A 57,671-nucleotide genomic window follows, 5' to 3' on the forward strand; every position below is an offset into this window, starting at 1 on the left:
GGACCAGTCCAACAGTTCGCTCGGCGGTACGAGGTCGTTCTCCATGACCGGCACGGTAGCCCACTGCGCTCGCCGGTCGACCAGGCTGGGTTTGCCACGGTGATCAACTGGAGAGATTTCTTCGGCATGGGTGACCGTTGGTATTCCGAAGCCGTCGTCTACTGCCTCGACATCGACACGTACGCCGACTCCGACGGCGACGGGGTCGGTGACATCCGTGGGCTGATCGGGAGGCTGGACTACCTGGCCCGGCTCGGGGTGACCTGCCTGTGGCTGCACCCGATCCACCCGTCGCCCAACCGCGACGACGGCTACGACGTCACCGACTTCTACAACGTGGATCCGCGCTTCGGCACCCTGGGCGACTTCGCCGAGCTGCTGCACCAGGCGCAGAACCGGGGCATCCGCGTGATCATCGACCTGGTGGTCAACCACACGTCCGACGAGCACCCGTGGTTCCAGTCCGCCCGCTCCTCGCCGGACTCGCCGTACCGGGACTGGTTCGTCTGGTCCGACACCGAACCGGCCGACCGGCACCAGGGAATGGTCTTCCCCGGCGAGCAGGACGAGACGTGGAGCTACGACCGGACGGCCAAGGCGTGGTTCTACCACCGGTTCTACAAGTTCCAGCCGGACCTCAACTTCGCCAATCCGCAGGTCCGGGACGAGATCAAGAAGATCATGTCGTTCTGGCTCCAGCTCGGCGTCTCCGGCTTCCGGATGGACGCGGTGCCGTTCATCATCGAGCTGACCGAACCGGGCAACCCGAACTCCCCGAAGGACTTCGAGTTCCTCACCGAGATGCGCCAGCACGTCCAGTGGCGCCGCGGCGACGCCGTCCTGCTGGCCGAGGCGAACGTCGAGCCGGACCAGCTACCGACGTTCTTCGGCGACGCCAGCGGTTCCGGCAACCGGATCCACATGCTGTTCGACTTCATGCTCAACGGTCGACTCATGCTCGCCCTGGCCCGCGAGGACCCGGAGTCGCTGATCGAGGCGCTCCGCGACACCCCGAAGTTGCCGGTCGGCGGGCAGTGGGCCACCTTCCTGCGTAACCACGACGAGATCGACCTGTCCCGGCTGACCACCGAACAACGCAACCAGGTGTACGCGAAGTTCGGCCCGGACGAGAACATGCGCATCTACGACCGGGGCATCCGTCGCCGGCTCGCCCCGATGCTCGGCAACGACCGGCGGCACATCGAACTGGCGTACGCCCTCCAGTTCTCGATGCGCGGCACGCCGGTGCTGCGTTACGGCGAGGAGATCGGGATGGGCGAGGACCTTTCGCTGCCCGGTCGGGAGGCGATCCGTACGCCGATGCAGTGGTCGTACCAGCCGAATGCCGGCTTCTCCACGGCGGACCCGGAGAAGCTGGTCCGCCCGGTGATCGACAAGGGCGAGTTCGGCTACCAGAACGTCAACGTCACCGCCCAGCGCGGCGACGCCAAGTCGCTGCTCGCCTGGTTCGAGCGCATGATCCGTACGCTGCGGGAGGCTCCGGAGATCGGCTCCGGCTCGACGACCCACATCGACGTGGCGATGCCGGCCGGAGTGCTCGCGCACCGTGCTGACGGGCCGACCGGGACGATGGTCTTCGTGCACAACCTCAGCACCGACGACGTCGAGGTGGACCTCAGCAGCCTCGAGCCGGAGGCCGAGCTGCCGATCGACGTGCTCGCCGACCGCGGCTACGGAGAGTTGGGCAAGCTCGGCGCGGTCAAGGTCTCCGGCCACGGATACCGGTGGATTCGCCTATGCCGAGGGTCGGCCTGTTGAGGTTAAGCTCCTCCGATCGACCCCAAGTTACCGGGAGGTAATCATGTCGGAGGAGTCCCGCGTCGCCATCGTCACCGGAGCCGCACGCGGCATCGGCGCGGCCACTGCCCGACGGCTGGCCGCCGACGGAATGGCCGTCGCCGTGGTCGACATCGAGGAGGCGGCCACCAAGGAGACGGTGGACGCCATCGCCGGTGCCGGTGGCCGGGCGCTCGGGGTGGGCGCCGACGTGTCCGACCGGGACCAGGTCGAGGCGGCGGTGAGCCGGGTCGCCGCCGAGCTGGGCGCACCCACCGTGCTGGTCAACAACGCCGGTGTGCTCCGCGACAACCTGCTGTTCAAGATGACCAACGCTGACTGGGACACGGTGATGGGGGTGCATTTGCGCGGCGCGTTCCTGTTCAGCCAGGCCGCCCAGAAGCACATGGTGGACCGGAAGTGGGGGCGGATCGTCAACCTCTCCAGCACCTCCGCGCTGGGCAACCGGGGCCAGGCGAACTACGCCGCGGCCAAGGCCGGTCTACAGGGCTTCACCAAGACGCTCGCCATCGAGCTGGGTCCGTTCGGGGTGACAGTGAACGCGGTCGCACCCGGCTTCATCGTCACCGACATGACCGCGGCCACCGCGGCCCGCATGAAGGTCGACTTCGACGACTTCCAGAAGCACGCCGCTGCCGAGATCCCGGTCCGTCGCCCGGGTCGCCCGGAGGACGTCGCGCACACCATCTCGTTCCTGACGAGCGAGGGCGCGGGCTTCGTCTCCGGTCAGGTCATCTACGTCGCGGGCGGTCCACGGGACTGACTCGTACTCCCGACGAGGGCGCCCCGGCAGGTGAGCCGGCGCCCTCGTCGCCGGGCTTGCGCGCGGTCGGGCGGGGTGCGCGGCGGGTCAGCGGCTGCGGCGGATCAGGCGGGTGCGCGGCGGGTGCGCCAGAGCCAGATCAGGCCGAGCACCGGCAACACCAGTGGGATGTAGCCGTACCCGCTGCCGAACTGCGACCAGACCGTCTCGTCCGGGAAGAGGTCCTTGTCGACAAGGCTCAGGATGCCGACCGCGACCACACCGACCAGCTCCACCGAGCAGCACGCCAGCGCGACCCGACGGCCGGTGTGCCCGGCACGGGCCAACCCCACCGCCGCCACGATGTAGATGAGCGCGGCCACCCCGGAGAGCAGGTACGCCACCGGCGCCTCGTCGAACTTGGTGGCGAGCTGCAGACCCGCCCGACTCGTCGCCGCGATCGCGAAGAGCAGGTAGACCGCGATCAACAGCCGACCCGGGCCGGAGTTCGTGCGCTGCCGAGCCGATCCTGCCTCAACCACCGAGCACCTCCCAGGTCTGCTGCAACCGGACCACCACCACCGGGGCCACCAGGCAGACCGCGCACACGATCGCCGAGCCCCAGCGGGTCGGTTCCATCCGGGCCAGCACCCAGGCCAGCGGCGGCAGGCACACCAGCGTGACCAGGTAGCCGAAGAAGGCGCCGGGCTCGCCGGGCCGATCCCCGCCGCCGACCGCGACGAGCGCCAGCACGCTCAACACCAGCAACGCCACTTCGAGTACGGCCAGACCGACGAACTGCACCCGGTCCGGCGGCCGGTGGCGTACCGCAGCCACCAGCGCCCACACCGCCACGAGCAGCGACAGCACGATCGGCACGGTCGCGACGATCCCGTCCACCGGAGAGTCGGCGCCCACGCTGGTCACCGGCACCACCCGGTCGTTGCCTCGGTCACCGGCACAGCCTACTAACCGTCGTAGTAAAGGGGTGCCCTGCCTCTCCGCGTGTGACGCGCGCCCGTCAAGGTTGTCCGCAGTCCAGGTGCCCGCGCTTCTCGGGTCGGCGTCAGTCGCCTGCTTGCAGCCAGTAGACGGAGATGGCAACGAGCGGGTCCGGCCCGTCGTTCCGAATCTGGTGCGGCACCCTGCTGTCGAACGCCGCGACGTCACCGGCCCGCAGGACGCCCGTCTGGTCGGCGAACGTCAAGGTTCCCGTCCCGGACACGATGATCCACACCTCACGAGACCGATGGACGTCGAGGTCGTTGGAGGTGTTCGGGGCCACCGACCAGCGAGCGACCTCGAACGGGGCGGGCGCTGTCGACGGGAACGGCAGCAGCGCGCGGTGCACCGGGCCGCCCTCGGTGAAGTCGTACCAGTGGTCAAACGTCACCACACCGCTGGTGATCGCTGGATTCGTGCTCTGCATGCCGTCGAGACTGCCTCGCCGCACATGGTGTGTCTGGCGGCGATCGGACCTGGCGTTACCGAGAGCGGCGCGGGCGGTGCCGGCAGACCACGGGCGGACCGCTGCACCGACAGTCGGGCGGGTAGCTCGACCACCGACCCGGAAATGGAGGTGTGCTGCTTCGATTGGTCGAACCCGCCGCCGTCATGGGCGCCCGGGCGACTAGCGTGGATCACGTCCGTGGCGTTGCCGCGGTGCGGGGAGACAGCGGAGGTACACGTGCTGCGGTTCGGCTTGTTCGGCACCGGTCACTGGGCGATCGAGACGCACGGGAAGGCGCTGCACGCACATCCCGACGCGGAGCTGGTCGGGGTGTGGGGCCGCAACCCGGAGCGGGCCTCCGCGCTGGCCGAGCGGTACGGGGTGCCCGCCTACGCCGACGTCGACGCGCTGATCGAGCAGTGCGAGGCGATCGCCGTCGCGCTGCCGCCGGACATCCAGGCCGACATCGCGGTCCGGGCCGCCCGCGCCGGTCGACACCTGCTGCTGGACAAGCCGCTGGCGCTCAGTGTCGCCGACGCCGACCGGGTCGTGGCTGCCGCCGAGGAGTCCGGGGTCGCCTCGGTCGTCTTCTTCACCCAGCGGTTCCAGCCGAACGTGACCGCGTTCCTCGCCGCCACCGCCGCCGCCGGGGGCTGGCAGCACGGTCGGACCACCGCGTTCGCCTCGATCTTCCAGGACGGCAGCCCGTACGGCGGCTCGTTGTGGCGTCGGGAGCACGGGGCGCTCTGGGACATCGCCCCGCACGCGCTTTCGATCCTCCTGCCGGTGCTGGGCCGGGTGACGCAGGTGGCGGCGATGGACGGGCCGAGCGGGATGGTGCATCTGCTGCTCACCCACGAGGGCGGTGCCACGAGCAGCGCCTCGCTGTCCCTGGATGCCCCGACCGAGTCGATGGCCCGGGAGTTCGTGTTCTACGGCGAGAACGGCATCGAGGACGTCCCGTTCGGCGAGAACGACGCCGCCACCGCGTTCGGCGTCGCCATCGACCAGCTCGTCGAGCAGGTTCAGGCCGGCACCCGCGACCACCGCTGCGACGTCCGCTTCGGCCGCGAGGTCGTCGCCATCCTCGCCGCCGCCGAAACCGCCCGCACCGAATCCCGCACCATCCCCATCCCCTAACCCACTCCCACCCCCCAACCCCCAACCACCCCCCGCCCGTCGACCCGGTGATCATGAAGTTAGCGGTGCGACACGCCGTGGCGGACGGCGATAACCTCATGATCACCGGGGCGGGGCGGGGCGGGGCGGGGCGGGGCGGGGCGGGGCGGGGCGGGGTTGGGTTGGGTTTAGGTGGGGGTGGAGAGGGCGGCGTTCAGCTCGTCGGGGGAGTTGAACTGCTCGGGTGGTAGGGCCTGGAGCATCTGCAACATTGCCGTGCTGGCCCCGTTCTCCTGACCCCAGCGGATCAGGTCCTCGCGCGAGACCGGGTAGTCGAGCCCGGCGAGGTACTCCTGCAACTGAACCCCGGTGACGGTCATGTCGGCCGGCTACCCGCTCGCGGTGGTCGTACACCGGCTTGGTGGGGGCCCATGACGGCCCGGCGGCCGGCGTGTCGGCCCGCGACGCGCGCACGGTTTGCCGCAGCAGCGGCCGGGTAGCCGCTGGCATGCTGGTTCAGCGGCTCGGCGCGCCGAGCGATTTCGACCCGTTGCTGGAGCGCGTTCGGAACGCCAGGGTGGTGATGATCGGTGAATCCACCCACGGCAGTTACGACTACTACCGGTTGCGCGAGCAGCTCACCCGCCGGTTGATCGCGGAGTGCGGTTTCTCCTTCGTCGCGGTGGAGGGTGACTGGCCCGACTGCGACCGGGTGCATCGTTCGGTGACGGCCGCGCCGGGCGGCGCGCTCGAACCGCAGGTCGCACTCAACCAGTTTGAGCGATGGCCGACCTGGATGTGGGCCAATGCCGAGGTGGCCCGGTTCGCCAGCTGGCTGCGGGCCTGGAACGTGGAGCGGCCGGAGGAGCAACGGGCCGGATTCCACGGGCTCGACGTGTACAGCCTCTGGGAGTCGATGCAGGCGATCTTCGACTACCTGGGGGAGGAGGACCCGAAGTCGCTGGAGGCGGCGCAGGACGCGTACCGGTGTTTCGAGCCGTACGGCAAGAGGGTCGAGGAGTACGGCGCGGCCAGCCGGTTCGTCTCCGCCCGGTGCGAGGAGGAGGTCGTCCGGTTGCTCGCCCGGACCCGCGAACACGCCCTCTCCGACGGCCCGGACCGCTTCTCGGCCTGGCAGAACGCGGAGGTGGTGGCCGGCGCCGAGCGGTACTACCGGGCGATGGTGGCCGGCGGGCCGGACTCGTGGAACATCCGTGACACCCACATGCAGGACACCCTGGACCGGCTGCTGGACCGCTACGGTCCTGACGCTCGGGGCATCGTCTGGGCGCACAACACGCACGTCGGGGATGCGCGGGCCACCGACATGGCCGCCGACGGGATGATCAACATTGGTCAGTTGGCCCGGGAGCGGCACGGCGAGGACGCGGTGGCCCTGGTTGGCTTCGGCAGCTACCGGGGCACGGCGATCGCCGCGCCCCGCTGGGGTTCGCCGCCCGAGGCGATGGTGGTGCCGCCGGCCCGGGAGGGGTCGATCGAGCGGCGGCTGCACGAGCTGATGCCGGAGCGGGCGGTGCTGATCTTCGGCGGTGACGACCAGCCGGGCTGGGTCACCGAGACCGTGGACCACCGGGCGATCGGGGTGGTCTACGACCCGTCGTTCGAGTCCTGGGGCAACTACGTGCCGACGCGGCTCGGAGACCGGTACGACGCCTTCATCTGGTGTGACGACACCACCGCACTGCACCCGCTACCGGTCCCGGCTGCCCCCGGCGAGATGGAAACGTACCCGGCCGGGGTCTGACCCGGACCCGTTGCGTCGATCATGGAGTTGTGGTGCCGGACCAATGCCCCGGACCGGGGCACGGCGGACACCACAACTCCATGATCGACCGGGTGGGCGTCAGACCCTCGTGGGGGTCCGGTCGTCCAGGTGTTCGCGCAGGCCCTCGCCCTCGATGTCCACGTTGGGCAGGGCGCGGTTGAGCCAGCGGGGGAGCCACCAGGCGCGGTCGCCGAGCAGGGACATCACCGCCGGGACGATGGTCATCCGGACCACGAACGCGTCGATGGCCACGCCGATGGCGAGCGCGAAGCCCATCGACTTGATGATCGGGTCTTCGAGGAACACGAAGCCGCCGAAGACGGACATCATGATCAGCGCGGCGGCGGTGACCACTCGGGCACCGTGGCCCATGCCGCTGATCGTGGCCTCACGCGCGGTCTCGCCGTGCACGAAGTCCTCCCGCATCCGGGAGACCAGGAACACCTCGTAGTCCATGGCCAGGCCGAACAGGATGCCGATCAGCAGGATGGGCAGGAAGCTGACCAGCGGGGCCGGGGTGTCCAGGCCGACCAGGTCGGCGAGGTGGCCCTGCTGGAAGATCGCCACCGTGATGCCGAACGTGGCGGCCACGGTGAGCAGGAAGCCCAGCGCCGCCTTGAGCGGCACCAACAGCGAGCGGAACACCAGCATCAGCAGCAGCACCGAGAGCCCGACGACCAGCAGCAGGTAGATCGGCAGCGCGTCGGAGAGCTTCTCCGAGACGTCGATCCCGATCGCGGTGGCGCCGGTGAGCAGCACGTCGGCGCCCTTGACCCCGCCGACCGCGTCGCGGACGTCGTGCACCAGGGTTTCGGTGGCCTCGTCGGTCGGGCCGGTCTTCGGCACCACGCCGAGCAGCGCGGTCCGACCGTCCGGGCTCAGCTGCGGCGGTGCCACGGCGAGGACGTTCTCGGTGCGCTGGATCATCGCGGTCACCTGCGGCACTGCGGCCGCGGTCGCCTGCGCGTCGTCGCCCGCCACGACCACCGCGAGCCGACCGGTGAAGCCCGGACCGAAGCCCTCGGTGGTCAGGTCGCTCGCCACCCGGGCCGGTGAGCCCTCGGTCGCCGTGCTGGCGTCCGGCAGGGCCAGCCGCATGTCCGGCGTGGGCAGCGCGAGCAGGCCCAGGCCGAGCAGCGAGACCAGGATGACCGGGACCCGGAAGCGGGTGACGAACCGTGCCCAGCGGAAGCCGAACCCGGAGCGGTCCTCGACCGGCAGCGTCTCTTCGCCCACCGGCTCACCTGGCGCGGCGGAGTCGACCGTGGAGCGTAGCCGGCGCGGAAGCACCCGGTTGCCGGCGAAGCCGAGCAGAGCGGGCTGGAGGGTGATCGCCACGAGCACGGCGATGGTGACCGTACCGGCGGCGGCGAGACCCATCACGGTGAGGAACGGGATGTTCACCACGGCCAGGCCGGCGAGGGCGATGACCACGGTGGCGCCCGCGAAGACGACAGCCGAGCCGGCGGTGCCCACCGCCCGGCCGACCGCCTCCTCCGGGGACAGACCTTCGAGCAGGTTCTGTCGGTGCCGGGAGGTGATGAACAACGAGTAGTCGATGCCGACGGCGAGGCCGAGCATCAGCGCCAGGATCGGCGCGGTGCTGGTCAACTCGATGACACCGCTCAGCGCGAACAGACCGGCCATGCCGACGCCCACGCCGATCAGCGCGTTGAGCATGGTCATGCCGGCGGCGACCAGTGAACCGAACGTGATGATCAGGACGATCGCGGCGACCAGTACGCCGAGCGCCTCGGTGGAGCCGATCTCCGGCTCACCGCCCAGCACCTCGCCACCCGGGGCGACCTGCCAGCCCTTCGCCTCGGCGGCGGCGCCGACCTCCTCGTACGCGGTGCGCTGCTCGTCGGTCACCTCGTCGCCGCCGGTGGCGAACTGAACCTGGACCAGCGCGTACCGGCCATTGGGCGAGACCGCGCCGACCTGGAACGGGTTGACCGCGCCGACCACGCCGGGCAGTGTCGAGGCCTCCTGGACCAGCTCCTGCACCACGGCCTGGCCCTCGGGCGTGGCCAGTTGACCGTCCGCCGGCGCCTTGACCGCGATGGAGCCGGTGGCACCACTGGCCGCCGGGAACTGGTCGGCCAGCAGGTCGAGCGCGCGCTGGCTCTCGGTGCCGGGCATGGTGAAGTTGCTCGCCGTCGGGCCGCGCAGGGTCGCAGCGGCCAGGCCGGCAACGACGAGTACGACGAGCCAGAGCGCGACGACGAGCCGTCGCCGGCGCAGCGCGCCCCGGCCGAGCCGGTAGAGCAGGGTGGCCATCAGGAGTCCTTGTCCTCGGTCGTGGGTGGATGGGGCATGAGCGTGTCGACGGGTTCGACGGCCCGCCGGACGAGGGTGAGCAGGGCGGAGCGCAGGTCGTCGTCGGGAATGTCGACGAAATCGGCGCACGCCTCGGGAATGCCGGCCAGCAGCACCAGTGCTGTGATCCGGTCGACCGGCCGGTCGGAGTGGCCGGCCAACGCGGCTCGCAGGCGTTCGGAGATCTGCTGGATGTGTGCGAAGGCCGGCTGGCAGAGCAGCTCTGTGAACTCGCCGCGCAGCAGCGCGATCTCACCGCGGAACCGGACCGCGAGGTCGACGAAGCCGACGGCGGCTGCCTGCTGGGCGACCGCGCCGGTCAGCCCGGTGAGCTGATCGTCGAGGTCTTTCAGCACCGCGATCGCAGGGGCCATCAGCTCGGCGAGCAGGGCTTCCTTGTTGGCGAAGTGGTAGAGGACGGTCGCCTTGGAGCAGCCGACCTCGCGGGCGATGTCCTGGAGCGAGGTGCCCCGGTAACCGGTCACCGCGAACAACCGCGCCGCCGCGGCGAGGATCTCGTCGTGCGTCTCGGGTACTGCTCTGGCCATCACCGGTACACCTCCGCAAACCAGCATGCCTGACCGATCGGTCAGACCCTGACCGATCGGTCAGATGGAAGCGGTGGCGTTCACCACACCCCCGGCCGGTTTATCCGGCGTGCTGGGCGTCGTACCTGGTCCGCGCCTCGGCGATGGCCCGGCGGTGCCGCTCGGCCCAGCTGGTCAGCGCGACCAGCGACTCGTAGAGCTCCAGCGCCATCGGGGTGGCGGTGTATTCGACCTTGGGCGGGACGGTCGGGTAGACCGTGCGGTGCAGCAGGCCGTCCCGTTCCAGGTTGCGCAGCGTCAGCGTGAGCATCCGGCGGCTGATGCCCTCGATGTGCCGTTCCAGTTCGGTGAAGCGCACCGGCCCGTGCGAGGCGGCCACGAGGATGCCGATGCTCCACTTGCCGCCGACCCGGTCGAGCACCTCGCGGACGGTGCACGCCCGGGCCTGGCCCGGGGTGAACGGCACGTTCTCGGCCGCGCAGGTCAGCTCGGCCTTGACCAGCGCGGACACATCGCTGTTCCTCTGGGACATCAAAGTGCCTCCTTCCGCTCCGGTTCATGGTCACAGACGATGACCTCGGTAACAAACCGTGCACCAAGGAGGGTTTCGTGGAGCGTGTCGTCCCATCCCGTTGGCCGGCGTTGCTGGTGCTCTGCGCCGGCAGCCTGATGATCATCCTGGATGGCACCGTCGTCGCGGTGGCACTGCCCGCCATCCAACGCGACCTGGGCTTCAGCGCCGCCGGCCTGGCCTGGGTGGTGAACGCCTACCTCGTCGCGTTCGGCGGGCTGCTGCTGCTCGCCGGCCGGCTCGGTGACCTGCTGGGCCGCCGCAGGGTCTTCCTGGCCGGCGTCGCGCTGTTCACGCTGGCCTCGCTGGCCTGCGCGGTCGCCACCGGGCCGGCCCTGCTGGTGGGCGCGCGGTTCGGGCAGGGCGTCGGCGGCGCGTTGGCCATGGCGGTCAGCCTCGGCATGATCGTCCGGCTCTACCCCGAAGCGGCCGAGCGGGCTCGCGCCATCGCCGTCTTCAGCTTCACCGGCGCGGCCGGTGCGTCGGTCGGCACAGTCGCCGGAGGGGTGCTCACCCAGGCCGCCGGGTGGCGGACGATCTTCCTGGTCAACGTGCCGATCGGGGCGGCCATTCTCATCGCTGCCGTCCGCCGGCTCCCGGCCGAACGGGGGATCGGCCTGCGCGCCGGCCTGGACCTGCCCGGCGCGCTGCTCGCCACCGCCGGTCTGATGGCCACCGTGTTGGGCATCGTCGGAACGGGAGAGCACGGCTGGACCAGCCCTCGGACGCTCGGCGCGATGGCCCTCGCGGCGCTGCTGCTCACCGGGTTCGCGGTGCGCCAACGTGTGGCGGCGGCCCCGCTGGTGCCGCCCCGGGTGCTGCGCGTCCCGGGTCTGGTGGCCGCGAACGCCGTGCAGTTCCTCATGGTCTGCGCGTACTTCGGGTTCCAGTTCCTGCTCGCCGTGGAGCTGCAACTGGTGCTGGGGTTGGACGCTGCCGCGACCGGCTGGGCCTTCCTGCCCACCCCGGTCGTGATCGCCGTGGTCTCGCTCGGCCTGGCCGGTCGGCTGATCGCCCGCTTCGGTGCCCGGATGGTCCTGCTGGTCGGGCTCGGCCTGGCGACCGTCGGCTTCCTCCTGCTCGCCCGGCTGCCCGCCGACGGCGCCTACGTCGCGGACGTGCTCCCCGCGATGCTGATCTTCGGGGTGGCCGGCGGTCTGACCCTGCCGGCGGTCACCACACTGGCCATGGCCGGCGCGACCGACACCGACGCCGGGCTCGCCTCCGGCCTGGCCAACACCACCCAACAGGTCGGCGGAGCTGTCGGCCTGGCCGCGCTGGCCACCCTGGCCGCCACCCGCAGCGACGGGCTGCGGGCCGCCGGCTGGGCCGAGACCGCCGCGCTCGCCGACGGCTACCGGACCGCGTTCGCCGTGGCCGCCGGTCTGGTGGCCGCCGCGTGGCTGGTGGCGCTGACCACCCTGCCCCGACGCGCGGCCGGGCCGTCGTCGGCCACCGATCCGTCGGGCCCGGCCGGGGTGGGTGCCGGAACTGATCCGTACCGAAGCGCCGCGTCCAGTTGACCGACGGCAGCGAGGCCGGGAGGGTGGTCGGGTGAGCGAGGCTGACGAGACCCGGGACGGCGTGGCCCTGACCAACCTGGACCAGCCGCTGTCCGACCGCGACGACGCGACGAAGCGTGACCTGGTCGACTACCTCGACGCGGTCCGGGACCGGCTCCTCCCGCAGCTCCGGGGCCGGCCCCTGTCGGTGATCAGGGTCCGCCCCGGCCAGCCGCCGTTCATGCAGAAGAACCTGCCCCGCTACACCCCGGACTGGGTCCGCCGGGCGCCGGTCTGGGCGGAGGCGTCGCACCGGGAGATCTCGTACGCCCTCTGCGACGACCGCCGCACCCTGCTCTGGTTCGCCAACCAGCGGGCGGTGGAGTACCACCCGACGCTGACCACCGTGGCGGATCTGCACCGGCCGACCCACCTGGTCCTCGACCTGGACCCGCCGGACGGCGACGGGTTCCGCGCGGCGGTCGACGCCGCCCTGCTGGTCCGTCAGGCGCTCGCCGACGCCGGCCTGGCCGGCGCCGTCAAGACCAGCGGCGCCAAGGGTGTGCACGTCTTCGTCCCGGTGACCGACGAACCAACGGCCGAGGAGTTGGCCGCCGCCACCCGGGCGCTCGCCGTCCGCGCCGAGCGGCTCGACCCGACGCTGGCCACCACGGCGTACATCAAGGAGGACCGGGGTGGCCGGGTCTTCGTGGACGCCACCCGGGCGGGCGGGGCGACCGTGGCCGCCGCGTACAGCCCTCGGCTGCGCCCGGGGATGCCGGTCTCGTTCCCGGTCGACTGGGCCGACCTGACCGAGGTGACCCCCGCCGACTTCACCATCCGGACCGCACCCGCACTGCTCGCCGACGGCGACCCGTGGGCCGCGCTGATGCCGGCCCCGCAGTCGCTCCCCGCCGATCTGGTCGCCGAGGGCCGGACCATCCCGGTGGCCCGGGTGCAGGCCATGCACGAGGGGAAGCGCCGGGCCCGCGCCCGCCGCGAGGCCGGCTGACCGGCTCGTCGGCCCCCGGCTCGGCCCGTGCTAGGCCCCCGACTCGGCCCGTGCTAGGCCCCCGGCTCGGCCCGTGCTCGGCCCCGGCTCGAGACCCCGCTCGCGCCCGGCGGGCGGCCGATTGTCGGTGGGTTGTGGCACGATTTCGCAGGTGAGTAGCAGAGCCGACGCGACCCAGCGACTGGCCGACCTGGCGCGGCTGCGCCGGGTCCGCGACCGGATCGACCGGGAGTACGCGTCTCCGTTGGACGTCGAGGCGCTCGCCCGTGGCGCGCACATGTCGGCCGGGCACCTCAGCCGTGAGTTCCGGCTCGCCTACGGCGAATCTCCGTACAGCTACCTGATGACCCGACGGATCGAGCGGGCGATGGCCCTGTTGCGCCGTGGCGACCTGAGCGTCACCGACGTCTGTTTCACTGTCGGTTGTTCGTCGTTGGGCACCTTCAGCACCCGCTTCACCGAGCTGGTCGGTGTGCCGCCCAGCGTCTACCGGCGGCAGGCGGCGCAGGCGACGGCGGGGATGCCGTCGTGCGTGGCGAAACAGGTGACCAGACCGGTCAGGAATCGAGAAGCGCGGGCCACCGAGCCGCAACTAGCGTGACCAGCATGGACATCACCATTCACTCGAGTTTCCTTCCGCACACCGATCCGGAGGCCTCGCTGGTCTTCTACCGCGACATCCTCGGCTTCGAGGTCCGCCTCGACGTCGGGTACGAGGGGATGCGGTGGATCACGGTCGGGCCGCCCGGCCAGCCCAGCACCGCCATCGTCCTGCACCCGCCGGCCGCCAACCCTGGTATCACCGACGACGAGCGGCAGACCATCCTTGAGCTGATGGCCAAGGGCAGCTACTTCGGCGTCAACCTGGCCACCACCGACCTCGACGCCACCTTCGCCAAGATCGAGGCCAGCGACGCCGAGGTCGTCCAGGAGCCGACCGAGCAGCCGTACGGCGTGCGCGACTGTGCCTTCCGGGACCCCGCCGGCAACATGATCCGCATCCAGGAAGTGCGCTGAGTCCTGCGCGCCCGACAGATGGAGACACGATGAGCACGGCAGTCCAGCCGTCCGCGCCGCACGTCGCCGACAGCCACGACCTGATCCGGGTGCAGGGCGCGCGGGTGAACAACCTCAAGGACGTCAGCGTCGAGATCCCGAAGCGGCGACTGACGGTGTTCACCGGTGTCTCCGGCTCCGGCAAGAGCTCGCTGGTGTTCGGCACCATCGCGGCCGAGTCGCAGCGGATGATCAACGAGACCTACAGCGCCTTCGTGCAGGGCTTCATGCCGACGTTGGCGCGGCCCGAGGGCGACCTGCTGGATGGCCTGACCACGGCGATCATCGTGGACCAGGAGCGGATGGGTGCCAACTCCCGCTCCACCGTCGGCACCGCCACCGACGCCAACGCGATGCTGCGCATCCTGTTCAGCCGGCTCGGGCAGCCGCACATCGGCTCGCCCAACGCGTACTCCTTCAATGTTCCCTCGGTGAAGGCGACCGGTGCGATCACCGTCGATCGCGGTGCCGGCAAGACGAAGACCGAGAAGGCGACCTTCAACCGTCTCGGCGGCATGTGCCCACGTTGCGAGGGCATGGGTGCGGTGACCGACATCGACCTGTCGGCGCTCTACGACGACAACCTCTCGCTCAACGAGGGCGCGATCACCATCCCGGGTTACAGCATGGAGGGCTGGTACGGCCGGATCTTCCGTGGCTGCGGCTACTTCGACCCGGACAAGCCGATCGCCAAGTTCAACAAGCGGGAGCTGCACGACCTGCTCCACCGGGAGCCGACCAAGATCAAAATCGACGGGATCAACCTGACGTACGCGGGCCTGATCCCGTCGATCCAGAAGTCCTTCCTCGCCAAGGACATCGACGCGTTGCAGCCGCACATCCGCGCCTTCGTGGAGCGCGCGGTGACCTTCACGACCTGCCCCGAGTGTGCCGGCACCCGGCTCAGCAAGGAGGCCCGGTCGTCGAAGATCAAGGGTAAGAACATCGCCGACGCGTGCGCGATGCAGATCAGCGACCTGGCCGCCTGGGTGCGTGGGATCGAAGAGCCGTCGGTGGCCCCGTTGCTGGCCGGCCTGCAACACCTCCTCGACTCGTTCGAGGAGATCGGCCTGGGTTACCTGTCCCTCGATCGACCGTCGGGCACCCTTTCCGGCGGTGAGGCGCAGCGCACCAAGATGATCCGCCACCTCGGCTCCTCGCTCACCGACGTCACCTACGTCTTCGACGAGCCGACGATCGGGCTGCACCCGCACGACATCCAACGGATGAACGAGCTGTTGCTCCAGCTGCGCGACAAGGGCAACACAGTGCTGGTCGTGGAGCACAAGCCGGAGGCCATCGCCATCGCCGACCACGTCGTCGACCTCGGGCCCGGCGCGGGCACGGAGGGCGGGGCCGTCTGCTACGAGGGCACCGTGGAAGGTCTGCGGGCCAGTGGCACCATCACCGGCCGCCACCTCGACGACCGGGCGGCCCTCAAGGAGACGGTGCGGACGCCCACCGGCAAGCTGGAGATCCGGGGCGCCACGGCCAACAACCTCCAGGACGTGAACGTCGACGTACCCCTCGGGGTGCTCGTCGTCGTGACCGGCGTCGCCGGCTCCGGCAAGAGTTCGCTCGTGCACTCCTCGATTCCGGCCGGCGCGGGCGTGGTCTCGATCGACCAGGGCGCGATCCGCGGCTCACGGCGCAGCAACCCGGCCACGTACACCGGGTTGCTCGACCCGATCCGCAAGGCGTTCGCGAAGGCCAACGGGGTGAAGCCGGCGCTGTTCAGCGCCAACTCCGAGGGCGCCTGCCCGAGCTGCAACGGCGCCGGCGTCATCTACACCGACCTGGGAATGATGGCGGGCGTCGCCGCACCCTGCGAGGACTGCGAGGGCAAGCGGTTCCAGGCATCGGTGCTGGAATACCGCTTCGGCGGTCGCGACATCAGCGAGGTGCTCGCGATGTCGGTGACGGAGGCCGAGAAGTTCTTCGGCGCCGGCGAGGCGCGTACGCCGGCGGCGCACGCCATCCTCGACCGGCTCGCCGACGTCGGGCTCGGCTACCTGAGCCTGGGGCAGCCGCTCACGACTCTCTCCGGCGGGGAGCGGCAGCGGCTCAAGCTGGCCACCCACATGGCTGACAAGGGTGGCGTCTACGTCCTCGACGAGCCGACCACCGGCCTGCACCTGGCCGACGTGGAGCAACTGCTCGGCCTGCTCGACCGCCTGGTCGACGCCGGCAAGTCGGTGATCGTCATCGAGCACCACCAGGCGGTCATGGCGCACGCCGACTGGATCATCGATATCGGCCCCGGGGCCGGCCACGACGGTGGCCGGATCGTCTTCGAGGGCACACCTGCGGCCCTCGTCGCCGCCCGCTCCACCCTCACCGGCGAGCACCTGGCGGCGTACGTCGGCAGGTGAGCCCGTGGACGGGGATCAGCGCTCCGCTCGGCGTGGCCGGCTGATGGGGGCGCTGAGCATTCCGGTGATGGCGTCGACGAGGAAGTCGCCGACCTCGGGCCATCGGGGGTCTTCTCCGTTGCGTTCGGCGAGTGCCTCGACCTCGGCTGTCGCGGTGCTGACGATGCGGGTGATCAGGCGCGCCCGACCGGCGACCACGTTCGGGTCGAGGTGCCGTAGGCGCGCGGCCAGTGAGGCCCGCAGTTGTAGTGCCTGTGGCGTGGTGTCCTGGGCTTCTCGCATGAACGGCTCAGTGGCGGGGTTGTGCAGCACGTGATCGAGGAACCGGGCCCGCCAGCTCGGGCGCGGTAGCTGGTCGAGGACGCGCATGCTCGGTGCTACGAGACCGCGTATGTCGCCGAGGACGGAGTCCTCGGTTGGGGGCATGCCGGCGCGCACTTGCGCCACGTCGTGCACGTGGCGGGCCATCAGCGCCTTGAGCAGGCCCTCGCGCCCGCCGAAGTAGTAGCGCACCGCTGAGTGGTTGGTGTTGCCGGCCGCTTCGGCCACCCTGCGGTCGGAGACCTCGGCGACTCCCGACTCGGCGAACAGCCGCTCCGCCGCGTCGAGCAGCGCGGTGCGGGCCGCCTCGGACCGCCTCATGACCGGCCCCCTCGTGTCCTCGCCCGGATGTGACTCAGGTCAACCTAGCCGGATTCCCGCTCCCGGCATCCGCCGCCTACAGTTTGTAAGTCAGTTGGCGTACAAACATGAGCTGGAGCGTGCATGGATACCGAAGCCGTCATCGAGGCTGCCGACGTGGTGGACGGCCGCCCGCCCGGCGCGGACCGCAAGGAACAGATCATCCGAATGGTCGCCCTGTTCGTGATGCCGTTCCTCATGGTCACGATGATGTTCGCGACCTACATGTCGACCATGCACTCACCGCACCCCCGGGACATGCCGGTAGCGGTCGTCGGCAGCGGCGCCACGGCGCAGGCCCTCGTCGACGGGCTCAACTCGGGCGACAGCACCGAGGCCACGCTGGTGACCACCCGTGACGACGCCGTCGACCTGCTGCACGACCAGGAAGTCGCCGGTGCGCTCGTCCTGCCCACCGACGGCAGCGCCAACGCGACCATCCTCACCGCCTCGGCGGCCGGAGCCTCGCAGAACGCCACCGTCCAGCAGTTGCTCGCGCCCGTGGTCTTCCAGAACAGCTTGCAGGCCACCACCGAGGACGTCGCACCGCTACCCGCGGGTGACTCGGCCGGCATCGCGGTCCTGTTCGCGGCGATGGGCATGATGCTGGCCGGTTACGTGCCACTGAGCATCATGGTGATGGGCGTCCCCCACCTGCTGCGGCTGCGACGGTTCCTGCCCGTGCTGGCCGGCTGGTCCGCGCTCACCAGCTCGATCATCTGGCTCATCCTCGGGCCCGTCGTGGGCGCCGTCGACGGCCACTACCTCACCTTCCTCGGCGTCGGCATGCTCGCCACCGCGGCCGTCGGCCTGGCCCAGCTGCTGCTCTCCAAGCTGATCGGGCCCCTCGCGGTGCTGCCCGGCATGCTGCTCTGGGTCGTGTTCGGCATGCCCGCGTCGAACCTGGCCCTGTCCGTGCACAACATGCCCGGGTTCTTCCAGTTCCTGCATGGCGTGCTGCCGCTCCCGGCGGCCGGTGAGGCGCTGCGCTCGGTCCTGTACTTCGACGGCAACGGTCTGGGCACCCACCTGATCGTCCTGGCCGTGTGGATCGTGGCCGCCCTCGCGCTCTGCCTCCTCAAGGAGCGCAGCGCGAGCGGGAACATGATCCCCGGCGTCCCGCCGATCACCGACCCCGACTCGAAGGCCCCCGCTCTGGCCGGCGGGCCGCCGCGCTCCAAGCGATTCCGGTACGTGGCCGCAGCGGGCTTTCCGCTGGCCATCCTCGTGGTCGTCGTGGGTGCCATGGGGTTCTCCATGCACAAACCGCAACCGCACGACATCCCGGTCGTCGTGGTCGCCGCAGCCCCTGGGCAGGCTCAGCAGACCGCTGCCGGTCTCAACGCGCAGCTCGACGGCATCCTCGACGTCACCGTCGCCGACACGGTTGCCGAAGCCACCGAGCAGATCCAGTCCCGCGACGTGGTGGCCGCCTTCGTCCTGCCGTCCGCACCGGACACTCCGGCGACGCTGTACTCGGCGTCCGCCGCCAACGCCAGCCAACAGTCCGCGATCCGCGCGATCTTCCAGCCGATCACCGCGGCCCAGGGCCTCCCGCTGACGCTCACCGACGTGCAACCCCTGAGCGAGACCGACACCGGCGGCAGCAACAGCATGTACGTCGGCATGTCCTGGATCATGGCCGGGTTCCTGTTCCTGGCCGTCCTGCGCGGCGGTGCCCCGCACGTGCGCCGCCTGCGCCAGTTCCTGCCGCTGCTGGGCGGCTGGGCGATCGGCATGTCCGTCTGGCTGTGGTTCCTCTTCGACGTCCTCATCGGCGCGATCACCGGCAACGCCCTGGAGACGATCGCCTACGGCGCCCTGACCATCTTCTCGGTCTCCCTCGCCACCGGAGTGCTCACCCGTACCGTCGGCCTGGCGGGCATCATCCCGATGATGGTGGTGCTGATGATGGCCGGCGTACCCGCCTCCGGCGGTGGCATGTCGGTGTACCTGGTCCCCGAGGTGTTCCGCCCCCTCCAGGACGTGCTGCCGTTGCCCGCGGCGGTCGACATCGCACGATCGCTGCGGTACTTCGACGGCGTCGGCGTCGGGCAGAATCTGCTGGTCATCGCCATCTGGGGCGCCGTCGGGCTCGTCTTGAACCTCGTGATCGACCAGTGGCTCAAACGCCGCGAGCGCCGCTCGGACTCCGGCGGCCCGGACGCGGGTACGACACCTGGGACGGACCTGAGGTTGGTGCCGGCCGAGGCGCACTGAGCGGCACCGCAGCCCACCGCCGATCCCTCGTGATCGGCGGTGGGCTGTTCCTTCTGGTCAGGCAGGCTTGTACTCGACGGCGACGTCGAGCACCCAGGTGACGCCGAACGGGTCGGTGAGCATGCCGTAGAGGGGAGCCCAGCCGGCGGGCGCCAGGTCGACCAGGACGGTCGAGCCCTCGCTCAGCTTCTTCCAGTAGCCGGTGATCTCGTCTGCGTCGCTGCCACGGACCGAGACGAAGAACGGGTTCTCGCCCTGGCTCCACGGCCGCGCCGACGGCACGTCGTACGCCATGATCTGGAAGCCCTCGGCGGACGTGACCTGACCCCACATGACCTGGTCGGCCTCGTCCGGGCTCTGCACGTTGTGGGCGTCGGCGTAGGTCACCGCGGCGAGGTCCCCGCCGAAGACGGACCGGTAGAAATCGAGGGCGGCCCGCGCGTTGCCCCGAAGGTTGATGTGCGCGACGGTGTTGATGCTCATTGCTGCTCCTCGTGTGACGTGACCCGTGGCTGGTGCCCCGGGTGCAGCGCCGACGATGGCAGGGGTAGCGGTCAGGTTGTGTCCGCTACCTGGGGCAGACTCGGATGAATGGCCACGACCTCCGCGAGACTGCTGTCGCTGCTCTCGCTCCTCCAGGCCCGACGTGACTGGCCGGGTGGCCTCCTGGCCGAGAGGCTGGACGTGAGCCCGCGAACGGTGCGACGCGACGTCGACCGGCTGCGCGAGCTCGGCTACCCGATCAGCGCATTCAAGGGGCCGGACGGCGGGTACCGGCTCGACGCCGGTGCCCAACTGCCACCGCTGCTGTTCGACGACGATCAAGCCGTGGCCATCGCTGTCGCACTCCAGATGGCAGCCCTCTCCGGGGCGGACATCCAGGAGGGCGCGGCGCGAGCGCTGAACACCATGCGGCAGGTCATGCCGAGCCGACTGCGGCACCGCATCGACGCTCTCCAGGTCACCGCCGTCGGACAACCCACCACCGGGCCGGACTCCCCGGTCGACCGCACCGTGCTGACAGCCATCGGCGCGGCCGTCCACGCCCACGAGGTTCTGCGCTTCGACTACGCCTCGACGAGCGCCGCCACCGACGCGACGCCTCGCCGCGTGGAGCCCCACCACCTCGTCACCTGGAATGGGCGCTGGTATCTCGTGGCCTGGGACCTCGACCGGGACGACTGGCGAACCTTCCGCTGTGACCGGGTCAGCCCGCGTACCCCGACCGGACCACGCTTCACCCCACGACAACTACCCGTGGGAGACGTGGCCACGTACGTCACGGGCCGCTTCCGAGGTTCCACCGACAGCTCAGCGTGGCCCTGCGTGGGTGAGGTCATCATCGACCTTCCCGCCGCCGTCGTCGCCGCGTACACCCGCGACGGGCTTGTCGAAGAACTCGGCCCCGACCGCTGCAGGCTCGCACAGGGCTCCTGGTCCTGGGTCGGCCTCGCAGCCGCGCTCGGCAGGTTCGACGCGGACATCGAGGTGATCGGTCCGGTCGAGCTCAAGGCCGCCTTCGCGGGACTCGCCCGCCGCTACGCCGACGCGGCCGGAAACGCAAAACCGGGCGCGTGGAGGGTGTTTCCCCCTGCGCCCGGCAGTGTCGTGTGAAACTTTTCCTGGTGCCCCCGGCAGGATTCGAACCTGCGCCCCCGCCTCCGGAGGGCGGTGCTCTATCCCCTGAGCTACGGGGGCTCAGCGACTGGAGAAGACTAGCAAACCTCCTCCGTGTACGCCGAATCGGTATCGGGTGAGCCGATCGTGTCGGCAACCGGCTCACCCGGTGCTCAGGCCGCCGCGACCGCCCGCCCGCAACTGGGCAGCGGGTGCAGGACGATTCGCCGAGGGAGCCGGCGCGGCCACTCGTTGCGCGGCCAGGAGCCGTCCACGATCAGGTGGACGGTGCGCTGCTCCTCGCCGCTGAGCCGCAGCACGAAGTCGCGGGGGAGCGGCGGGTCCACCGTCGGTGTGGTAATCATGAAGCGCACCCGACCGCGGGACGAGACAGCGGAGATCACGTCGGCGGCCGGCATGGTGCCGCGCAGCCGGACCCGGCCGATCCAGTAGACCTCCGCGAGGTGCTCCTGGGCGGCCCGGGTGATCCCCGGGTACTCGCTGCGGACCCAACGCTCGACCGCGCTGACGCAGAGCCCGCAGGCCCGCTCGCGCGGCTCCCGCGGACCCAACCCCCAGGCCCGCAGGTACGCCCCGACCGCACCAGCATCCAACGGCAGCTCGAAGCGCCGCTGGATGAGCGTGGTGAGGCTCTGCCGCGTCCACAACTCCTCGTCCAGGCCGAACTCGTCGGGATGGACGCCCCGCAGCGTGTCGATCAACTCGAGTTCCTGTTCGCGGCTGAGCATTCCCGGCTCGCCCTGCCGCTGTCCGCGACGGACGGCTGCCACCGCCCCGTCACCGCCAATGGTGTGGCGTCGGCACCAGCTGGTGACCGAACGCCGCGCGTCTCTGAGTGCAACCCCCACGTCTTGGGCAACGAGCCCGAATCGCAACTGGTCACGATATGTGCGGAGAAAACTCTCTAAGCAACGTAATCGCCTGTGCCACGCAAAACGCCCACAAGGGACGAGAGGGATTTTCAGGCCATAGGAGACGGGTGTGGCCGTCTTGATCGACTCGGGTTCCTGGAAACCGGGTCGTCCCGATCGCGTGGACCGCCCGGTTTCCTGAAAGCCGAGTCGATCAAGGTCGGGGTGCGGCCCGCGTCACCGCCACAGAGCGGCGGGGGCCCCGCCCCCCCCCCGGGGGGGGGGGGCGCGGGCCCCGGGGGGCCGGGGGGGGGGCGCCCCCGGGGGGGGCCCCGGGGGGGGGGGGGGGGTGGGTGTTCGGGGGGGGGGGGGGGGGGCCGGGGGGGGGGGGGGCGCGGGGGGGCGCGGGGGGGGGGGGGCGCGCCCCCCCCCCCCCCCCGGGGGGGGGGGCCCGCCCCCGGGGGGGGGGGGCCCCCCCCCCCGGGCCCGGTGTGCCCGTGGGTCGGTCAGCCCTTGGCCTGCGCCTGGAGCTGCCGGAGGTTGTTCAGTTCCGTCTGCTGCGTGGCCTTCATGGTGTTCGCCACCCGCAGCACCTCGTCGTTGTCGGTCTCGCCGAGGGCCGCGTCGATCATGTGGATGCCGCCCAGGTGGTGGTCGTACATCAGGGCCAGGAACTGCCGGTCGACCTCGATGCCCTGAGCGTTGCGCAGGGCGGTCATCTGTTGCGGCGTGGCCATGCCCGGCATCAGGCCGTCCTTGACGGTGGCCCCGTCGGACATCCACGACATCGGCGGCTTCGACCCGGTCGGGCTGAGGCCCCATTCGCGCAGCCAGGTCTGCATCGCGCCGATCTCGCCCTGCTGCCCGGTGGCGATGTCGACGGCGATCTGCCGCACCTCTGGGAGAGTCGCCGACCGGTACGCGATCAGGCTCATCTCCACCGCCTGCGCGTGGTGGGTCGTCATGTCCCGGGCGAAGCCCGCCTCGACCGAGGCGTCACCGGGTTGGGTGATCCGTGGGGTGAGTAGACCGCCCGCGTACCCGAGGAGGAGACCCACCACCAGCATGATGGCGAGCGCCAGCACGCCGTAGCGCGACGCCGGGGCCCGGCCGCCCTCGTCCGGGGCGGCCGGGGTCTCGTCGTACTCGCTGTCGGTGGTTGCCGGAGCGGTCATTGCCGTCCTTACTGGGTGGGCTGCTGCTGGAGCTCACGCGGCGTGGTGCCGGTGGCGGTGATGCCGGTGTTGCAGAGCGCCGTCGGGCCCTCGACGGAGGCGTTCACCCGCAGGTCCTTGATGAACTCGTCGATCCGCGAGTCGTCGGCGTTGTCGACCTTGAGCTGGTAGCCCCAGGCCTGCAGCGAGATCGGCTTGTCCAGGCCCTCGTACGGGCTCATGAAGGTCTTCTCGACACCGCGCACCTTGTCGGCGAGCTTGTCGACCTGGTCCTTGGGCAGGTCGGGGCGGTAGGTGATCCACACCGCGCCGTGCTCCAGGCTGTGCACCGCGTGCTCGTTGGCGATCGGGGCGTCGTAGACGTCGCCCATGCAGTTCTGCCAGGCGGCGTTGTGCACCCCACCCACCGGCGGCGAGTAGTTCCAGGTCAGCGGGCCCGACTTGTGCGACTCGTACTTCAGGCTGTCCGGGTCGGACTTGCGGATGTTGGCGATGCCATCGATGGCGTTGGCCCGCTTGTCCCACGGCTTGGAACCCTGGAACGACGCCCAGGCGCCGTAGCCGATGATGCCGGCTGCGAGCACGCCAACCGCGACGAAGAGCGCGATCGGCCCCCACGCGCGGCCCTGGCTCACCTTGACCGGGGTGACCGGCTTACGCGGGCCCTTTCCACCGGCCCGGGGGGAGCCTGCCGGCTTGCCCGTCGGCTTGCCGGAACCGGCCTTGGCGCCGGACGCCGGCCGGCCCGCGGCCGGCTTCTTGCCGGTGCTGACCACGGTCGGGCGGCGCTCAGGGCCACCCGGGGTGCTGATGCTCATCGTGCCTCGTCAAGTCGGTCGGTCAGGGGAGTGGCGGGCCGGATGACGCGCAGGGGAGCCGCCGAGTGCCCGAGTCTACCCCCGATAACATGGTTGGGTGACTCCTGCAGAACTAGCCTCGGTCGTCCTTGCCGCCGCCCACGCCGTCTTCGAGCAGCGTGGGCTGGACCGCGCAGCGCTGCCGGCGAGCACCGTGGTGGAGCGACCGCGCAACCCCGAGCACGGCGACTACGCCTCGACGCTCGCGCTGCAGTTGAGCAAGAAGGTGGGCGTCCCGCCCCGGGAGCTGGCGACCGCCCTGGCCGACGAGCTGGGCCGGGCACCGGGGGTCAAATCGGTGGAAATCGCTGGGCCGGGCTTCCTGAACATCCGGCTCGACGCCGCCGCGGCCGGTCAGCTCGCGCGGGTGATCGTGGAGACCGGCGCGGAGTACGGCCGCAGCGACCGGCTCGCCGGCGAGAAGATCAACCTGGAGTTCGTCTCGGCCAACCCGACCGGGCCGGTGCACATCGGCGGGGTCCGCTGGGCGGCCGTCGGTGACGCGCTGAGCCGGCTGCTGCGGGCCACCGGTGCCGACGTCGGCACGGAGTACTACTTCAACGACGCCGGTTCGCAGATCGACCGCTTCGCCCGGTCGCTGCTCGCCGCTTCCAAGGGTGAGCCGGCGCCGGAGGACGGCTACGGCGGGGCGTACATCGCCGAGATCGCCACCGAGGTGCAGGCCCGCCGGCCGGAGGTGCGCTCGCTCGACGACGACGCCGCCCAGGAGGTCTTCCGGGTCGAGGGCGTCGCGCTGATGTTCGACGAGATCCGCACCTCGCTGCGCGACTTCGGTGTGGAGTTCGACACCTACTTCAACGAGAAGGACCTGCACGACCGGGGTGAGCTCGACCTGGCGCTGAACCGGCTGCGCCAGCAGGGGCACCTCTACGAGTCCGAGGGTGCCACCTGGCTGCGCACCACCGACTTCGGCGACGACAAGGACCGGGTGCTGCGCAAGTCCAACGGCGAGTGGACGTACTTCGCCGCGGACTGCGCCTACTACCTGGACAAGCGCGAGCGCGGCTTCGAGCGGGTCGTGATCATGCTGGGGGCCGACCACCACGGCTACATCGGCCGGATGAAGGCGATGTCCGCCTGCTTCGGCGACGACCCGGAGCGCAACCTGGAGATCCTCATCGGGCAGCTGGTCAATCTGCTGCGCGACGGCGCGCCGATGCGGATGAGCAAGCGGGCCGGCACCGTGATCACCCTGGAGGACCTGGTCGACGCGATCGGCGTGGACGCCTCCCGGTACGCGTTGGCCCGCTACTCCAGCGACTCCCCGATCGACATCGACATCGAGCTGTGGACCCGGGCGACCCGCGACAACCCGGTCTACTACGTGCAGTACGTGGCAGCCCGGACGGCGGGTGTGGCCCGCAACGCCGCCGAGGTGGGGCTGGTTCCGGGCGACGCCGACGCGTTCCGCCCCGAGCTGCTCGACCACGAGAAGGAGAACGAGCTGCTCAAGGCGCTCGCCCAGTTCCCCGCGGTGGTGGCGACGGCCGCCGAGCTGCGGGAGCCGCACCGGGTGGCCCGCTACCTGGAGGAGAGCGTCGCCGCCTCCTACCACCGGTTCTACGACAACTGCCGGGTCCTGCCGCTGGGCGACGAGGAGATCACCGACCTGCACCGCGCGCGGCTCTGGCTCAACAACGCCACCCGCACGGTGATCGCCAACGGCCTGCACCTGCTCGGCGTCTCCGCACCCGAGAGGATGTGACATGCGGGCTCATGAGGCTGGTGCGCTGCACGCGGACATCAGCAACCGGGGGCCGGCCTGGCTGCGTACCCCGGAGGACGTCAACGCCCTGCTGCCGACGCTGTGGCCGCGCAGCGTGACGCGCGGCGCCGACGGCGCGGTCGCCGTCGCGGGCCTGAGCGTCCGCGACATCGCGGCCGAGTTCGGCACCCCGGTGTACGTCCTCGACGAGGCCGACCTGCGCTCGCGCTGCCGCGACTTCCGGGCGGCCTTCCCGACCGAGGACGTCTTCTACGCGGGCAAGGCGTTCCTCTGCCGCGCGGTGGTCCGGATGATCGCCGAGGAGGGGCTGCACCTGGACGTCTGCACCGGTGGCGAGCTGGCCACCGCGTTGTCGGCCGGGATGCCGCCGGAGCGCATCGGCTTCCACGGCAACAACAAGTCGGTCGCCGAGCTGGGCCGGGCGCTGGACGCCGGGGTGGGCCGGATCATCGTCGACTCGTTCACCGAGATCGACCGGCTCACCGCGCTGGCCCGCGAGCGCGGGGTCCGGCCCCGGGTGCTGGTCCGGGTCACGGTGGGCGTCGAGGCGCACACCCACGAGTTCATCGCCACCGCCCACGAGGACCAGAAGTTCGGCTTCTCGCTGGCCGGCGGTGCCGCCGCGAACGCCGCCTTCAAGATCCTCGACGAGGACGTGCTGGAGCTGCGCGGGCTGCACTCGCACATCGGCTCGCAGATCTTCGACGCCAGCGGCTTCGAGGTCTCGGCCCGTCGGGTGCTCGCCCTCCAGGCGCAGATCCGTGACGCGCGCGGGGTGGAGCTGCCCGAGTTGGACCTGGGCGGCGGCTTCGGCATCGCGTACACCACCCAGGACGACCCGGCGACACCGCAGGATCTGGCCAAGCGGCTTCGCAAGATCGTCGACTCGGAGTGCGCGGCGGAGAACCTGGCCGTGCCGCACCTGTCGATCGAGCCGGGCCGGGCCATCGTCGGGCCGGCCGTGTTCACCCTCTACGAGGTCGGCACGGTCAAGGACCTCGACGGCCTCCGGACGTACGTCAGCGTCGACGGCGGGATGAGCGACAACATCCGCACCGCCCTGTACGACGCGTCCTACTCGGCCACGCTGGCCTCGCGGGCCTCGACCGCGCAGCCGTTGCTCGCCCGCGTGGTGGGAAAGCACTGTGAGTCCGGGGACATCGTGGTGAAGGATGAATTCCTGCCCGCCGACGTGCAGGCCGGAGATCTTGTCGCGGTGCCCGGCACCGGTGCGTACTGCCGAAGCATGGCCAGCAACTACAACCATGTGCCCCGGCCACCGGTGGTCGCGGTGCGCGACGGCCAGGCGCGCCTGATCGTCCGGCGGGAAACCGAAGAGGACCTGCTCGCTTTGGATGTGGGATGACGTCACCTGTGCGCTTGGCGCTGCTCGGCTGCGGCACGGTCGGCCAGGAGGTGGTCCGGCTGCTGCACGAGCAGTCGGCCGACCTCACCGCGCGGATCGGCGCTCCGCTGGAGATCGTCGGCATCGCCGTCCGTCGGCTCGGCCGCGACCGGGGTGACCTGCCGGTCGACGAGGACCTGTTCACCACCGACGCGCTCGGCCTGATCAAGCGCGACGACGTGGACGTGGTGATCGAGGTCATCGGTGGCATCGAGCCGGCCCGCAGTTGGCTGGTCGAGGCCCTACGCGCCGGCAAGAGTGTGGTCACCGCCAACAAGGCGCTGCTCGCCGAGGACGGCGTGGCCCTGCACGAGGCGGCGGCCGAGGGCGGAGGTGACCTCTACTACGAGGCGTCAGTGGCCGGGGCCATCCCGCTGCTGCGCCCGCTACGGGAGTCGCTGCACGGCGATCGGATCAACCGGGTCACCGGCATCGTCAACGGCACCACCAACTTCATCCTCTCCGCGATGGACGCGACCGGCGCCGGCTTCGCCGAGGCCCTCGAAGAGGCCACCGCCCTGGGGTACGCGGAGGCCGACCCGACCGCCGACGTGGAGGGCTTCGACGCGGCGGCGAAGGCGGCGATCCTCGCCTCGCTGGCGTTCCACACCCGGGTCGGTGCCGCCGACGTGCACCGCGAGGGCATCACCGAGGTGACCGCCGCGGACATGGCCAGCGCCCAGGCGATGGGCTGCACGATCAAACTGCTCTGCATCGCGGCCCGGGGTGTCGACCCCACCGGCCGGGAGACGGTCAGCGTCCGGGTGCACCCGGCGATGATTCCGCGCAGCCACCCGCTGGCCAGCGTCGGGGACGCGTTCAACGCGGTCTTCGTGGAGGCGGACGCGGCCGGGCAGTTGATGTTCTACGGCCGGGGCGCCGGTGGCGCGCCCACCGCCAGCGCGGTGCTCGGTGACGTGGTCGCGGTGTCCCGCAACCGGCTCGCCGGGGTGCGCGCGGCCAGCGAGAGCGCGTACGCGGACCTCGCGGTCCGGCCGATGGGTGAGGCGTTGACCCGCTACCACGTGAGCCTCGACGTGGCCGACCGCCCAGGTGTGCTCGCCTCGGTGGCGAGTGTGTTCGCCCGGCACGACGTGTCGATCGCGACCGTGCGGCAGGGTTCGGCGGGCGGGCCAGCGGGCCGCGACGGCGACGCCGAGTTGGTCATCGTCACGCATGTGGCACCGGACGCCGCGCTCGCCGCGACCGTCGGTGAGCTGCGCGGTCTGGACATTGTCCGGTCGGTGACGAGCGTGCTGCGGGTCGAGGGCGACGCCTGAGTCGTTGCATCATCGACGGGACGGCTCGCGCGTCCCGCCAGGTGGGTAAGCCGGGGTGTGCCATTGACCACTTCAGCAGGCTGGTCCAAGGTGGCCCTGACAATCGGGTGGGCGCGGCGGTAGAGGCGAGGAGAGCGACATGTGGCGGGGTCTGATCGAGGCGTACCGGGATCGGCTGCCGGTCACCGCGGCCACGCCGGTCGTCACGCTGCACGAGGGCAACACCCCGCTGTTGCCGGCGCCGGTGCTGTCCGCCCGGCTCGGTTGCGACGTGCACCTCAAGGTTGAGGGCGCCAACCCGACCGGCTCCTTCAAGGACCGGGGGATGACCCTCGCGGTGTCCAAGGCGGTCGAGGCCGGCAACAAGGCCATCATCTGCGCCTCCACCGGCAACACCAGCGCCTCCGCCGCGGCGTACGCGGCCCGGGCCGGGTTGACCTGCGCCGTGCTGGTGCCGCAGGGCAAGATCGCGCTGGGCAAGCTGGCCCAGGCGCTGGTGCACGGCGCGAAGCTGCTCCAGGTGAACGGCAACTTCGACGACTGCCTCGCGACGGCCGCCAAGCTCGCCCAGGACTACCCGGTCGCGTTGGTCAACTCGGTCAACATCGACCGGCTGCACGGCCAGAAGACCGCCGCCTTCGAGATCGTCGAGGCGCTCGGTGACGCGCCCGACATCCACTGCCTGCCGGTCGGCAACGCCGGCAACATCTCCGCGTACTGGATGGGATACGCGGAGGAGTTGGCCGCCGGCGCCACCACCCGCACGCCGAAGATGTACGGCTTCCAGGCCGCCGGGGCGGCCCCGATCGTGACCGGCCAGGTGGTGCCGGAGCCGTCGACCATCGCCACCGCGATCCGGATCGGCAACCCGGCGAGTTGGACCAAGGCGTTGGATGCCCGGGACGCCTCCGGTGGCCTGATCGCGTCGGTGACCGACCGGGAGATCCTCTCCGCGTACCGTCTGCTCGCCCGTGAGGTGGGGGTCTTCGTCGAGCTGGGCAGCGCGGCCAGCGTGGCCGGCCTGTTGCAGCAGGCCGCGGCGGGCGCGGTGCCGCCCGGTTCCACTGTGGTCTGCACGGTGACCGGCCACGGGCTGAAGGACCCGGAATGGGCGATCTCCACCGCGCCGGCGCCGGTGACCATCGCGAACGACCCGCTGGCCGCGGCGCGCGCCCTCGACCTGGCCTGAGCGCGCCGCCGTCCGGGTGGTGATCGACGGCGGGTAGCTGGACGGCGCGACGGCCACGGGGGCGGCGGGGGTCGGGGTATGCGAGTCCGGCACACTTTCGGGTATCCCCGCCCGCATTCTCGTTCAGGAGTGAACCAGGCCGATGTCGCTGCTCGCCAGATTCAGCCTCGCCAACCGAGGGCTTGTCGCCCTCATCGCGGTGGTGATTACGGCGTTCGGAGCGTTCGCCGTGCCATCGCTGAAGCAGCAACTGCTGCCGTCGCTCGAATTCCCGGCCGCGTTCATCGTGGCTCCCTACCCCGGTGCCGGCCCCGAGATCGTCGAGTCGCAGGTCACCGAGCCGATCGAGAACGCCCTCCAGGGCATCCCGGGGCTGGACCAGGTCACCTCCACGTCCCGCGAGGGCTCGGCCACCGTCCAGGTGATGTACGAGTTCGGCACCGACCTGGACGACGTGGTCAACAAGATGCAGACCGCGCTGAGCCGGATCGACTCCCAGCTGCCGGAGGGCGTCGACCCGCAGGTCATCGCCGGTAGCACGGACGACCTTCCGGCGGTCGTGCTGGCCGCGACCGGCGCGGGGGACGAGCGGGCGCTGGCCGAGAAGCTGCGTACGGCGGTGGTGCCGGAGCTGGAGGGCGTCGAGGGGGTTCGCACGGTCGAGGTGACCGGCACCCGCGATGACATCGTGCTGGTCACCCCGGACCCGGCTAAGTTGGCCGCGGCGAAGGTCCAGCCGACGGCGATCGGTGCGGCGCTGAAGACCAACGGCGTGGCGGTTCCCGCTGGGGCGGTGACCGACGGCGCGCTGTCCCTTCCGGTGCAGGTCGGCACGCCGATCGCCACCCTGGAGGACCTGCGCGGCATCGTGGTGTCCCCGGGCGCGACGCCCGTGCGTCTCGGTGATGTGGCGAGCGTCGAGCAGCAACTCGCTCCGGCCACCGCGATCACCCGGACCAACGGCAAGGACAGCCTCGGCATCGCGGTCACCGCCGCGCCGGACGGCAACGCGGTGCAGATCTCGCACGATATCCGCGACCGGCTCGACGACCTGAAGGACGCCTCCGGCGCGGAGCTGACCGTGGTCTTCGACCAGGCACCGTTCGTCGAGAAGTCGATCGAGTCGCTGACCACCGAGGGCCTGCTGGGCCTGGTGATGGCGGTCATCGTCATCCTGGTCTTCCTGCTGTCGGTGCGCTCGACGGTGGTCACCGCCGTCTCCATCCCGCTCTCCGTGCTGGTGGCGCTGATCGCCCTGTGGATCGGCGACTACTCGCTCAACCTGCTCACCCTCGGTGCGCTGACCATCGCGGTCGGCCGGGTGGTGGACGACTCGATTGTCGTGTTGGAGAACATCAAACGACACCTGGAGTACGGCGAGGAGAAGCGGCACGCCATCATCACCGGCGTCCGTGAGGTGGCCGGCGCGGTGACCGCGTCCACCCTCACCACCGTGGCGGTGTTCGCGCCGATCGCGTTGGTCGGCGGGTTCGTGGGCCAGCTCTTCGCGCCGTTCGCGATCACCGTGACGGTGGCCCTGCTCGCCTCGCTGCTGGTGTCGCTGACCGTGATCCCGGTCCTCGCGTACTGGTTCCTCAAGCCGCGCGGCGGCACGGCCGACGACGAGGCGGTGCGGCGCGGCGCGGAGGAGAAGGAGCTGCGCAGCCCGTTGCAGCGGGCCTACCTGCCGGTGATCGGGTTCGCCACCCGCAAGCGGTCGACCCGCTGGATCACCGTCGGGCTCGGCCTGCTGGTGCTCTTCGGCACCTTCGGCCTCGCGCAGAAGTTGGAGACCAACTTCCTGGACGACTCCGGCCAGGACACCCTCAACATGAGCCAGGAGCTGCCGGCCGGCAGTGGCCTCGCGGCCACCGACGCGGCGGCCAAGCAGGTCGAGTCGGTGCTGTCCCGTACCGAGGGCGTGGAGACGTACCAGGTGACCGCCGGCGGCGGGGACAACCCGTTCGGGGGCGGCGGCAACAACATCGCGACCTGGTCGCTGGCGCTCGACGGCGACACCGACGCGAAGCAGATGCGTGAGGTGTTGCGCGAGGAGTTCGACAAGCTCGGCACCGGTGTGGGTGAGATCAGCTTTGGCGGCGGGCAGGAGGCGTCGACCAGCCAGCTGGAGGTGATCGTCCAGGCCACCGACCCGGAGGTGCTGACCCGGGCCGCCGAGGAGGCCCGTACGGCGATGGCCGGTGTGCCGGACGTCGAGGATGTCACCACCAGCCTTGCCGCGCAGGTGCCGCGGGTCGACGTGACCGTCGACCGGGTCGCGGCCGGTCGGGCCGGGCTCACCGAGGCCGCCGTGGGGCAGCTCGTGTCGCAGGCGTTCCGGGGAGCGCCGCTGGGTCAGGTCACGCTCGACGGCCAGCAGCAGAACGTGGTGCTGCGGCTGGGTACGCAGCCGCCGATGTCGGTGGAGCAGTTGCGTGCGCTGCCGGTGGGGCCGGTCAAGCTGGGCGACATCGCGGAAGTCACGCAGGGCGAGGGGCCGCAACAGGTCAGCCGAATCGACGGTGAGCGCAGCGTGTCGGTGACCGGTGCCGCGACCGGCTCGAACCTGGGTGCGACGAGCCAGGAGTTGCAGAAGCGGCTGGACGGCATCAATGTGCCGGGTGCGAGCTTCACCATCGGTGGTGTCAGCGCGGACCAGGCGGACGCGTTCGGTGATCTGGGCCTGGCGGTGCTGGCCGCGATCGCGATCGTGTTCCTGATCATGGTGGCCACGTTCCGCAGCCTCACCCAGGCGCTGATTCTGCTGATCTCCATCCCGTTCGCGGCGACCGGCGCGATCGGCCTGCTGCTGGCCACCGGGACGCCGCTCGGCGTGCCGGCGCTGATCGGCGTGCTGATGCTGGTCGGCATCGTGGTGACCAACGCCATCGTCCTGCTCGATCTCATCAACCAGTACCGTGCGCAGGGCATGGGGGTCCAGGAGGCGGTGGTCGAGGGTGGCCGGCGCCGGCTGCGCCCGATCCTGATGACGGCGGTGGCGACCATCTTCGCGCTGCTGCCGATGGCGTTCGGGTTGACCGGTGAGGGCGGCTTCATCTCTCAGCCGCTGGCGGTCGTGGTGATCGGTGGTCTGCTCAGCTCGACGCTGCTCACCCTGATCCTGGTGCCGACGCTGTACACGATGGTGGAGCACACCAAGGAGTCGCTGCGGGGTCGGCGCGCACGGCGGCGCTCCGGAGGGACGGCGGTGACCACGACGGAGACCGACGAGGTGCCAGCGCCGAACCAGGTCGCGGTGCCGAGCGGGGCGCCCGCCCCGGTCGCGGCCGAGGGTGTGCAGCCGGCCGGGCGACCCGCGCCGTCGGCCGCGTTGGTGGAGGGCACGGACCAGTTCGAGGTGCTGCGGCTGCCCCGTAGCCGCACCTCGCCGCTGCCTCCGGCGGAGCCGACCGAGTAGGTCACAGCGCGGTTCGGAACGCCCCCGGCGGATTTTCGCCGGGGGCGTTCCAGGCTCATCCGACCGAAGACACTCCGACTCGACGACCCCACACTTTGCGTAACTTCTTGCATACTCCTCGTAGGCGGGTGGGGTGTGGGTGAAGCGAGGGCAGGCGGATGGCCGAGGGCGCGCGCGGGTGGGGGCGACGCGATCTGCTGCGCCGTGGCCTGCTGGTGGCGGGCGGTGTGGCCATCGGCGCCGGGACGTCCGAGGCGTGGCGGGTCACCCATCGTCGGATACCGATCGCCGGCGGCCCCGCCGGCACCACCCTCGGTAACGGCCAGCAGGACGTCGGCTCCGGCGCGCTGGAGGTCGTCTGGTCGGGGCAGACCAACCAGCGCCTGGTGGCCCTCACCTTCGACGACGGCCCGGCACCACAGTGGACTCCCATGGTGCTCGACACCCTGGCCCAGCACCGGGTGCCGGCCACCTTCTTCATGGTCGGGGCGCAGGTCCGCCGGCACGCCGACGTCGTCCGCGACCGGCTCGCCGGGCACGAGGTGGGAAACCACAGCTGGGAGCACCGGGACCTGGCCGAACTGGACGCCGCCGAGGCGTACGACGACCTGCGCCGCAGCCACGACGCGATCGCCGACCTGACCGGGGTGCCGCCCGCGCTCCTCCGCCCGCCGTACGGTCACCTGGGCGGGGCGGTGCTGCACGCGGCGGCCCGGCTGGACTATCGCCTGGTGCTCTGGTCGTTGCAGATGGTGGAGCGCGAGTTCCCCGACGATCCGGCCGGTCACGCCCGACGGATCGTGGCCGAGGTCCGACCGGGAACGATCGTGCTCGGCCACGATGTGGGGGCGCGCCGGCGGCTGGTCGCACTGCGGGGGCTGACCGACATGATCAACGGGCTACGGTCGCGCGGCTACACCTTCGTCACGGTCTCGGCGCTGCTGGGAGCGGGTATGGCTGCGACCACGACCAGGTAGGGTCGCGCTCCGTGGCGTCCACCCTCTCGGTTCTGACCGGCAATCGGAGCTTCCGCAACCTGTTCCTCGCCGAGTTGGTGGTCTTCGGCGCCGACTGGTTCGTCATGGTGCCGCTGCTGGTGCTGCTGCCGCACCTGACCGGCAGTGGAGTCTGGGGCGCGCTGGTGTTGGCGGTGGACACCGGCATCGTGGCGTTGCTGCTGCCGTACACCGGCACGATCGCCGACCGCTTCGACCGCCGGAAGGTCATGATCGCCGCGAACGTGGCCGCGCTGGCGGGTGTACTGCTGCTGCTCGGCGTGCGCAACGCCGGAACGGCCTGGCTGGCGCTGGTCGCGATCGGCGTGGTGGCGGTCGCCAAGGCGTTCTACTCGCCGGCCGCCCAGGCCGCGCTGCCCAACGTTCTGGAGCCGCACGAACTCGCCGCGGGCAACGCCGTCGCCGGCTCGGCCTGGGGCACCATGACCGTGGTCGGTGCCTCGCTCGGCGGCGTGCTCAGCACCGCTGCCGGCCCGTACGTCTGCTTCTGGGTGGCGGCGGCGGGCCTCGCGATGGCTGCGGCCATCGCCACCCGGATCCGCCGGCCGTTGCAGGCGCCCCGGGATGCCGACCAACCGGCCCAGCGGACCTGGTCGGCGGTCCGCGAGGCGCTCGGCTACATCGGTCACCGCCCCCGGGTGCTCGCGCTGGTCACGGTCAAGTCCGCAGTGGGCCTGGGCAACGGCGTGTTGACCGTGTTTCCGCTGCTGGCCGGCGTGTACGGTGTCGGCCCGCTCGGCGCCGGCCTGCTCTTCGCGGTACGCGGGGCGGGAGCGTTGGTGGGGCCGATCCTGATGCGCCGGGTGTTGACCAACCGGGCCTGGCTGCTGCCCGGGCTCGCGCTGTCCATGTCGCTCTACGGCCTGTCCTACCTGGGCACCTCGGTGGTGCGATGGTTTCCGCTGGTGCTGCTGCTGGTCTTCGTGGCGCACTTCGCGGGTGGCAGCAACTGGGTGATGTCGAACTTCGCCCTTCAGGGCGAAGTTCCGGACCGGTTGCGGGGCCGCGTCTTCGCCACCGACATGATGCTGGCGACGCTGGCGATCTCGGTGAGTCAACTGGCGGTGGCCCTGGTGGTGGACTCGGTCGACGAACGGGTCGTGCTCGCCGGCTGCGGCCTGATCACCCTCGTGTACGCGGTCGGCTGGCGGATCGCCACCCGCCGGCTGTCGCTCACCGATCCGGCCGTCGAGCGGGTCCCGGACCCGGCCGGCTGAATTCGGCGGTCCCAGGCAGCGGGCGCGGGACCGGTTCGTCGGTCCCGACCCCTAGCATGAGCGCGTGCCGACGAACTTCACCGCCGAGCCGGTCCGGGTCCGCGTCCCGGCGACCAGCGCCAACCTGGGCCCGGGCTTCGACGCGCTGGGTCTCGCCCTCGGGCTCTACGACGACGTGGCCGCCGAGGTCGCCTCGGGCGGTGTCCGGGTGACAGTGACCGGGCAGGGCGCCGGTGAGCTGCCCGACGACGACCGGCACCTGGTGGTGCGGGCCATGCGCGCCGCGTTCGACGTGCTCGGGGCCCACCCCGCGGGGCTGAGCGTGGAATGCGTCAACCGGATCCCCCAGGCACGTGGGCTGGGCTCCTCGTCCGCCGCGATCGTCGCCGGGGTGCTGCTGGCCCGCGCCCTGGTCGTCGATGGGGAGCACCGCCTCGACGACGCCGGCGCGCTGCGGCTGGCCGCCGAGATCGAGGGCCACCCCGACAATGTGGCGCCGTGCCTGCTCGGCGGTTTCACGGTGGCCTGGTCCGAGCCGGGCGGCGCCCGGGCGGTCTCCCTGCCGGTCGCCGCCGCGGTGCGGCCCACTGTTTTCGTTCCGGCGGAACACGGTTTGACCGCGACCGCGCGGGCGGCTCTGCCGGCAACCGTGCCGCACAGTGACGCCGCGTTGACCGCCGGGCGGGCAGCACTGCTGGTGCACGCGCTCACCACGGACCCGACCCTGCTGCTGCCGGCCACCGTCGACCGGCTCCATCAGGATTACCGCGCAGCCGGGATGCCAGGCACGTCTGCCCTGGTCAGAGCGTTGCGAGCGGCCGATGTGGCAGCTGTGGTCAGTGGGGCGGGGCCGACTGTGCTGGCGCTCAGCCAGCCTCCAGCGGGCTTCCCAGTGGGAACAGACTGGGAGATCTGGCAGTTACCGATAGACGTCAGCGGCGCGCGGGTCGCACGGGGTAGACTTGGACACGCCGAGCGGGACCCTGTTGCCGCAGGTCGGAAGAGTTGATTACGCTCTAGACCTAGCACAGCCGCGAAGCACGCGATCTCCTGCGGGGCGGCGCACCCCCGAAGCTCTCGGCGGTCAGCCCGTCTACCCCTGCCAAAGGCCCACGCCGCACCGCAGTTTCCACAGGTCGCCGCAGACGGCGAGACCTGCTCACCGACGTTGGTGAGTCGGGATACCGACCGGCTGCTGTGTCACAGACTCCCGCGACGCGTCCTTGCGAGGCGGGTGCACCGAGGCCGCCCGGCCACCTGAGCTCCGACTCCGGGCAGTCCCGGCCTTATCGAGGGAAGGAATCCATTGAGCGACACCACCGACGTGACGTCGGATGTTTCCAACGTCGCTGGCGATGCCACCGCCGCCGCTCCCGCCCGTCGTCGGCGTAGCGGCACCGGTCTGTCGGCGATGCTGCTGCCAGAGCTGCAGAGCCTGGCTGCGTCGCTCGGCATCTCCGGCACGGCTCGCATGCGCAAGGGCGAGCTGATCGCCGCGATTTCCGAGCGGCAGGGCGGCAACGCCGCCGGGACCCCTCGACCACGGGCCGAGGTCGCGGCCGCGGCCGCCCCGACCCGTGAGGGGGTGCGCGCCGAGGTGCGGGAGACCGCCGACCGGCCGGCAGCCGAAGGACGCGGTGCCGAGCAGGCGCCGGCCGAGCCGGCCGCCGGGACCGAGGGCCGTAGTCGCACCCGGCGGAGCCGGACCGCAACGGCGGAGGCCCGTACCACCGAGGCTCGCCCCGCTGAGGAGCGGGCGACCGAGGCGCGGGCGACTGAGGCGCGGGCGACCGAGGCGCGTACCGACGAGGCGGAAGCCGGCGAGCGGGCCGACCGTGGCGAGAACCGCCGCGACCGGGCCGAGCGTCCGGAGCGTGCCGAGCGTGCCGACCGGGGCGAGCGTGCCGAGCGTGCCGACCGTGGCGAGCGTGCCGACCGGGGCGAGCGGACCGAGCGTGCCGACCGGGGCGATCGTGCCGAGCGTTCCGACCGGGGTGAGCGGGCCGAGCGCAACGACCGGGGCGAGCGTTCCGATCGTGGCGAGCGTGCCGAGCGCAACGATCGGGGCGAGCGTTCCGACCGGGGTGAGCGGGCCGAGCGCAACGACCGACCCGACCGCGGTGACCGCAACGACCGCAACGACCGCAACGACCGTGGTCAGCGTGTCGAGCGGGACAGCGACGACGACGACGAGGGCGGCGGCCGGCGTGGCCGGCGCAGCCGTTTCCGGGACCGTCGCCGTGGCCGTGGCGAGCGCACCGAGACCGGTGCCGACACCGGCGGGCGTGAGCCGCAGGTCAACGAGGACGACGTGCTCGTCCCGGTGGCCGGCATCATCGACGTGCTCGACAACTACGCCTTCGTACGGACGACCGGTTACCTGGCCGGCCCGAACGACGTGTACGTCTCGATGTCCCAGATCAAGAAGTACGGCCTGCGCCGCGGTGACGCGATCACCGGTGCGGTGCGGGCGGCCCGAGAGGGCGGCAACAGCGGCGACCAGCGGCGCGACAAGTACAACCCGCTGATGCGGCTGGACACGATCAACGGGATGGAGCCGGAGGAGGCCCGGCGTCGTCCGGAGTTCTACAAGCTCACCCCGCTCTACCCGCAGGAGCGCCTGCGGCTGGAGACCGAGCCGCACATCCTGACCACCCGGGTCATCGACCTGGTCATGCCGATCGGCAAGGGCCAGCGGGCACTCATCCAGTCTCCGCCCAAGGCGGGTAAGACGATGGTGCTGCAGGCGATCGCGAACGCGATCACCCGCAACAACCCGGAGTGCCACCTGATGGTGGTGCTGGTGGACGAGCGGCCTGAAGAGGTCACCGACATGCAGCGGTCGATCAAGGGCGAGGTCATCGCGGCCACGTTCGACCGTCCGCCGCAGGACCACACCACGGTGGCGGAGTTGGCCATCGAGCGGGCCAAGCGCCTCGTCGAGCTTGGACACGACGTCGTCGTGCTGCTCGACTCGGTGACCCGGCTCGGGCGGTCGTACAACCTGGCGGCGCCGGCCAGCGGTCGGATCATGTCGGGTGGTATCGACTCCACCGCGCTCTACCCGCCGAAGCGCTTCCTCGGCGCGGCCCGCAACATCGAGAACGGCGGGTCGCTGACCATCATCGCCACGGCGCTGGTGGAGACCGGGTCCATGGCGGACACGGTCATCTTCGAGGAGTTCAAGGGCACCGGCAACGCCGAGTTGAAGCTGGACCGGAAGATCGCCGACAAGCGGACCTTCCCGGCCATCGACATCAACCCGTCCGGTACGCGTAAGGAAGAGGTCCTGCTCGCACCGGAAGAGCTGGCCATCATCCACAAGCTCCGGAAGGTGCTGCACTCGCTGGACTCGCAGGCGGCGATGGATCTCCTGCTGGACCGGCTCAAGCAGTCCCGCACGAACATCGAGTTCCTGATGCAGATCGCGAAGTCGACGCCGGGGGAGTAACCATCCCCGGGTGACGACGAAGGGGCACGGCCATCGCGGCCGTGCCCCTTCGTCATGTCCCCGCGGCCCGACACCCCCGGTCGGCGGGAGCCGCAGCGGGTGGGAGTTGATGCCCGCGCCACGAGGTAGTGGAATTTTCCTTCGGTTCAGTCGACAGGTATTGAAACTTCTATTCATTGCCGGGTTGACTGTGGTCCATGCGTACCCGCAGACGATCCGCCCGCCGCACCGGCGTCCTGCTGCTGACGCCGCTGCTCGCCCTGGCCCTGTCGCCGCCGGCCACCGCCGCGCCCACCATCGACCCGCCCACCATGGCCTCATCGTCAGTGGCCTCACCCACCATCGCCGAGGACGCGCCGCCCGCGTCCTCCCGCCCGGCCGGCTCGGTCAGCCTGGCCGCCGCCCCGACGGTCGCGACCGCCCCGACCGCCGTCGCTGCTGGCCTGGAGCCGGCCGGTGGGCTGGAGACCACGAAGGCCACCCGGCCGGTCGCGCCGGGCGTGCGGCTGACGTCCTTCGACCGGTACGACGCCGAGGGCTGGCTGCGCGCCGACGCCCTCACCACCGACCTGGCCGGCGGCTCCACCGTCGACTACGTCAACTCCGGCGCGGTCAGCCGAGCCGAGCCGCTGCGAAAGGCGGTGGACCAGTCACGCGCGGTCGCCGCGGTCAACGGCGACTTCTTCGACATCAACAACTCCGGCGCCGCCCAGGGCGTCGGCGTCCGGAACGGCGAGCTGATCCAGTCGGGGGTCAGCGGTCACCGCAACGCGGTGGCGGTCACCACGAACGGGCTCGGGCGGGTGATCGAGGTGAACTTCGACGGCAGCGCCACCCTGCCCACCGGGCCGGTCCCGCTGACCCAGTTCAACAACATGGTGCAGGCCGACGGCATCGGCGCCTTCACCGAGCTGTGGGGGACGTACTCCCGGCAGCGTGCGGTGGAGGGCGCGGCCCGGGTGGTCGAGGTCACCGTGACCGGCGGTCGGGTGGCCTCGGTGGCAAGCGTGGCCGGTAGCGGCCCGATCGTCGCGGGCAGCACCGTGCTGCTCGGCCGCGATCTCGGCGCGGACGCGCTGGCCGGCCTGCGCCCCGGTGACCCGGTGGCGGTGGCCTGGCGGCCGAAGCCCTCCGACGGCAGCATCCTGCACGCGGCGGTCGGGGGCGGCAACGTCCTGGTCCGCGACGGCGTCGTGCAGAGCATCGCCGACCCGACCCTCGCCCCTCGCACCGCCGTCGGTTTCAGCGCCGACGGTCGAAAGATGATCATGCTGACGGTGGACGGCCGTCAGGTCGACAGCCGCGGCGTGACGCAGACCGAGATGGGCCGGATGATGGCCGAGCTGGGCGCCCACCACGCGCTCAACCTGGATGGTGGCGGATCGTCCACGCTGCTGGCCCGGGAGCCGGGCGCGCCCGCCGTGCAGCTGGAGAACGGCCCCTCCGACGGCAGCGAGCGGGCCGTGCCCAACGGCCTGGCGATCTACGCGCCGAAGGGCAGCGGGCGACTCACCGGCTACTGGGTCGAGACGGCCAGCGACCCCACCGCCGCTCCGGGCGTCTCACCGGTGCGAGGTGGGCGACCCGACCGGGTCTTCCCGGGGCTGACCCGCACCCTCACCGCATCCGGCTACGACGAGACGTACGGCCCGGCGGCCGGCACCCCCACCTGGCGGGCGACCCCGGCGGTACGCGGTCGGGTCGACCGTGACGGTGTGTTCCACGCCGCCGCACCGGGGGCCAGCACGGTCACCGCCGCACGGGGGCGGGCCAGCGGCTCGCTGAACCTCACAGTGCTCGGCCCGCTGGCCCGGATCGGCGCCACCGCGCCGCGGGTCGGGCTGACCGGCCGGGACGGTAACGCCCTGGTCGGCGTGGTCGGGTACGACGCCGAAGGCAACACCGCGCCGATCGAGCCGGCCGATTTCACCCTCGACTACGACCGGGACCTGCTGCGGATCACCCCCACCGGGGACGGCAACCTGTCCATCGCCGCGTTGCGGGACACCGGCTCGGGACTGGTGACCGTTCGCGTCGGACGCACGAGCGTGGTCCTGCCGGTCACCGTCGGGCTGACCGACGTGCCGGTCGCGGGTTTCGACGACGCCGCGTCCTGGCGGTTCAGCCAGGCCCGCGCCAGCGGGTCGGTCGCGCCCGCGCCAGGGCGCACCGGCACCGGCCTGCGCATGTCGTACGACTTCGGCCAGTCCACCGGCACGCGGGCCGCGTACGCCGACCCGCCCGCCTGGATCGAGGTGCCCGGTCAGCCGCAGGCCTTCGGGATGTGGATCCACGGCAACGGCACCGGGGAGTGGCCCAGCCTGCACCTGCACGACGCCCAGGACACCCAGCACGTGCTGCGCGGCCCGCTGATCACCTGGACCGGCTGGCGGTACGTGGAGTTCGCGGTGCCGGCCGGGGTGCAGTACCCGGTGCGGGTACGCCGCTTCTACGTGGCCGAGACGAACGCCGCGGCGCACTACACCAGCGAGGTGATAATCGACGACCTGGTGGCGAAGGTGCCCCCGACGGTCGACGTGCCGGAGGTGGCCCCGCGTACCGATCGGGTGGTGGTCCGCGACGGCACCGTGGACGGCGCGCCGTGGCGGTTCGCGGTGCTCTCCGACGCCCAGTTCGTCGCCGCCGACCCGGACAGCGACCTGGTCGCCCAGGCCCGGCGGACGTTGCGCGAGGTGCGGGCGGCCCGGCCGGACTTCCTCCTGATCAACGGTGACTTCGTGGACACCGCCTACCCGGCCGACTTCGCGCTGGCCCGGCGGATCCTCGACGAGGAGTTGGGCGACGCGCTGCCCTGGTACTACGTGCCCGGCAACCACGAGATCATGGGCGCCCCGATCAGCAACTTCGCGGCCGTGTTCGGTGCCACCTCCCGGGTGTTCGACCACAACGGCACCCGGTTCGTCACGCTGAACTCCTCCACCGGGACGCTGCGCGGCGGGGGCTTCGACCAGGTGCGGATGCTCCGCGAGACGCTGGACGCGGCGGCCACCGACCGGCGCGTGGGTTCGGTCGTCGTCCTGCACCACCACCCGCCGCGCGACCCCAGCCCGGCGCAGGCCAGCCAGCTCGGCGACCGCAAGGAGGCGGCGCTGCTGGAGCAGTGGCTGGCCGACTTCCAGCACCGCACCGGCAAGGGTGCGCTGTTCGTGGGCGGGCACGTCGGCACCTTCCACGCCGACCGGGTGGACGGGGTGCCGTACGTGATCAACGGCAACGCGGGCAAGACGCCGTCCACCCCCGCCGACCAGGGCGGCTTCACCGGCTGGACGGAGTTCGGCGTGGACCCGGTCACCCCGGCCGAGGCCGACCGGGCCCGCCGCAACCCGCTCGCCGAGGGCCCGCACTGGGTGGACGCGGAGTTCCACGCGCACGCCGACCGCCTCACGGTGGCCGCCCCGGCCAGCGTCGCGGTCGGCACCCCCGCGGCGGTCACCGCCACGCTGACCCAGCCCGGTGGGCGTACGATCCCGGTGGCCGCGCCGGTCAGCGCCGACTGGTCGGCCTCGCCGGGAGTGCACGTCGGCTCGGCGGCCGGGGTGCGCCCCTGGCACACCGCCCGATTCGACCCGGCCACCGGAACCCTGACGGCACTGCGGCCCGGCGCGCCGATACGCCTGACGGTCGAGGTCAACGGCGCCCGTGCCGAGGCCACCATCACCGTCACCGGGTGAACTGTCCGGACGGGCCCCCAACGCGCGGGGCCCGTCCGGACACCTCAGAAGTCGCCGTCGGCCACCTGGAAGACGGTGAGACCGAGGGATCGCCACATCTGGACCACCTGGACACGGTCGTCGAAGACGCCGGCCACCCGGTAGCGGTCCCGGATCTCCCGGTCGTAGATCTCCCGCTTGACGATCGAGTCCTTGCGGGAGTCGCCGACGGCCCGCAGGTGCAGGCCCAGGTAGGGCACTCGTACGTGCTGGGCCAGCCACGCCTCGGTGGCCGCGCGGGCGGAGGCGTCCCGCCCGGAGCAGAAGACCACCCCGTACCCGGCCGCGTGCATCGCCCGGACCGCCGCGATCACCGCCGTGTTCGGCTCGTCCTGGCCCACCCGGGTCATGTCGTACGGGCTGCGGGAGACGGCCAGCGCGACGGTGCCGTCGATGTCCACCAGGACGATCTCCGGTGGCTCGGTCGACGGCGGGTGCACCACGGCGGGGCGTCCGGTGCGGGCCTGCGGCACCGGCAACGGCAACTCCCGACCCTCCAGGTACCGCTCGTGCAGCCGGCGGATCGCGTCCGCGCCGACCTGCTCGGCGGCCGGCCGGGCGGCGTCGCGGCGCAGGCACTCGTCCAGCGGCACGTCGGTGAAGTCGTGCACCTCGAAGTCCGCGCCGTGGCGGGCGGCCAACTCGGCCCAGTCACGCAGCGTTCGTGAGCGCAGGTTGGTGTCGTCCACGCAGACGTCCGCGCGGGCCCGCAGCAACGCCTCGACCTGAGCCCGCTGGACGACGGTCACCTGGGCCTCGGCCCACTGGGTGAACAAGCGTTCACCGTGCAGCATCCGGCGCAGATCGTCCCTGTTGACCCGGACCACGGAGGGCTGGAGCGTGCGGGCGAACGTCGTCTTGCCCGAGGCGGGCAGTCCCCGGGTGGCGATCAGGCGGGTCATCGACGCACCTCCGGCTCGACGGGCGTACCCCGGCCGGGGTACCTGGCGGCGATCCGCCGGGTGCGCGAATGCCCCGCCGAGCGGCGGGAATGCGGACGGGTAGGCACGTGTTGACGATGCCGGACGAGGTGTGCGGCCCGACTACCGGGTCGGCTCAGGCCCATGGCACACTGGTCAATCGGCCACCGGTTCCGGTTCACGCCCGAGCCCGTCGCGTACGGCGCGACGAGCGATGACGGCGACCCGGCGACCACCAACGAGAGGACCGAGGCGACATGAAGGCAAACATCCACCCGGAGTACGTGACCACCGAGGTCAGCTGCTCCTGTGGCAACACGTTCACGACCCGCAGCACCGCCAAGGGCGGGGCGATCCACGCCGAGACCTGCAGCGCCTGCCACCCGTTCTACACCGGTAAGCAGCGCGTTCTCGACACCGCCGGCCGGGTCGCGAAGTTCCAGCAGAAGTACGCCAAGGTTCAGGCCAAGAAGGCCAAGTAACTCCTCGTTCGGCGCCCGCGTCCGGTTTTTCGCCGGACGCGGGCGCCGTCCGTTTTTTCCTCCGCTTCCGCCCGGCCGCTGGCCCCCCGGCCCCGGCCCGGTCGTCGCGCACCGTCGAAGGAGCATCCGCAGCATGAGCAGCGAGCGTCTGGCCGGCCTTCTCGACGAGTACGCGGAGCTTGAGAAGCGCTTGGCCGATCCGGCCATCCACGCCGACCAGGCCACCGCGCGCAGGGTCGGCCGCCGGTACGCCGAGCTGGTGCCGCTGCACAAGGCCGCCGACGAGTTGGAGCAGGCCCGCGCCGATCTGGCCGCGGCTCGCGAGCTGGCCGCCGAGGACCCGTCCTTCGCGGCCGAGGCGGACGCCATCGCCGGGTCCCTGCCGGTGCTGGAGGAGCGGCTCGCCGAGCTGCTCATTCCGCGTGACCCGCACGACGCCAAGGACGTGATCGTCGAGATCAAGGCCGGTGAGGGTGGCGAGGAGTCGGCGCTGTTCGCCGGTGACCTGCTGCGGATGTACACCCGGTACGCGGAGCGGCACGGCTGGGTCACCGAGGTGATCGACGCGCAGGATTCCGACCTCGGCGGGGTCAAGGACGTCTCCCTGGCGATCAAGTCCAAGGGTGTGCCGGACGGCGGCAACGGCGTCTGGTCGCGCCTCAAGTGGGAGGGCGGCGTGCACCGGGTGCAGCGTGTCCCGGTGACCGAGTCGCAGGGCCGGATCCACACCAGCGCCGCCGGGGTGCTGGTGTTGCCGGAGGCCGAGGACGTCGACGTCACCATCGACCAGAACGAGCTGCGCATCGACGTGTTCCGCTCGTCCGGTCCGGGTGGCCAGTCGGTGAACACCACCGACTCGGCGGTGCGGATCACCCACCTGCCGACCGGCATCGTCGTCTCCTGCCAGAACGAGAAGTCCCAGCTGCAGAACCGGGAGCAGGCGATGCGGATCCTGCGGGCCCGGCTGCTCGCCGCCGCCCAGGAGCAGGCCGACGCCGCCGCCTCGGACGCGCGCAAGGCGCAGGTGCGTACCGTGGATCGCTCGGAGCGGATCCGCACCTACAACTTCCCGCAGAACCGGATCACCGATCACCGGATCGGCTACACCGCGTACAACCTGGATCTGGCGCTCGGTGGCGAGTTGGACGGGGTGCTGGACGCCCTCACCGAGGCCGACCGGGCCGCCCGGCTCGCCGGCGACACCGAGCTGACCCGCCGCTGACCCCGGCCACCCCGCGAGGGGTGATCAGCTCGCGCGGGGGCGGGTCTTGGCGCGGAGCATCTCGCGGTCGGCCTGCTCGAACGCGACGCTGAGCGCGTCGCGCAGCCCGCTGCCACCGGAGACCTCGGCGAAGCCGATGCTGACTCCGACCGGGGTGCCGGGGACCAACGACTCCCAGTCCTCTTGGCGGACCGCGGCCTCGATCCGGCGGGCCACCTCGGCGGCCTCGGTCATGCCGGTGTCCGGCAGCACCACCACGAATTCGTCACCGCCGTAGCGGGCCACGAAGTCGCCTCGGCGCATCACCCGGTTGATCACACCGGCGATGCGTTGCAGCACCAGGTCGCCCGAGTGGTGCCCGTGCCGGGTGTTGACCGCCTTGAAGCCGTCCAGGTCGCAGACGCCGATCACCACTCGATCGCCACGGGTGACCACGGCCGTGATGTAGCGCTCCAACCGGCGGCGGTTGGGCAGCCCGGTGAGCGGGTCGGTCAACGCCTCGCCCTCGAAGCGTGCCGCCTCGCGGCGCATCTCCTCGTGGTCGATGCGGGCGGCGATGCCGTCGATGTAGACGTCGCGCAGCCGGTCGTTGCGCTGCGCGGCGAGCCGGAACGCCAGCCGGTCGGCCCGGTGCGCCGCCAGGTGGTCCCCGGCGCGGGTCAACGCGATGCTGCGCAGCCGGGCCGGCTCGGCCGCCCCGAGCGTCTCGTTGGAGACCTGGACGGTGTCCAGTCGGGCGACCGCCTCGATCGGCCGACCGTCGGCGACGGCGAGGCACACCTGCCCGAGTTGACGCAGGTCGCGGGCGCGGGCGCTGTCCCCGCCGTGGGTGATCAACCGGGCCGGCTCGGGGCCTTCGGTCGCCACCTGGTCGCCGAGCGCGGCCTGTCGAGCGGCAGCGTAGCCGTATGCGGCGAGGCTGCTCGGGCGTAGCTGGCCGGCCCGCCCGGCGCGGACGAAGCGGGTCAGGTCGGCGGCCACGTCCCGGAGCACCCGCAGGCAACCGTCGCTGTCGCCGTTGTGGTCCAGGGCCACGGCGTTGCGCAGTCGGATGCCGGGGGCGGCGAACGTCTCCTCCGGGATCCCGGCGGTCAGCCCGAGCTGCCGGGCCCGCTCGATGGCCCCCAGGGCGTACCCGTGGAAGCTGAGGTAGCTGTAGGCCATGGCCAGGTCGTGCCAGCCCCAGGCGGTGTCCCGGTCCGGGTCGGCGACGGCGCCCAGCGCCCGGGCCGCCCGGACGAGGTGCATGACGCAGCGGTCCAGTGCGCCCTGATGGTGCGCGGCGAGCGCAGCGAGGGCGTTGAGGTGACCGTGCAGATAGGGCTCGGCGAGGTCGCGGACCGCCGCCGACGCCTCTTCGATGGCCCTGGTGAACTCCGCGGTCCGACCGAGATTGATCAGCGCGGAGAGCCGCTGCACCATCGCGTCCGCTCGCGCCGCCGGGTCGTCGGTGGTGCGGATCACACGCTCCAGCAGGACGTACGCCTCCGCGGAGCGGCTGGCCTCCTGCAACGCCCGGGCGTGCGTCAGGGCGTCAACCTGGTCATCGACCCGGTCGAGCCAGCCCACCCGTCAACCTCCTGTCGTGCGCGCCTGGGCGCACCTGTTCGTCACGCCGCCGACGACGCTTCATGATTATGTCGTGAGTACTTTGCCGCAACACCCCCCCGAAGGGACAGGCCCCATCCGGCCGTCCGCCGCGGTGGCCCGCGCGGCCCGCGCGCTCGCCGCCGCCGGGGTCGGTTCCGCCCGGGTGGAGGCCGAGTTGCTGGCGGCGTACGTGCTCGGGGTTCCCCGGGGTCGGTTGGCTCTCGCCGCCGACCTCAGCGACGACCAGCTGGTGCGGCTCGACGAGTTGACGCGTCGCCGCGTCGCGCGCGAGCCGTTGCAGCACCTGACCGGTCGGGCCGGGTTCCGGCACCTGGAGCTGTCGGTCGGCCCGGGTGTCTTCGTGCCCCGACCGGAGACCGAGCTGTTGGCCGGCTGGGGTGTCGAGCAGGCCCAGGGACGGCCCGACCCGGTGGTGGTGGACCTGTGCAGCGGCTCGGGCGCGATCGCCCTGGCGGTGGCTCAGGAACTGCCGGGAGCGCGGGTGATCGCGGTGGAGCGGTCCCCGGCGGCGCTGGCCTGGTTGCGGCGCAACGCGGCGGAGCGCGCCGCGGCGGGGGACCGGCCGATCGAGGTGGTCGAGGCCGACGTGACCGCGCCGGACCTGCTGGCGGAGCTGGTGGGCCGGGTGGACGTGCTGCTCTGCAACCCGCCGTACGTGCCGGACGACGTGGTGGTCCCGCCGGAGGTGGCCGGGCACGACCCGGCGGAGGCGGTCTTCGGCGGCGCGGACGGGCTGGTGGTGATCCGGCCGGTCGTCGCCCGGGCGGCGGTGCTGTTGCGCCCGGGGGGCGTGTTCGGCGTGGAACACGACGACACACACGGCGCGGCGGTGCCCGGGCTGCTCGCCGAGGACGGCGGTTTCACCGCTGTCGCGGAGCATCTGGACCTCACCGGGCGTCCCCGCTACGCGACCGCGTCCCGACGGGCGGACGGCCAGCACGCCCCGATCGGGGCGGCGTGGCAGACTGACTCCTCGTGATGCTCTACGACTGCCGGTCGCCCGCCGATCGGGACCGCGGCATCGCTGCGGCGATCGAGGCGGTCAAGAACGGCGAGCTGGTCGTTCTCCCGACGGACACCGTGTATGGGATCGGCGCGGACGCGTTCACCCCGTACGCGGTGAAGGCGCTGCTCGATGCCAAGGGCCGGGGCCGGCAGATGCCCCCGCCGGTGCTGATCGGCTCGCGGCACACCCTGGACGGGTTGGTCTTCTCGCTGCCCACGGCCGCACGGGACCTCGTGGAGGCGTTCTGGCCGGGTGCCCTGACGATCGTGGTCGAGCACTCGCCGAGCCTTCAGTGGGACCTGGGCGACAAGACCGGCACGGTCGCGGTGCGGATGCCGCTGCACCCGGTGGCGTTGGAGGTGCTGCGCGAGACCGGCCCGATGGCGGTCTCGTCGGCCAACAAGACCGGCCAGCCGGCCGCGGTCACCGCCGACGAGGCGCGTGACCAGCTCAGCTACTCGGTGCGGGCCTATCTGGAGGCCGGCCCCTGCCCGGACCCGGTGCCCAGCACGATCGTGGATCTGACCGGTGAGGTGCCGCAGCTGCTGCGGGCCGGGGCGATCCCGCTGGAGAAGTTGCGCGACGTGGTCCCGGATCTCGTCGACGGTCGGGCGGTCTGAGTGCCCCCGTTCACTGTCCTGCACGTCTGCATGGGCAACATCTGCCGCTCGCCGATGGCGGAGCGGCTGCTCGCCCTGGCGGTGCGGGAGCGGCTGACCCGGCGTTCGCAGGACCCGGCCCAGGCCGAGGAACTGGTGCACACCCACAGCGCCGGCACGGGTGGCTGGCACGCGGGCGAGGAGATGAACCCGCCGGCGGCACGGCAGGTCACCGGCCGTGGTGGGGACGTGGAGGGGTTCGCCGCGCGCAAGCTGCGTTCGGACCACATCGACGCCGCCGACCTGGTCCTGACCGCCACCGCCGACCAGCAGGAGTACGTGGTGGCGCTTCGTCCGGACGCGGCGGCCCGCACGTTCGTGCTGGGCGAGTTCGGCCGGCTGCTGGCCGCCGTGGACGCCGCCGCGCTGCCGCCGGGTGACGCCACCCCGGAGGCCGTGTACGCCCGGGGGGTGGCCCTGGTGGCGGCGGCTCACGACGCGCGGCTGGGCGCTTCGGCGTTGACCACCGATGATCTGGACGACCCGTGGGGTCGTGGCGACCAGTGCTTCAGCCGGGTCGCCGACGAGATCGAGGAGACGGTCCACCCGCTGGCCGGCGCGCTGCTGCCCTGAGCGTGGTGCGAGTTTCCTCCGGGTTTGGGGAAAACCCAGGGCTTAAGGGGCATTCCGGGTCATTCTGAACGGGTCCTAGCGTGACCGGCTCCTGCGGGGAGAGCTGATGATCCGGGCCCAACTCGACAAACTGCTGACCGTGGTGATCGCCGGAGTGCTGGCCGGGTTGGTGCTGGCCGTTGCCGCCCTACCCGCGGCCCTGGTCTTCGGGATCGGCTTCAGCGCCCTGTCGACGCCGTACTCGGAGCTGCCGAACACCCTCCGGACGCCGCCCACCGCGCAGCGCTCCAACCTCTACGCCAACGACGGCACCACCCTGATCACCTCCTTCTACCAGGAGGACCGGGTGGACGTGCCGCTGCACGAGGTGGCCCCGGTGATGCGCCAGGCGATCGTGGCCGCCGAGGACGTCCGGTTCTACCAGCACAGCGGGGTCGACCTGCGGGGCGTGGTGCGCGCGTTCACCGTCAACAAGCGCGACGGCCAGACCCGGCAGGGTGCCTCCACGCTGACCATGCAGTACGTCCGCAACGTGCTCAGCAACGACCCCCGACTGACCGAGGCACAGCGGGACGCCGCCACCGAACTCACCACCGTCCGCAAGCTCCAGGAGATGCGGTACGCCCTCGCGTTGGAGCGGGAACTCGACAAGGACGAGATCCTGACCCGCTACCTGAACATCGCCTACTTCGGCGCCGGGGCGTACGGCATCGCGGCGGCCAGCAAGCGGTACTTCTCCCGCTCCCCGGCCGAGCTGACCCTGGCCCAGGCGGCACTGCTCGCCGGTCTGGTGCGTTCGCCGGACAGCGACGATCCGATCAACGGCGACGCCGACAGCGCGGTGGCCCGGCGGTCGTACGTGTTGGAGCGGCTGGTGGAGACGGCGCAGGTGCCGGCGGACGCGGCGGCGGCGGCACGTGCCGAGCCGTTGCAACTGCGGCCCAGCGAGACCCCGAACGACTGCACGGGTGTGCCCGACGCGCACAACGACTGGGGCTTCTTCTGCGACTGGTTCACCCGCTGGTGGAGCAGCCAGTCCGCGTTCGGGGCGACCGCCGACGAGCGGCAGCGCACGCTGCGCCGCGGCGGGTTCTCCATCGTGTCGTCGCTGGACCCGGGGGTGCAGCGGGCCACCACCGAGCAGGTGTTGAAGATCTACCCGACGACCAGGCCCGAGGCGGTGCCCACGGCGGTGGTGCAACCGGGCACCGGGCGGGTGCTGGCGATGTCGGTGAACCGGGCCTACAGCGTGGCGGACAATCCGGTCGGGCAGAAGAACCGCCCGAACACCGTCAACCAGTTGGTCGCCGGCGGCGGCGCGATCGAGGGCTACCAGGGCGGCTCCACCTTCAAGCTCTTCACCCTGCTGGCGGCGCTGGAGGCGGGCCTGCCGCTGTCCACCGACTTCGTGGCGCCGACCCAGTTGCTCACCCGCTTCCCGGTGACCGGGGCGGCGAGTTGCGACGGACGGTGGTGCCCGGCGAACGCCAGCCCGTCGTCGATGGACGGCCCCCGCACCATGTGGAGCGCGTTCGGCCGCTCGGTGAACACGTACTTCGCCTGGCTCACCGAGAAGGTCGGCGCCGACCGGGTGGTGGAGATGGCCGAGCGGCTCGGCATCGTGCTGCGGGCCGAGTCCGACGCCAAGCTGGCCCGCTACGGCGCGAAGGACTGGGGCCCGTTCACCCTGGGCGTGGCGGCGACCACCCCGTTGGACCTGGCCAGCGCGTACGCCACGGTGGCGGCCGAGGGGACCTGGTGTGCGCCGCTGCCGGTGGTCTCGATCACCGACTCGGGCGGGCGGCCGGTCGACGCCGCCAAGCCGGACTGCCGACAGGTGCTCGACCCCGACGTGGCGCGGGCGGCCACCGACGCGGCCCGCTGCCCGGTCGGCGACCAGTCGATGTACGGGCGCTGCGACGGCGCCACCGCACCCGGGTTGCGGGCCAAGCTCGGCCGTCCGGTGGCGGGCAAGACCGGCAGTTCGGAACGGTACGAGACGGAGACGGTGGTGGCGTTCACGCCGCAGCTCGCGGTCGCCTCGATGGCCGCGAACCCGGACGATCCCCGGGACGCGGTCGGTCAGGCGGTGCAGGCCCAGATGGTGAACGCGGTCGGCGAGGTGCTCGCCTTCGCCCTGCGCGACCAACCGGTCCGCGACTTCGTCCCGCCGAGCGAACGAACCGCCTTCCAAACCCAGGCCCAAGCCGGCAACTGACCCCACCCCACCCCCGCCTCACCCCGCCTCACCCCGCCTCGCCCCGCCTCACCCCGCCTCACCCCGCCGATCTTGCACTTTCTGCTGTGACAGAAGGTGCCGAAGTCCGCAAATCGACAACACAAAGTGCAAGATCGGGGGAGCGGGGGAGCGGGGGAGCGGGGGAGCGGGGGAGCGGGGAGCGGGGCGGTCAACGGGGTTGTTCGGCGTTGCGGGCTATGTTGCGGGCCATTCCGCCGAAGACCACCGCGTGGAACGGGGCCACCGACTTCCAGTAGGCGTGCCCCGGCAGGCCGCGTGGCAGGAAGACGGCGCGTTGCTGGTAGCGGCTGCGGCCGTCGTCGGCTGGAAGTACCCGCATCTCCAGCCAGGCCCGGCCGGGTAGCCGCATCTCGGCGCGCAGTCGCAGCAACTCGCCCGGGACGATCTCCTCGACCCGCCAGAAGTCCAGCGCCTCACCGACCTGGAGGCGGTGCGGGTCGCGTCGGCCCCGACGTAGCCCGACCCCGCCTACCAGCCGGTCCAGCCAGCCGCGGATCGACCAGGCGAGGGGGAACGAGTACCAGCCGTGTTCGCCGCCGACGCCCTCCACGACCCGCCAGAGCGCCGCCGGTGGGGCGTCCACCGCCCTCTCGCGCACGTCGGTGTAGACAGAGCCGCCGGACCACTCCGGGTCTGAGGGCAACGGCTCGGCGGGCGCGTCCGGGCCACTGGCGTTCGACCAGCGGGTCTCCACCTGGGCGTCGCGCACCTTGGCCAGCGCCAGCGCCACCGCCTCGTCGAAGCCGGTCAGCCCGCCGGGCGGGTCCGGGACGTAGCGGGCGATGTCGTGTTCGTGGGCGACCGCCTCGTGGATCAGGCTCTCCACCAGCGGCCGGGCAATCTTGTTCGGCACCGGGGTGATCAGACCGACCCAGTGCGAGGAGAGCGACGGGGTGAGCGGGCGGACCGGCACGATGATCCGCCGGCGCAGCCCGGCCACCCGGGCGTAACGCTGCATCATCTCGCGGAAGGTCAGCACGTCGGGCCCGCCGACGTCGAAGCCCCGGTTGACCTCGGCCGGCAGGTCGGCGCAGCCGGCCAGGTAGTGCAGCACGTCGCGGACCGCGATCGGTTGGATCCGGTTGCCCACCCAGCGTGGGGTGACCATGGCGGGCAGCCGCTCGGTCAGGTACCGCAGCATCTCGAACGACGCCGAGCCGGACCCGATGATCACCGCGGCGCGGAGCACCGCCGTGGGCACCCCGCTGCCCAGCAGGATCCGGCCGACCTCGGCACGGGACCGCAGGTGCGGGGAGGGCACCTCCGCGTCGGACGCCGGCTCCGGCCCACCCAGGTAGACGATCCGGCGTACGCCGGCCGCGCGCGCCGCCGCCGCGAAGTTGGTCGCCGCCGTCCGGTCGGCCGCCTCGAAGTCGGACCGGCCCAACGAGTGGACCAGGAAGTACGCGACGTCCACGTCGGCGAACGCGGCGGGCAGCGTCTCCGGTCGACTCAGGTCTCCTTCGACGATTTCGGCCGCCGAGGCCCAGGGCACGTCGCGCAGCCGCACCGCCTTGCGGGCGAGGCAACGCACGGTGTGCCCGTCGGCGAGCAGCAGCGGCGTCAGCCGCCCGCCGATGTAGCCGGTCGCTCCGGTGACGAGGCATCTCACAGGTCCCAGTCTGCGGCCCCCTAGACTCGTTCGCTGTGGAGACCGAGACGAGCACCTTCTGGGGGCCGGATTTCGCGCAGCTCAGGGCCACCGACCCGGAGATCGCCGGGGTGGTCCTCGGCGAGCTGGACCGGTTGCGCGGCGGCCTGCAGCTCATCGCCAGCGAGAACCTGACCTCGCCGGCGGTGCTGGCCGCGCTCGGTTCGACGCTGACCAACAAGTACGCCGAGGGTTACCCGGGTCGGCGCTACTACGGCGGCTGCGCCGAGGTGGACCGGGCCGAGGAGATCGGCATCGCCCGCGCCAAGGAGCTCTTCGGGGCCGAGCACGCCAACCTCCAGCCGCACTCCGGGGCGAGCGCCAACCTGGCCGCGTACGCCGCGTTGGTGCAACCGGGGGACACGGTGCTGGCGATGGACCTGCCGCACGGCGGGCACCTCACCCACGGCAGCCGGGTGAACTTCTCCGGCAAGTGGTTCCACCCGGTCGGCTACCCGGTCCGGCCGGACACCGAGCAGATCGACTACGACGAGGTACGGGACCTGGCGCGGGCGCACCGGCCCAAGCTGATCATCTGTGGGGCCACGGCGTACCCGCGCCTGATCGACTTCGCGCGGTTCCGGGAGATCGCCGACGAGGTCGGCGCGTACCTGATGGTGGACGCGGCGCACTTCATCGGCCTGGTCGCCGGCCGGGCGATCCCGTCCCCGGTGCCGTACGCCGACGTCGTCTGCGCCACCACCCACAAGGTGCTGCGCGGGCCTCGCGGCGGCATGATCCTGTGCCGCGAGTCGCTGGCCCAGCGGATCGACAAGGCGGTCTTCCCGTTCACCCAGGGCGGCCCGCTGATGCACGCGGTCGCCGCCAAGGCGGTAGCGCTGCGCGAGGCCGCCCAGCCGGAGTTCCAGACGTACGCCCGGCAGGTGGTCAGCAACGCCCAGGCGCTCGCCGCCGGGCTGGCCGACGAGGGGATGCGCCCGGTGTCCGGTGGCACCGACACCCACCTCGCCCTGATCGACCTGCGGGAGCTGAGAGTGACCGGCACCGAGGCCGAGCGCCGCTGCGACGCCGCGTCGATCACCTTGAACAAGAACGCCATCCCGTACGACCCGCAGCCCCCGATGGTGGCCTCCGGCATCCGGGTGGGCACGCCGAGCGTCACCACGCAGGGGATGCGCGAGGGGGAGTTGCGCCAGGTGGCGACGATGATCGCCCGTGCGGTGCGCACCGATCCCGGTGCTCCGGGCGGGGTCGACGAGTTGACCCGGCTCGGTGCCGAGGTGTCCGAGCTGGTCGCGGCGTTCCCGGCGTACCCCCGTGGCTGAGCCCGGGGTGGTCGAGCCGGGCACCGACCGGCGGTGGCGGCTGCGGCACCTGCCGGTGCTGTTGGGCGCGTCGGCGGCGCTCGCCGTGGTCGCCGCGGTGGTGGGCGGGGTGACCGGCGGTGTGACGGCCGCGGTCGGCGCGGCGGCCGGTGTGGGCGTCACGGTGCTCAGCTACACCCTCACCACTGTGGTGTTGGCCCGGGCCGACCAGGTCAACCCGCAGTTGCTGCTGCCGCTCGGGGTGGGCCTGTACGTGCTGAAGTTCAGCCTTCTGGGTGCGGTGCTGGTGGCGGTGGCGTCGACCGGTTGGCCCGGTTTGATCCCTCTTTGCCTTGGCATCGTCGCCGGGGTGGCAGTGTGGACAGCGGTGCACCTCTGGTGGCTGACCACGGTGCACGCTTTCCGGCCGCTCGGCTGACCTGGCGGTCGTCCCAACCAGCGGACGCGCCGCAATGTGTCGGCCTCCGGTCATTTTCCGACGGGCGGAAGGGGAGTAGCGTGCCCACAGACGACGGCGCCCACGAGAAGCCCACACAACGACGGTTGTGCGGGGGGTGAGGCACAGCCTCGTCTTCCCGGCTGATATCGTTCGCCCCGTCATGGCTGGTGACCAAACCCCCCGTCCCGCCGGTGAACCGGACGATTATCCGTCCGGCGCCGGTCAGGGTTGGACCGCGCTCAGCTACCTCATCGGAGGAATGCTCGTGTGGGGTTTCATCGGCTGGCTGGTCGACCAGTGGCTCGATACCGGTGGCGTCGCCACCGGAATCGGCGTCGTGCTCGGCGTGACCGGGGGGATCATCCTCGTCGTCCGTCGGCTCGGCACGCCTACTTAGGAAGGGACACGGTGTTCGGACAGGCGAACGTTCTGGCAGCGGGCCAGGCGGCATTCCCACCCAGTGTGGACGACTTCTACCTGCCCGCGATCGTGCCCTGGGGCGCGGAGAACGCCCCGTGGTTCACCAAGTTCACGCTGATGATCTGGATCGCGGTCGGCGTTCTGATCATCTTCTTCCTGGCGACCTATCGGAACCCGCAGTTGGTGCCGACCAAGAAGCAGTGGTTCGCCGAGTCGATCTACGGCTTCGTGCGCAACAACATCTCGGTCGACATGATCGGTCACCAGGGCGTGCGGTTCGCTCCCTACTTCACGACGCTGTTCTGCTTCGTGTTGTTGACGAACGCGTTCGCGATCATTCCGTTCTTCCAGATCTCGCCGAACTCGCACATCGCCTTCCCGGCGATCCTCGCGGTGATCAGCTACGTGCTGTTCAACTACATCGGCATCCGGCACCACGGCTTCGGCAAATACTTCAAGCACGCCCTGATCCCGCCGGCACCGTGGTACATCCTGCCGCTGCTGATCCCGATCGAGGCGTTCTCGACCTTCATCATCCGGCCGTTCTCGCTGGCCGTTCGTCTCTTCGCCAACATGTTCGCCGGCCACATGCTCCTGCTGGTCTTCACGCTCGGCGGCTTCGCGATGCTCAACGCCAACGCCTGGTTGGCGCCGATCTCGGTGGTCTCCTGGGTGATGACCGTGGCGCTGACCCTCCTCGAGGCGCTGGTCATCGTCCTGCAGGCCTACGTCTTCACCGTGCTGAGCGCCAGCTACATCCAGGGTGCGCTCGCCGAAGAGCACTGATCCACGCACCAACCGTTGTCGTCCCGCGTGAGAGTCACGCGTGATAACCAGGAGGAACCACACCAATGGACGCTAGCGTTCTCGCCGAGGTCACCGGTAGCACCGCTGCCATCGGCTACGGTCTCGCCGCCATCGGCCCGGGCATCGGCGTTGGCCTGGTCTTCGCCGCCTACATCCAGTCGACCGCCCGGCAGCCCGAGTCGTCGCGCATGACCCTGCCGTACGTCTGGATCGGCTTCGCCGTCATCGAGGCGCTCGCGCTGTTCGGCATCGCCTTCGGCTTCATCTGGGCCGGCTGATTCCGCCCCTTCCGACCGGGAGGTCACCCATGTTGTTCCTCCTCGCCGCCGAGGGTGGTGAGTCAGACCACAACCCGATCATTCCGATCTGGCAAGAGATCGTGGTCGGCACGGTCGCCTTCGCCGTGCTCTGCTTCGTGCTGATGAAGTTCGTCTTCCCGCGCATGGAGCAGACGTTCCAGGCTCGGGTCGACGCGATCGAGGGCGGCATCAAGCGCGCCGAGGCCGCGCAGGCCGAGGCGAACCAGCTGCTCGAGCAGTACCGTGCCCAGCTCGCTGAGGCCCGGACTGACGCCGCCAAGATCCGTGACGACGCGCGGGCCGACGCCGAGGGCATCCGCCAGGACATCCTCGCCAAGGCGCGGGAAGAATCCGACCGGGTCATCCAGGCGGGCAAGGACGCGCTCGCCGCCGAGCGGGCCACCATCGTGCGCGAGCTGCGCGCGGAGGTCGGCACGATCGCGGTGGACCTGGCCAGCAAGATCGTTGGCGAGTCGCTGGCCGACGAGGCACGGCGTAAGGGCACCGTCGACCGGTTCCTGAGCGGTCTCGAGAGCACGGGGGCCCGCTGATGCAGGCCGCCAGCCGGGAGTCGTACAAGGTCGCGGCCGAGCGCCTCGACGCGTACGTCCGCGGCGCGGAGCCGTCGGCGGTGGCCTCCACCGCCGACGCCATCCTCTCCGTGGCGACTCTGCTGCGGCGTGAGCCGCGGCTGCGCCGGGCACTCTCCGAGCCGGCCCGTTCCGGCGAGGACCGCGGGGCGCTGCTCGGCGACATGCTCGGTGGGCGGATCGGCGCGGACGCGCTCGACCTGCTCGTCGCGCTGGTCTCCGGCCGTTGGTCGGCACCGTCGGAGTTGCTCGACGGCACCGAGCGGCTGGGCGTGGAGGCGCTGCTGGCCAGCGCCGACAAGGCCGGCGAGTTGGGCGAGGTCGAGGACGAGCTGTTCCGCTTCGGCCAGGTCGTCTCCGGGCAGTCGGCGCTGAGCAACGCGCTCGCCGACCCGGTCGCCCCGGTCGAGCAGCGGGCCACCCTGGCCCGCGAGCTGCTCGCCGACAAGGCCCGCCCGGTCACCGTCCGCCTCGTCGAGGCGGCGCTCGGCGGGTTCGGGGGACGCTCCTTCAGCGGGGCGCTCACCCGGCTGGTCGAGCTGGCCGCCGACCGGCGTGACCGGCAGGTGGCGTACGTGACGGTCGCGGCCCCGTTGAGTGACGAGGACGAGCGTCGGCTGGGTGCGAGCCTCACCGCGATATACGGTCGAGAGGTCTCCGTCAAGCAGACGGTCGACCCCGCCGTTCTCGGTGGCGTGAGCGTCCGGGTCGGTTCCGACCTGTACGACGGCACCATCCTGCGCCGCCTCAACGAGACCCGTAACGCGCTCGCGAAGCGCTGAGCGGCTTCGCCGCCCAGCGTTGGATTGGTTGTGCCGCCCGCATCCGGGCGGCGCCGCCCAGCGCCCCGGATTGACAGACGCCATTCGGACCGGTTGGTACTTGGTATCCCGGGCCCCTGAATTTTAAGGAAGCAGAGGATGGCCGAGCTGACCATCTCGACGGAGGAGATCCGCGGCGCCCTGGAGCGCTACGTCTCCTCCTACTCGTCCGACGTCTCCCGCGAGGAGGTCGGCACCGTCGCCGACACCGGTGACGGCATCGCCCACGTCGAGGGCCTGCCCTCGACCAAGACCAACGAGCTCCTGGAGTTCGAGGACGGCACGCTCGGCGTGGCGTTGAACCTCGACGTGCGGGAGATCGGCGTCGTCGTCCTCGGTGACTCCGCCAAGCTGGAGGAGGGGCAGCGCGTCAAGCGCACCGACCGGGTGCTCTCGGTTCCGGTCGGCGACGCCTTCCTCGGCCGCGTGGTCAACGCGCTCGGCCAGCCGATCG

51 protein-coding genes and 1 tRNA gene (2 of these 52 running past the window's edge) are annotated in these 57,671 nt (G+C 71.4%); 35 read left to right on the forward strand and 17 right to left on the reverse strand.

Annotated features, from left to right (window positions below; all coding sequences use genetic code 11):
* Positions 1–45 carry the beginning of a DUF1349 domain-containing protein gene (locus ACFYP0_RS21380; RefSeq protein ID WP_386997305.1) on the reverse strand. 570 nt of this gene lie to the left of the window's left edge, so the window shows 45 of its 615 coding nt (coding positions 1–45); its start codon is at positions 43–45; the stop codon falls past the left edge of the window.
* Positions 46–126: 81 nt separating this feature from the next.
* On the opposite strand from ACFYP0_RS21380, the gene ACFYP0_RS21385 reads away from it, so the two are divergent.
* On the forward strand, positions 127–1,779 hold the full coding sequence (locus tag ACFYP0_RS21385; protein ID WP_357008911.1) for an alpha-amylase family protein: 1,653 nt from the start codon (positions 127–129) through the stop codon (positions 1,777–1,779).
* A gap of 43 nt (positions 1,780–1,822) precedes the next feature.
* Positions 1,823–2,581: a 3-oxoacyl-ACP reductase FabG gene (fabG, locus tag ACFYP0_RS21390; RefSeq protein ID WP_356976666.1), complete on the forward strand. Its 759-nt coding sequence runs from the start codon at positions 1,823–1,825 to the stop codon at positions 2,579–2,581.
* 104 nt (positions 2,582–2,685) lie between these two features.
* Here the strand turns inward: fabG and ACFYP0_RS21395 are convergent, their stop codons facing one another.
* The 3 genes from ACFYP0_RS21395 to ACFYP0_RS21405 all read right to left on the reverse strand — a co-directional run bounded on the left by ACFYP0_RS21395 (position 2,686) and on the right by ACFYP0_RS21405 (position 3,989).
* Positions 2,686–3,102, reverse strand: a complete 417-nt coding sequence (locus tag ACFYP0_RS21395) for a hypothetical protein (RefSeq protein WP_355494479.1) — start codon at positions 3,100–3,102, stop codon at positions 2,686–2,688.
* A complete protein-coding gene (locus tag ACFYP0_RS21400; RefSeq protein WP_181518429.1) occupies positions 3,095–3,487 on the reverse strand; it encodes a hypothetical protein in 393 nt (130 codons plus the stop codon). Before ACFYP0_RS21400 ends, ACFYP0_RS21395 begins: the two co-directional genes overlap by 8 nt.
* A 139-nt stretch (positions 3,488–3,626) precedes the next feature.
* Positions 3,627–3,989 (reverse strand): cupin domain-containing protein, encoded by a 363-nt coding sequence (locus ACFYP0_RS21405; RefSeq protein WP_091405967.1) that lies wholly within the window; start codon positions 3,987–3,989, stop codon positions 3,627–3,629.
* Positions 3,990–4,247: 258 nt separating this feature from the next.
* Here ACFYP0_RS21405 and ACFYP0_RS21410 point away from each other — a divergent pair, with 258 nt between their 5' ends.
* Complete coding sequence (locus tag ACFYP0_RS21410) at positions 4,248–5,150, forward strand: Gfo/Idh/MocA family protein (protein ID WP_355494476.1); 903 nt, start codon at positions 4,248–4,250, stop codon at positions 5,148–5,150.
* Between the two features lie 167 nt (positions 5,151–5,317).
* Here ACFYP0_RS21410 and ACFYP0_RS21415 read toward each other — a convergent pair whose 3' ends face one another.
* Complete coding sequence (locus ACFYP0_RS21415) at positions 5,318–5,509, reverse strand: DUF2795 domain-containing protein (RefSeq protein ID WP_091405965.1); 192 nt, start codon at positions 5,507–5,509, stop codon at positions 5,318–5,320.
* A gap of 128 nt (positions 5,510–5,637) precedes the next feature.
* Between ACFYP0_RS21415 and ACFYP0_RS21420 the strand changes: the two genes are divergently transcribed.
* Positions 5,638–6,894 (forward strand): erythromycin esterase family protein, encoded by a 1,257-nt coding sequence (locus tag ACFYP0_RS21420; protein ID WP_355494475.1) that lies wholly within the window; start codon positions 5,638–5,640, stop codon positions 6,892–6,894.
* Between the two features lie 99 nt (positions 6,895–6,993).
* Here ACFYP0_RS21420 and ACFYP0_RS21425 read toward each other — a convergent pair whose 3' ends face one another.
* The 3 genes from ACFYP0_RS21425 to ACFYP0_RS21435 all read right to left on the reverse strand — a co-directional run bounded on the left by ACFYP0_RS21425 (position 6,994) and on the right by ACFYP0_RS21435 (position 10,317).
* Positions 6,994–9,195, reverse strand: coding sequence for an MMPL family transporter (locus ACFYP0_RS21425; protein WP_355494474.1), 2,202 nt, complete (start codon positions 9,193–9,195; stop codon positions 6,994–6,996).
* Positions 9,195–9,782 (reverse strand): TetR/AcrR family transcriptional regulator, encoded by a 588-nt coding sequence (locus tag ACFYP0_RS21430; RefSeq protein ID WP_124855035.1) that lies wholly within the window; start codon positions 9,780–9,782, stop codon positions 9,195–9,197. Before ACFYP0_RS21430 ends, ACFYP0_RS21425 begins: the two co-directional genes overlap by 1 nt.
* Positions 9,783–9,882: 100 nt before the next feature.
* Entirely contained in the window at positions 9,883–10,317 is a 435-nt protein-coding gene (locus ACFYP0_RS21435) for a winged helix-turn-helix transcriptional regulator (RefSeq protein ID WP_244218864.1), read from the reverse strand.
* A 74-nt stretch (positions 10,318–10,391) separates the two neighbouring features.
* Between ACFYP0_RS21435 and ACFYP0_RS21440 the strand changes: the two genes are divergently transcribed.
* From ACFYP0_RS21440 to ACFYP0_RS21460, 5 genes are all read left to right on the forward strand, one after another.
* Positions 10,392–11,876: an MFS transporter gene (locus tag ACFYP0_RS21440; protein ID WP_386997310.1), complete on the forward strand. Its 1,485-nt coding sequence runs from the start codon at positions 10,392–10,394 to the stop codon at positions 11,874–11,876.
* Between the two features lie 31 nt (positions 11,877–11,907).
* Entirely contained in the window at positions 11,908–12,867 is a 960-nt protein-coding gene (locus ACFYP0_RS21445; protein ID WP_386997312.1) for a DNA polymerase domain-containing protein, read from the forward strand.
* A gap of 151 nt (positions 12,868–13,018) precedes the next feature.
* Positions 13,019–13,468 (forward strand): helix-turn-helix transcriptional regulator, encoded by a 450-nt coding sequence (locus ACFYP0_RS21450; protein ID WP_355494472.1) that lies wholly within the window; start codon positions 13,019–13,021, stop codon positions 13,466–13,468.
* A gap of 5 nt (positions 13,469–13,473) precedes the next feature.
* On the forward strand, positions 13,474–13,884 hold the full coding sequence (locus ACFYP0_RS21455; protein WP_208740974.1) for a VOC family protein: 411 nt from the start codon (positions 13,474–13,476) through the stop codon (positions 13,882–13,884).
* A 29-nt stretch (positions 13,885–13,913) separates the two neighbouring features.
* A complete protein-coding gene (locus ACFYP0_RS21460; RefSeq protein WP_386997315.1) occupies positions 13,914–16,295 on the forward strand; it encodes an ATP-binding cassette domain-containing protein in 2,382 nt (793 codons plus the stop codon).
* 15 nt (positions 16,296–16,310) lie between these two features.
* Here ACFYP0_RS21460 and ACFYP0_RS21465 read toward each other — a convergent pair whose 3' ends face one another.
* On the reverse strand, positions 16,311–16,937 hold the full coding sequence (locus ACFYP0_RS21465) for a TetR/AcrR family transcriptional regulator (protein ID WP_386997317.1): 627 nt from the start codon (positions 16,935–16,937) through the stop codon (positions 16,311–16,313).
* A gap of 123 nt (positions 16,938–17,060) precedes the next feature.
* Here ACFYP0_RS21465 and ACFYP0_RS21470 point away from each other — a divergent pair, with 123 nt between their 5' ends.
* Positions 17,061–19,196 carry an ABC transporter permease gene (locus tag ACFYP0_RS21470; RefSeq protein ID WP_386997319.1) on the forward strand — a complete coding sequence of 712 codons (2,136 nt, stop codon included), beginning with the start codon at positions 17,061–17,063 and terminating at the stop codon, positions 19,194–19,196.
* Between the two features lie 57 nt (positions 19,197–19,253).
* Here the strand turns inward: ACFYP0_RS21470 and ACFYP0_RS21475 are convergent, their stop codons facing one another.
* On the reverse strand, positions 19,254–19,679 hold the full coding sequence (locus ACFYP0_RS21475; RefSeq protein ID WP_386997321.1) for a VOC family protein: 426 nt from the start codon (positions 19,677–19,679) through the stop codon (positions 19,254–19,256).
* A gap of 108 nt (positions 19,680–19,787) precedes the next feature.
* Between ACFYP0_RS21475 and ACFYP0_RS21480 the strand changes: the two genes are divergently transcribed.
* Positions 19,788–20,810: a helix-turn-helix transcriptional regulator gene (locus tag ACFYP0_RS21480; RefSeq protein WP_386997323.1), complete on the forward strand. Its 1,023-nt coding sequence runs from the start codon at positions 19,788–19,790 to the stop codon at positions 20,808–20,810.
* A 9-nt stretch (positions 20,811–20,819) separates the two neighbouring features.
* Here ACFYP0_RS21480 and ACFYP0_RS21485 read toward each other — a convergent pair.
* The 4 genes from ACFYP0_RS21485 to ACFYP0_RS21500 form a co-directional block, all read right to left on the reverse strand.
* Positions 20,820–20,894: transfer RNA gene (locus ACFYP0_RS21485), tRNA-Arg, on the reverse strand.
* 92 nt (positions 20,895–20,986) lie between these two features.
* Positions 20,987–21,682: a winged helix-turn-helix domain-containing protein gene (locus tag ACFYP0_RS21490; protein WP_355494466.1), complete on the reverse strand. Its 696-nt coding sequence runs from the start codon at positions 21,680–21,682 to the stop codon at positions 20,987–20,989.
* A 509-nt stretch (positions 21,683–22,191) separates the two neighbouring features.
* Complete coding sequence (locus tag ACFYP0_RS21495) at positions 22,192–22,860, reverse strand: DUF305 domain-containing protein (protein ID WP_386997325.1); 669 nt, start codon at positions 22,858–22,860, stop codon at positions 22,192–22,194.
* Between the two features lie 8 nt (positions 22,861–22,868).
* Positions 22,869–23,678 (reverse strand): DUF3105 domain-containing protein, encoded by an 810-nt coding sequence (locus ACFYP0_RS21500; RefSeq protein WP_386997327.1) that lies wholly within the window; start codon positions 23,676–23,678, stop codon positions 22,869–22,871.
* Between the two features lie 97 nt (positions 23,679–23,775).
* Here ACFYP0_RS21500 and argS point away from each other — a divergent pair, with 97 nt between their 5' ends.
* From argS to ACFYP0_RS21550, 10 genes are all read left to right on the forward strand, one after another.
* Positions 23,776–25,443, forward strand: a complete 1,668-nt coding sequence (gene argS / locus ACFYP0_RS21505; protein ID WP_355494463.1) for an arginine--tRNA ligase — start codon at positions 23,776–23,778, stop codon at positions 25,441–25,443.
* Position 25,444: 1 nt separating this feature from the next.
* Entirely contained in the window at positions 25,445–26,830 is a 1,386-nt protein-coding gene (lysA, locus tag ACFYP0_RS21510) for a diaminopimelate decarboxylase (protein WP_355494462.1), read from the forward strand.
* A gap of 8 nt (positions 26,831–26,838) precedes the next feature.
* A complete protein-coding gene (locus tag ACFYP0_RS21515) occupies positions 26,839–28,149 on the forward strand; it encodes a homoserine dehydrogenase (RefSeq protein ID WP_355494634.1) in 1,311 nt (436 codons plus the stop codon).
* Between the two features lie 139 nt (positions 28,150–28,288).
* Positions 28,289–29,338, forward strand: a complete 1,050-nt coding sequence (thrC, locus tag ACFYP0_RS21520) for a threonine synthase (protein ID WP_112625875.1) — start codon at positions 28,289–28,291, stop codon at positions 29,336–29,338.
* A gap of 142 nt (positions 29,339–29,480) precedes the next feature.
* Complete coding sequence (locus tag ACFYP0_RS21525) at positions 29,481–32,756, forward strand: efflux RND transporter permease subunit (protein WP_355494461.1); 3,276 nt, start codon at positions 29,481–29,483, stop codon at positions 32,754–32,756.
* A 158-nt stretch (positions 32,757–32,914) separates the two neighbouring features.
* The gene (locus ACFYP0_RS21530) at positions 32,915–33,733 is read left to right on the forward strand and encodes a polysaccharide deacetylase family protein (protein ID WP_355494460.1); all 819 of its coding nucleotides are present in this window, start codon (positions 32,915–32,917) and stop codon (positions 33,731–33,733) included.
* Between the two features lie 11 nt (positions 33,734–33,744).
* Positions 33,745–34,989: an MFS transporter gene (locus ACFYP0_RS21535; RefSeq protein ID WP_355494459.1), complete on the forward strand. Its 1,245-nt coding sequence runs from the start codon at positions 33,745–33,747 to the stop codon at positions 34,987–34,989.
* Positions 34,990–35,053: 64 nt separating this feature from the next.
* A complete protein-coding gene (gene thrB, locus ACFYP0_RS21540) occupies positions 35,054–35,998 on the forward strand; it encodes a homoserine kinase (protein ID WP_355494458.1) in 945 nt (314 codons plus the stop codon).
* Between the two features lie 297 nt (positions 35,999–36,295).
* Positions 36,296–38,440 carry a transcription termination factor Rho gene (gene rho / locus ACFYP0_RS21545; RefSeq protein ID WP_386997332.1) on the forward strand — a complete coding sequence of 715 codons (2,145 nt, stop codon included), beginning with the start codon at positions 36,296–36,298 and terminating at the stop codon, positions 38,438–38,440.
* A gap of 197 nt (positions 38,441–38,637) precedes the next feature.
* Positions 38,638–42,132 carry a phosphodiester glycosidase family protein gene (locus ACFYP0_RS21550; RefSeq protein WP_386997334.1) on the forward strand — a complete coding sequence of 1,165 codons (3,495 nt, stop codon included), beginning with the start codon at positions 38,638–38,640 and terminating at the stop codon, positions 42,130–42,132.
* Between the two features lie 44 nt (positions 42,133–42,176).
* Here ACFYP0_RS21550 and ACFYP0_RS21555 read toward each other — a convergent pair whose 3' ends face one another.
* Positions 42,177–43,073: a phosphatase domain-containing protein gene (locus ACFYP0_RS21555; protein WP_355494455.1), complete on the reverse strand. Its 897-nt coding sequence runs from the start codon at positions 43,071–43,073 to the stop codon at positions 42,177–42,179.
* A 275-nt stretch (positions 43,074–43,348) separates the two neighbouring features.
* Here ACFYP0_RS21555 and rpmE point away from each other — a divergent pair, with 275 nt between their 5' ends.
* A complete protein-coding gene (gene rpmE, locus ACFYP0_RS21560) occupies positions 43,349–43,573 on the forward strand; it encodes a 50S ribosomal protein L31 (protein ID WP_030333150.1) in 225 nt (74 codons plus the stop codon).
* Between the two features lie 133 nt (positions 43,574–43,706).
* The gene (gene prfA, locus ACFYP0_RS21565) at positions 43,707–44,795 is read left to right on the forward strand and encodes a peptide chain release factor 1 (protein ID WP_355494454.1); all 1,089 of its coding nucleotides are present in this window, start codon (positions 43,707–43,709) and stop codon (positions 44,793–44,795) included.
* 24 nt (positions 44,796–44,819) lie between these two features.
* On the opposite strand, the gene ACFYP0_RS21570 is transcribed toward prfA, so the two are convergent.
* The gene (locus ACFYP0_RS21570) at positions 44,820–46,364 is read right to left on the reverse strand and encodes a GGDEF domain-containing protein (RefSeq protein WP_124855086.1); all 1,545 of its coding nucleotides are present in this window, start codon (positions 46,362–46,364) and stop codon (positions 44,820–44,822) included.
* A gap of 73 nt (positions 46,365–46,437) precedes the next feature.
* On the opposite strand from ACFYP0_RS21570, the gene prmC reads away from it, so the two are divergent.
* From prmC to ACFYP0_RS21590, 4 genes are all read left to right on the forward strand, one after another.
* Positions 46,438–47,385, forward strand: coding sequence for a peptide chain release factor N(5)-glutamine methyltransferase (gene prmC / locus ACFYP0_RS21575; RefSeq protein WP_356976625.1), 948 nt, complete (start codon positions 46,438–46,440; stop codon positions 47,383–47,385).
* Positions 47,385–48,032, forward strand: a complete 648-nt coding sequence (locus ACFYP0_RS21580; RefSeq protein ID WP_091406475.1) for an L-threonylcarbamoyladenylate synthase — start codon at positions 47,385–47,387, stop codon at positions 48,030–48,032. The genes prmC and ACFYP0_RS21580 overlap by 1 nt, the downstream gene beginning before the upstream one ends.
* Positions 48,033–48,644, forward strand: a complete 612-nt coding sequence (locus tag ACFYP0_RS21585) for an arsenate reductase/protein-tyrosine-phosphatase family protein (protein WP_124855090.1) — start codon at positions 48,033–48,035, stop codon at positions 48,642–48,644.
* Positions 48,645–48,750: 106 nt separating this feature from the next.
* On the forward strand, positions 48,751–50,862 hold the full coding sequence (locus ACFYP0_RS21590; RefSeq protein WP_356976623.1) for a transglycosylase domain-containing protein: 2,112 nt from the start codon (positions 48,751–48,753) through the stop codon (positions 50,860–50,862).
* A gap of 190 nt (positions 50,863–51,052) precedes the next feature.
* Here ACFYP0_RS21590 and ACFYP0_RS21595 read toward each other — a convergent pair whose 3' ends face one another.
* Positions 51,053–52,516 (reverse strand): SDR family oxidoreductase, encoded by a 1,464-nt coding sequence (locus ACFYP0_RS21595; RefSeq protein WP_355494449.1) that lies wholly within the window; start codon positions 52,514–52,516, stop codon positions 51,053–51,055.
* Positions 52,517–52,551: 35 nt separating this feature from the next.
* On the opposite strand from ACFYP0_RS21595, the gene ACFYP0_RS21600 reads away from it, so the two are divergent.
* From ACFYP0_RS21600 to atpA, 8 genes are all read left to right on the forward strand, one after another.
* On the forward strand, positions 52,552–53,841 hold the full coding sequence (locus tag ACFYP0_RS21600) for a serine hydroxymethyltransferase (protein ID WP_355494448.1): 1,290 nt from the start codon (positions 52,552–52,554) through the stop codon (positions 53,839–53,841).
* Positions 53,834–54,259 carry a hypothetical protein gene (locus tag ACFYP0_RS21605; RefSeq protein WP_355494447.1) on the forward strand — a complete coding sequence of 142 codons (426 nt, stop codon included), beginning with the start codon at positions 53,834–53,836 and terminating at the stop codon, positions 54,257–54,259. Before ACFYP0_RS21600 ends, ACFYP0_RS21605 begins: the two co-directional genes overlap by 8 nt.
* A 181-nt stretch (positions 54,260–54,440) precedes the next feature.
* Entirely contained in the window at positions 54,441–54,677 is a 237-nt protein-coding gene (locus tag ACFYP0_RS21610; RefSeq protein ID WP_091405894.1) for an AtpZ/AtpI family protein, read from the forward strand.
* Positions 54,678–54,688: 11 nt separating this feature from the next.
* Positions 54,689–55,486, forward strand: a complete 798-nt coding sequence (gene atpB / locus ACFYP0_RS21615; RefSeq protein WP_355494446.1) for a F0F1 ATP synthase subunit A — start codon at positions 54,689–54,691, stop codon at positions 55,484–55,486.
* Positions 55,487–55,551: 65 nt separating this feature from the next.
* Positions 55,552–55,785, forward strand: coding sequence for an ATP synthase F0 subunit C (locus ACFYP0_RS21620; protein ID WP_091405890.1), 234 nt, complete (start codon positions 55,552–55,554; stop codon positions 55,783–55,785).
* Positions 55,786–55,817: 32 nt separating this feature from the next.
* The gene (locus tag ACFYP0_RS21625; RefSeq protein WP_112584053.1) at positions 55,818–56,357 is read left to right on the forward strand and encodes a F0F1 ATP synthase subunit B; all 540 of its coding nucleotides are present in this window, start codon (positions 55,818–55,820) and stop codon (positions 56,355–56,357) included.
* Complete coding sequence (locus ACFYP0_RS21630; RefSeq protein WP_386997340.1) at positions 56,357–57,178, forward strand: F0F1 ATP synthase subunit delta; 822 nt, start codon at positions 56,357–56,359, stop codon at positions 57,176–57,178. Before ACFYP0_RS21625 ends, ACFYP0_RS21630 begins: the two co-directional genes overlap by 1 nt.
* A 138-nt stretch (positions 57,179–57,316) precedes the next feature.
* On the forward strand, positions 57,317–57,671 hold the start of the coding sequence (atpA, locus tag ACFYP0_RS21635) for a F0F1 ATP synthase subunit alpha (protein ID WP_386997342.1). Its footprint extends 1,298 nt past the window's final position; the window shows 355 of its 1,653 coding nt (coding positions 1–355); it begins with the start codon at positions 57,317–57,319; its stop codon lies off the right edge, out of view.

The organism is Micromonospora arida, from assembly GCF_042873195.1.
Lineage (GTDB): Bacteria > Actinomycetota > Actinomycetes > Mycobacteriales > Micromonosporaceae > Micromonospora > Micromonospora arida.

Excerpts from the sequence above, each read along its gene's own strand:
- ACFYP0_RS21620 (WP_091405890.1), top strand. The coding sequence starts at position 55,552 with ATGGACGCTAGCGTTCTCGCCGAGGTCACCGGTAGCACCGCTGCCATC.
- ACFYP0_RS21480 (WP_386997323.1), top strand. The coding sequence starts at position 19,788 with ATGGCCACGACCTCCGCGAGACTGCTGTCGCTGCTCTCGCTCCTCCAG.
- rpmE (WP_030333150.1), top strand. The coding sequence starts at position 43,349 with ATGAAGGCAAACATCCACCCGGAGTACGTGACCACCGAGGTCAGCTGC.
- ACFYP0_RS21630 (WP_386997340.1), top strand. The coding sequence starts at position 56,357 with ATGCAGGCCGCCAGCCGGGAGTCGTACAAGGTCGCGGCCGAGCGCCTC.
- ACFYP0_RS21555 (WP_355494455.1), bottom strand. The coding sequence starts at position 43,073 with ATGACCCGCCTGATCGCCACCCGGGGACTGCCCGCCTCGGGCAAGACG.
- ACFYP0_RS21455 (WP_208740974.1), top strand. The coding sequence starts at position 13,474 with ATGGACATCACCATTCACTCGAGTTTCCTTCCGCACACCGATCCGGAG.
- ACFYP0_RS21495 (WP_386997325.1), bottom strand. The coding sequence starts at position 22,860 with ATGACCGCTCCGGCAACCACCGACAGCGAGTACGACGAGACCCCGGCC.
- fabG (WP_356976666.1), top strand. The coding sequence starts at position 1,823 with ATGTCGGAGGAGTCCCGCGTCGCCATCGTCACCGGAGCCGCACGCGGC.
- ACFYP0_RS21470 (WP_386997319.1), top strand. The coding sequence starts at position 17,061 with ATGGATACCGAAGCCGTCATCGAGGCTGCCGACGTGGTGGACGGCCGC.
- ACFYP0_RS21550 (WP_386997334.1), top strand. The coding sequence starts at position 38,638 with ATGCGTACCCGCAGACGATCCGCCCGCCGCACCGGCGTCCTGCTGCTG.
- ACFYP0_RS21475 (WP_386997321.1), bottom strand. The coding sequence starts at position 19,679 with ATGAGCATCAACACCGTCGCGCACATCAACCTTCGGGGCAACGCGCGG.
- ACFYP0_RS21460 (WP_386997315.1), top strand. The coding sequence starts at position 13,914 with ATGAGCACGGCAGTCCAGCCGTCCGCGCCGCACGTCGCCGACAGCCAC.
- ACFYP0_RS21405 (WP_091405967.1), bottom strand. The coding sequence starts at position 3,989 with ATGCAGAGCACGAATCCAGCGATCACCAGCGGTGTGGTGACGTTTGAC.
- ACFYP0_RS21610 (WP_091405894.1), top strand. The coding sequence starts at position 54,441 with ATGGCTGGTGACCAAACCCCCCGTCCCGCCGGTGAACCGGACGATTAT.
- ACFYP0_RS21530 (WP_355494460.1), top strand. The coding sequence starts at position 32,915 with ATGGCCGAGGGCGCGCGCGGGTGGGGGCGACGCGATCTGCTGCGCCGT.
- ACFYP0_RS21580 (WP_091406475.1), top strand. The coding sequence starts at position 47,385 with ATGCTCTACGACTGCCGGTCGCCCGCCGATCGGGACCGCGGCATCGCT.
- ACFYP0_RS21525 (WP_355494461.1), top strand. The coding sequence starts at position 29,481 with ATGTCGCTGCTCGCCAGATTCAGCCTCGCCAACCGAGGGCTTGTCGCC.
- thrC (WP_112625875.1), top strand. The coding sequence starts at position 28,289 with ATGTGGCGGGGTCTGATCGAGGCGTACCGGGATCGGCTGCCGGTCACC.
- ACFYP0_RS21500 (WP_386997327.1), bottom strand. The coding sequence starts at position 23,678 with ATGAGCATCAGCACCCCGGGTGGCCCTGAGCGCCGCCCGACCGTGGTC.
- ACFYP0_RS21430 (WP_124855035.1), bottom strand. The coding sequence starts at position 9,782 with ATGGCCAGAGCAGTACCCGAGACGCACGACGAGATCCTCGCCGCGGCG.
- ACFYP0_RS21385 (WP_357008911.1), top strand. The coding sequence starts at position 127 with ATGGGTGACCGTTGGTATTCCGAAGCCGTCGTCTACTGCCTCGACATC.
- lysA (WP_355494462.1), top strand. The coding sequence starts at position 25,445 with ATGCGGGCTCATGAGGCTGGTGCGCTGCACGCGGACATCAGCAACCGG.
- ACFYP0_RS21420 (WP_355494475.1), top strand. The coding sequence starts at position 5,638 with ATGCTGGTTCAGCGGCTCGGCGCGCCGAGCGATTTCGACCCGTTGCTG.
- ACFYP0_RS21590 (WP_356976623.1), top strand. The coding sequence starts at position 48,751 with ATGATCCGGGCCCAACTCGACAAACTGCTGACCGTGGTGATCGCCGGA.
- ACFYP0_RS21425 (WP_355494474.1), bottom strand. The coding sequence starts at position 9,195 with ATGGCCACCCTGCTCTACCGGCTCGGCCGGGGCGCGCTGCGCCGGCGA.
- ACFYP0_RS21415 (WP_091405965.1), bottom strand. The coding sequence starts at position 5,509 with ATGACCGTCACCGGGGTTCAGTTGCAGGAGTACCTCGCCGGGCTCGAC.
- prfA (WP_355494454.1), top strand. The coding sequence starts at position 43,707 with ATGAGCAGCGAGCGTCTGGCCGGCCTTCTCGACGAGTACGCGGAGCTT.
- ACFYP0_RS21465 (WP_386997317.1), bottom strand. The coding sequence starts at position 16,937 with ATGAGGCGGTCCGAGGCGGCCCGCACCGCGCTGCTCGACGCGGCGGAG.